45 protein-coding genes are annotated in these 47,603 nt (G+C 72.5%); 14 read left to right on the forward strand and 31 right to left on the reverse strand.

What is annotated here, in order from left to right:
- Positions 1 to 92 precede the first annotated feature (92 nt).
- From rox to AB0D67_RS32095, 16 genes are all read right to left on the reverse strand, one after another.
- Entirely contained in the window at positions 93 to 1,517 is a 1,425-nt protein-coding gene (gene rox, locus AB0D67_RS32020; RefSeq protein WP_362944414.1) for a rifampin monooxygenase, read from the reverse strand.
- Positions 1,518 to 1,976: 459 nt separating this feature from the next.
- Positions 1,977 to 2,558, reverse strand: a complete 582-nt coding sequence (locus tag AB0D67_RS32025) for a dihydrofolate reductase family protein (protein ID WP_362944325.1) — start codon at positions 2,556 to 2,558, stop codon at positions 1,977 to 1,979.
- A gap of 66 nt (positions 2,559 to 2,624) precedes the next feature.
- Positions 2,625 to 3,464, reverse strand: a complete 840-nt coding sequence (locus tag AB0D67_RS32030; RefSeq protein WP_362944327.1) for a helix-turn-helix domain-containing protein — start codon at positions 3,462 to 3,464, stop codon at positions 2,625 to 2,627.
- Positions 3,465 to 3,624: 160 nt separating this feature from the next.
- Positions 3,625 to 4,644 (reverse strand): 2-hydroxyacid dehydrogenase, encoded by a 1,020-nt coding sequence (locus tag AB0D67_RS32035; protein WP_362944329.1) that lies wholly within the window; start codon positions 4,642 to 4,644, stop codon positions 3,625 to 3,627.
- Entirely contained in the window at positions 4,641 to 5,255 is a 615-nt protein-coding gene (locus tag AB0D67_RS32040) for a histidine phosphatase family protein (RefSeq protein WP_362944331.1), read from the reverse strand. The genes AB0D67_RS32035 and AB0D67_RS32040 overlap by 4 nt, the downstream gene beginning before the upstream one ends.
- Complete coding sequence (locus AB0D67_RS32045) at positions 5,252 to 6,730, reverse strand: FGGY family carbohydrate kinase (protein ID WP_362944333.1); 1,479 nt, start codon at positions 6,728 to 6,730, stop codon at positions 5,252 to 5,254. Before AB0D67_RS32045 ends, AB0D67_RS32040 begins: the two co-directional genes overlap by 4 nt.
- Positions 6,727 to 8,214, reverse strand: a complete 1,488-nt coding sequence (locus AB0D67_RS32050; RefSeq protein WP_362944335.1) for an FGGY-family carbohydrate kinase — start codon at positions 8,212 to 8,214, stop codon at positions 6,727 to 6,729. The genes AB0D67_RS32045 and AB0D67_RS32050 overlap by 4 nt, the downstream gene beginning before the upstream one ends.
- The gene (locus tag AB0D67_RS32055; protein ID WP_362944337.1) at positions 8,214 to 9,449 is read right to left on the reverse strand and encodes a sugar ABC transporter permease; all 1,236 of its coding nucleotides are present in this window, start codon (positions 9,447 to 9,449) and stop codon (positions 8,214 to 8,216) included. Before AB0D67_RS32055 ends, AB0D67_RS32050 begins: the two co-directional genes overlap by 1 nt.
- Entirely contained in the window at positions 9,446 to 10,234 is a 789-nt protein-coding gene (locus AB0D67_RS32060) for an ATP-binding cassette domain-containing protein (protein WP_362944339.1), read from the reverse strand. The genes AB0D67_RS32055 and AB0D67_RS32060 overlap by 4 nt, the downstream gene beginning before the upstream one ends.
- Positions 10,235 to 10,250: 16 nt before the next feature.
- Complete coding sequence (locus AB0D67_RS32065; protein WP_362944341.1) at positions 10,251 to 11,324, reverse strand: sugar ABC transporter substrate-binding protein; 1,074 nt, start codon at positions 11,322 to 11,324, stop codon at positions 10,251 to 10,253.
- Between the two features lie 461 nt (positions 11,325 to 11,785).
- Complete coding sequence (locus tag AB0D67_RS32070) at positions 11,786 to 12,745, reverse strand: sugar-binding domain-containing protein (RefSeq protein ID WP_362944343.1); 960 nt, start codon at positions 12,743 to 12,745, stop codon at positions 11,786 to 11,788.
- Positions 12,746 to 12,854: 109 nt separating this feature from the next.
- Entirely contained in the window at positions 12,855 to 13,766 is a 912-nt protein-coding gene (locus AB0D67_RS32075; RefSeq protein WP_362944345.1) for a LysR substrate-binding domain-containing protein, read from the reverse strand.
- A 218-nt stretch (positions 13,767 to 13,984) separates the two neighbouring features.
- Positions 13,985 to 15,145, reverse strand: coding sequence for a YhjD/YihY/BrkB family envelope integrity protein (locus AB0D67_RS32080; RefSeq protein ID WP_362944347.1), 1,161 nt, complete (start codon positions 15,143 to 15,145; stop codon positions 13,985 to 13,987).
- Between the two features lie 29 nt (positions 15,146 to 15,174).
- Positions 15,175 to 16,023, reverse strand: coding sequence for a CHAP domain-containing protein (locus AB0D67_RS32085; protein WP_362944349.1), 849 nt, complete (start codon positions 16,021 to 16,023; stop codon positions 15,175 to 15,177).
- A 270-nt stretch (positions 16,024 to 16,293) separates the two neighbouring features.
- Complete coding sequence (gene gdhA / locus AB0D67_RS32090) at positions 16,294 to 17,637, reverse strand: NADP-specific glutamate dehydrogenase (protein WP_362944351.1); 1,344 nt, start codon at positions 17,635 to 17,637, stop codon at positions 16,294 to 16,296.
- 181 nt (positions 17,638 to 17,818) lie between these two features.
- Entirely contained in the window at positions 17,819 to 18,574 is a 756-nt protein-coding gene (locus AB0D67_RS32095) for a DUF3152 domain-containing protein (protein ID WP_362944354.1), read from the reverse strand.
- A gap of 449 nt (positions 18,575 to 19,023) precedes the next feature.
- On the opposite strand from AB0D67_RS32095, the gene AB0D67_RS32100 reads away from it, so the two are divergent.
- Positions 19,024 to 19,938 carry an NAD(P)/FAD-dependent oxidoreductase gene (locus tag AB0D67_RS32100; RefSeq protein WP_362944356.1) on the forward strand — a complete coding sequence of 305 codons (915 nt, stop codon included), beginning with the start codon at positions 19,024 to 19,026 and terminating at the stop codon, positions 19,936 to 19,938.
- A gap of 160 nt (positions 19,939 to 20,098) precedes the next feature.
- On the opposite strand, the gene AB0D67_RS32105 is transcribed toward AB0D67_RS32100, so the two are convergent.
- The 4 genes from AB0D67_RS32105 to AB0D67_RS32120 form a co-directional block, all read right to left on the reverse strand.
- On the reverse strand, positions 20,099 to 20,539 hold the full coding sequence (locus AB0D67_RS32105; RefSeq protein WP_362944358.1) for a type II toxin-antitoxin system PemK/MazF family toxin: 441 nt from the start codon (positions 20,537 to 20,539) through the stop codon (positions 20,099 to 20,101).
- 177 nt (positions 20,540 to 20,716) lie between these two features.
- Positions 20,717 to 21,379: an NAD(P)H-binding protein gene (locus AB0D67_RS32110; RefSeq protein ID WP_362944360.1), complete on the reverse strand. Its 663-nt coding sequence runs from the start codon at positions 21,377 to 21,379 to the stop codon at positions 20,717 to 20,719.
- Between the two features lie 62 nt (positions 21,380 to 21,441).
- Positions 21,442 to 22,266: an isocitrate lyase/phosphoenolpyruvate mutase family protein gene (locus tag AB0D67_RS32115; RefSeq protein WP_362944362.1), complete on the reverse strand. Its 825-nt coding sequence runs from the start codon at positions 22,264 to 22,266 to the stop codon at positions 21,442 to 21,444.
- A gap of 80 nt (positions 22,267 to 22,346) precedes the next feature.
- The gene (locus AB0D67_RS32120) at positions 22,347 to 22,883 is read right to left on the reverse strand and encodes a helix-turn-helix domain-containing protein (protein WP_362944364.1); all 537 of its coding nucleotides are present in this window, start codon (positions 22,881 to 22,883) and stop codon (positions 22,347 to 22,349) included.
- Between the two features lie 135 nt (positions 22,884 to 23,018).
- On the opposite strand from AB0D67_RS32120, the gene AB0D67_RS32125 reads away from it, so the two are divergent.
- Positions 23,019 to 23,666: a class I SAM-dependent methyltransferase gene (locus AB0D67_RS32125; protein ID WP_362944367.1), complete on the forward strand. Its 648-nt coding sequence runs from the start codon at positions 23,019 to 23,021 to the stop codon at positions 23,664 to 23,666.
- A gap of 93 nt (positions 23,667 to 23,759) precedes the next feature.
- On the opposite strand, the gene AB0D67_RS32130 is transcribed toward AB0D67_RS32125, so the two are convergent.
- The 8 genes from AB0D67_RS32130 to AB0D67_RS32165 all read right to left on the reverse strand — a co-directional run bounded on the left by AB0D67_RS32130 (position 23,760) and on the right by AB0D67_RS32165 (position 31,072).
- The gene (locus tag AB0D67_RS32130) at positions 23,760 to 24,104 is read right to left on the reverse strand and encodes an RNA polymerase-binding protein RbpA (RefSeq protein ID WP_179828419.1); all 345 of its coding nucleotides are present in this window, start codon (positions 24,102 to 24,104) and stop codon (positions 23,760 to 23,762) included.
- Between the two features lie 145 nt (positions 24,105 to 24,249).
- The gene (locus AB0D67_RS32135) at positions 24,250 to 25,611 is read right to left on the reverse strand and encodes an MFS transporter (RefSeq protein WP_362944369.1); all 1,362 of its coding nucleotides are present in this window, start codon (positions 25,609 to 25,611) and stop codon (positions 24,250 to 24,252) included.
- A gap of 115 nt (positions 25,612 to 25,726) precedes the next feature.
- The gene (locus tag AB0D67_RS32140; RefSeq protein WP_362944371.1) at positions 25,727 to 26,524 is read right to left on the reverse strand and encodes a glycerophosphodiester phosphodiesterase; all 798 of its coding nucleotides are present in this window, start codon (positions 26,522 to 26,524) and stop codon (positions 25,727 to 25,729) included.
- 175 nt (positions 26,525 to 26,699) lie between these two features.
- A complete protein-coding gene (locus AB0D67_RS32145; RefSeq protein ID WP_362944373.1) occupies positions 26,700 to 27,260 on the reverse strand; it encodes an RNA methyltransferase in 561 nt (186 codons plus the stop codon).
- Between the two features lie 135 nt (positions 27,261 to 27,395).
- A complete protein-coding gene (locus tag AB0D67_RS32150; RefSeq protein WP_362944375.1) occupies positions 27,396 to 28,007 on the reverse strand; it encodes a methyltransferase in 612 nt (203 codons plus the stop codon).
- A gap of 175 nt (positions 28,008 to 28,182) precedes the next feature.
- Positions 28,183 to 29,130: a VWA domain-containing protein gene (locus AB0D67_RS32155; protein WP_362944377.1), complete on the reverse strand. Its 948-nt coding sequence runs from the start codon at positions 29,128 to 29,130 to the stop codon at positions 28,183 to 28,185.
- Positions 29,127 to 30,071 carry a DUF58 domain-containing protein gene (locus AB0D67_RS32160; RefSeq protein ID WP_362944379.1) on the reverse strand — a complete coding sequence of 315 codons (945 nt, stop codon included), beginning with the start codon at positions 30,069 to 30,071 and terminating at the stop codon, positions 29,127 to 29,129. Before AB0D67_RS32160 ends, AB0D67_RS32155 begins: the two co-directional genes overlap by 4 nt.
- Positions 30,068 to 31,072 carry a MoxR family ATPase gene (locus AB0D67_RS32165; RefSeq protein WP_362944382.1) on the reverse strand — a complete coding sequence of 335 codons (1,005 nt, stop codon included), beginning with the start codon at positions 31,070 to 31,072 and terminating at the stop codon, positions 30,068 to 30,070. Before AB0D67_RS32165 ends, AB0D67_RS32160 begins: the two co-directional genes overlap by 4 nt.
- Positions 31,073 to 31,194: 122 nt before the next feature.
- Between AB0D67_RS32165 and AB0D67_RS32170 the strand changes: the two genes are divergently transcribed.
- Positions 31,195 to 31,968, forward strand: a complete 774-nt coding sequence (locus tag AB0D67_RS32170) for a hypothetical protein (RefSeq protein WP_362944384.1) — start codon at positions 31,195 to 31,197, stop codon at positions 31,966 to 31,968.
- Between the two features lies 1 nt (position 31,969).
- Here the strand turns inward: AB0D67_RS32170 and AB0D67_RS32175 are convergent, their stop codons facing one another.
- A complete protein-coding gene (locus tag AB0D67_RS32175) occupies positions 31,970 to 32,614 on the reverse strand; it encodes a response regulator transcription factor (RefSeq protein WP_362944386.1) in 645 nt (214 codons plus the stop codon).
- A 350-nt stretch (positions 32,615 to 32,964) separates the two neighbouring features.
- Here AB0D67_RS32175 and AB0D67_RS32180 point away from each other — a divergent pair, with 350 nt between their 5' ends.
- The 6 genes from AB0D67_RS32180 to AB0D67_RS32205 all read left to right on the forward strand — a co-directional run bounded on the left by AB0D67_RS32180 (position 32,965) and on the right by AB0D67_RS32205 (position 39,306).
- Entirely contained in the window at positions 32,965 to 34,374 is a 1,410-nt protein-coding gene (locus AB0D67_RS32180; RefSeq protein ID WP_362944388.1) for a YncE family protein, read from the forward strand.
- A 140-nt stretch (positions 34,375 to 34,514) separates the two neighbouring features.
- Positions 34,515 to 34,889: a hypothetical protein gene (locus AB0D67_RS32185; protein ID WP_362944390.1), complete on the forward strand. Its 375-nt coding sequence runs from the start codon at positions 34,515 to 34,517 to the stop codon at positions 34,887 to 34,889.
- 127 nt (positions 34,890 to 35,016) lie between these two features.
- Complete coding sequence (locus AB0D67_RS32190) at positions 35,017 to 35,409, forward strand: ChaB family protein (protein WP_362944392.1); 393 nt, start codon at positions 35,017 to 35,019, stop codon at positions 35,407 to 35,409.
- Between the two features lie 166 nt (positions 35,410 to 35,575).
- The gene (locus AB0D67_RS32195) at positions 35,576 to 37,240 is read left to right on the forward strand and encodes a catalase (RefSeq protein ID WP_362944394.1); all 1,665 of its coding nucleotides are present in this window, start codon (positions 35,576 to 35,578) and stop codon (positions 37,238 to 37,240) included.
- Between the two features lie 169 nt (positions 37,241 to 37,409).
- Entirely contained in the window at positions 37,410 to 38,855 is a 1,446-nt protein-coding gene (locus AB0D67_RS32200; protein ID WP_362944396.1) for a DUF2254 family protein, read from the forward strand.
- A 136-nt stretch (positions 38,856 to 38,991) separates the two neighbouring features.
- The gene (locus AB0D67_RS32205; RefSeq protein ID WP_362944398.1) at positions 38,992 to 39,306 is read left to right on the forward strand and encodes a WhiB family transcriptional regulator; all 315 of its coding nucleotides are present in this window, start codon (positions 38,992 to 38,994) and stop codon (positions 39,304 to 39,306) included.
- 128 nt (positions 39,307 to 39,434) lie between these two features.
- Here the strand turns inward: AB0D67_RS32205 and AB0D67_RS32210 are convergent, their stop codons facing one another.
- Positions 39,435 to 40,373 (reverse strand): DUF72 domain-containing protein, encoded by a 939-nt coding sequence (locus tag AB0D67_RS32210; protein WP_362944400.1) that lies wholly within the window; start codon positions 40,371 to 40,373, stop codon positions 39,435 to 39,437.
- A gap of 168 nt (positions 40,374 to 40,541) precedes the next feature.
- Positions 40,542 to 41,591, reverse strand: coding sequence for an NAD-dependent epimerase/dehydratase family protein (locus tag AB0D67_RS32215; protein WP_362944402.1), 1,050 nt, complete (start codon positions 41,589 to 41,591; stop codon positions 40,542 to 40,544).
- Between the two features lie 172 nt (positions 41,592 to 41,763).
- Here AB0D67_RS32215 and AB0D67_RS32220 point away from each other — a divergent pair, with 172 nt between their 5' ends.
- The 5 genes from AB0D67_RS32220 (at position 41,764) to AB0D67_RS32240 (ending at position 47,515) form a co-directional block, all read left to right on the forward strand.
- Positions 41,764 to 42,048, forward strand: a complete 285-nt coding sequence (locus AB0D67_RS32220; protein WP_362944404.1) for a DUF427 domain-containing protein — start codon at positions 41,764 to 41,766, stop codon at positions 42,046 to 42,048.
- 81 nt (positions 42,049 to 42,129) lie between these two features.
- Positions 42,130 to 44,445, forward strand: a complete 2,316-nt coding sequence (locus AB0D67_RS32225) for a phosphoketolase family protein (protein ID WP_362944406.1) — start codon at positions 42,130 to 42,132, stop codon at positions 44,443 to 44,445.
- 342 nt (positions 44,446 to 44,787) lie between these two features.
- On the forward strand, positions 44,788 to 44,955 hold the full coding sequence (locus AB0D67_RS32230) for a hypothetical protein (RefSeq protein ID WP_362944408.1): 168 nt from the start codon (positions 44,788 to 44,790) through the stop codon (positions 44,953 to 44,955).
- Positions 44,940 to 46,409 (forward strand): cytosine permease, encoded by a 1,470-nt coding sequence (locus AB0D67_RS32235; protein ID WP_362944410.1) that lies wholly within the window; start codon positions 44,940 to 44,942, stop codon positions 46,407 to 46,409. Before AB0D67_RS32230 ends, AB0D67_RS32235 begins: the two co-directional genes overlap by 16 nt.
- A complete protein-coding gene (locus AB0D67_RS32240) occupies positions 46,409 to 47,515 on the forward strand; it encodes a Zn-dependent alcohol dehydrogenase (protein WP_362944412.1) in 1,107 nt (368 codons plus the stop codon). Before AB0D67_RS32235 ends, AB0D67_RS32240 begins: the two co-directional genes overlap by 1 nt.
- Positions 47,516 to 47,603: the final 88 nt, after the last annotated feature.

The raw sequence follows: 47,603 nt of genomic DNA on the forward strand, positions 1-47,603 counted from the left end.
TCGTCGCTGCCGGGCACGGTCAACGTGTTCTCCGAGGTGGTCCAGGTGCGGGTGGCGGCGACCCGGTTGGACGGACGCCCGCTCAGGCGGAATCAGCCGGCGGGCTCGCCGAACCAGCGGGCGAGGTGGGCGTCCAGATCCCGCTGATCGTCGCCGATCCACGCGACGTGGCCGTCGGGGCGCAGCAGGACGCACGGGACGTCCAGCGCCGCGGTGGGATCGGCGAGGTGGTCGACCCGGTCCGACCAGCCGCTGGTGGTCAGGCGTCCGGTGCGGTCCAGCAGCAGGCCGCGGCCGCGGTGCAGCAGGTCGTAGAGACGGCCCTGTTCCACGTCGATGTCACGCAGGCGGCGGCCGACCAGGTCGGGGCCTTCCCCGAAGTCGTAGCGGACGCCGACCGCGGCGATCTTCTCGATCAGATGTCGGTTCACCTCGTTGAAGTCCATCAGTTCGGTGAGCAGCCTGCGCACGGCCCGCGGACCCGGCTCGTCGGACAGCAGCTCCGTCTGGGCGCGGGTGTTGTCCAGCACGTCCTCGGCGACCGGATGGCGCTCGGCCTCGTAGGTGTCCAGCAGCGTCTCCGGCGCCCAGCCGCGGATCTGCGCGGCCAGCTTCCAGCCGAGGTTGAACGCGTCCTGAACGCCCAGGTTGAGGCCCTGACCGCCGATGGGCGGGTGGATGTGCGCCGCGTCGCCGGCCAGCAGCACCCGCCCGGCCCGGTAACGCTCGGCCAGCCGGGTGGCGTCCCCGAAGCGGGACATCCAGCGCGGGGAGTGCACGCCGAAATCGGTTCCGGCGACGGCGCGCAGCGCTTGTTCGAAATCCTGGAGGGTGGGCGGTTCCGCGCGGTCGCCGACCCCCTCGGCGGGGACCAGGACGCTGTAGACCCCTCCACCGAACGGCCGGAGCCAGAACCGCCGATGGGTCTCGCGGAGTCCGGCCATCGTGGCGGAGATCTCCTCCTGCGGCACGCCGACCTCCATCTCGCCCATCAGCGTGTCGTTCCGCGAGGGCTCACCGGGGAAGCCGACGCCGAGCAGCCCGCGCACCGTGCTGCGCGCGCCGTCGCAGCCGACGAGGTAGCGCGACCGCAGCCGTTCCCCGCCGGCCAGCTCGACGGTCACACCCTCGTCGTCCTGGTCGAGACCGGTCACCGCGCATCCGTGCCGGACCCGCGCGCCCAGTCCGATCGCGTGCTCTTCGAGCAGGCGGACGATGACCGGCTGCGGAATCCCCAGCAGATAGGCGTACGCGGAGTCCAGGCCCTCGGGCACGGGCTTGTCGATGGCGGCGAAGAAACCGCCGGCCGGACGCCGTCTCCCGTGCGGGAGGAGACGGTCCAGCAGTCCGCGCATCGCCAGCAGCTCGAGGCTGCGGATGTGCAGGCTGACGATGCGGACGAACGACGCGGGCTCGGTCTCCTTCTCCAGGACGAGCACCCGTACGTCGTGCAGCCGCAGTTCGGCGGCGAGCATCGCACCGGTCGGCCCGCACCCGGCGATGATCACGTCGAACACGGGGGGCGTGCGGTCGGCACCGGAGGCCGACGGGCGGAGTACGGGGGCGTCGTGCCCGGCCGTGCCGTCCGACGACGGCCCGGCGGTGAAGCGCGGAGGGTTCACAGGTGTTGCCTTTCGGGAGTGCCTGGTCATCGAGGCGCTCCCGGCGACACCTACGTCGATCGCCCGACCGCGACGGGAAGGGAGAGCACCCACATCGATACAGCGTTCATGGGTCTCACCTCCTGGGGCGGTGTCACGGTCGAGGGAAAGCTACAAGCCCGGACGTCGTGCCGTCCAGCCGTTTTCCCGGCCGCGTGATCACGACTCCGGCGGCCCGGCCGCACCGGTTCCACGGCGGCGCCGCCGTACCGGCCGGGGTGTCGTCAGGACCCGTGCGGCCGGGTACACGCGATCGAGTTCGCCCGGTCCGGAGGTGACCCTGCCGCCCGGTGGGGAGACGGCCGCTCAGATCGGTCAACGGCGCACCCGATAGCGCAGGTGAAGCACCCGGTCGCCCTGAATCACCACGTCAGGATCCTCCAGCAGGTGCTGCGCGTCGATCGGCCCGAAGTAGCGCTTTCCGGACCCGAACACGACGGGTACGACGTCCATGCGCACCTCGTCGACCAGGCCCGCGGCGAGTACCTGGCCACCGACGTCGCCGGCGGCGACCTCGACGATGCGGTCACCCGCGAGCTCCTGCGCCTTGGCCATGGCCGCCTCGACACCGCCGGCGAAGTGAAACGGCGCCTCGGGGTCCCAGCCCTCGGGCATCGGCCGGTGCGACACGACGACCACGTGGTCGATGCCGCCCGGAGGCTTCCCGTCCCAGCCGTCCGTCATGTCGAAGACGTGGCGGCCGACGATCGTGACGCCGATCCGGTCCCAGTACGGCCGGGTGTGGTCGTAGGACGTCTGCGACACCTTCAGCGCGCCGCTGTCGTCCAGCGGGACGTCACCGCCGGACAACCAGTCGAACAGCGGTCCGGGCTGGTCGTTCTCGTCCGCGACGAAGCCGTCCACCGACACCGAGCCGTACATGACCACCTTGCCCACGGGGCATCTCCTCTGCTTCGGGGTGCCCCAAATTAGCGTGTCGTGAGCTGTCGCTCTTGTAAGAAATCAATCGGCCGGCAGCGGCCAGCCGTCCAGCGCGTGACCGGGATGTTCGCGCAGGAACCGCCGCCGGACCTCGACGTACCGGGTCGGCGTGAGCCCGGTGAACGCCCGGAACTCGTGGCCGAAGTGGGCCTGGTCGAAGTAGCCCGCGCCACCGGCGAGGTCGCCCCAGTCGATCGGTCCGGCGGGGTCGATCGCGAACACGGTGGCGGCGAAGCGGTAGGTGCGGGCCAGCCGCTTCGGCGTGACGCCGATGAGCTCCTTGAACCGCCGTGTCAGATGAGTGCCGCTGACACCGGCCGCCACGCTCAGGCCGCCGATCGCCACCGCCCCGGCGGCCGCCGCGATGACACCGCTCGTACGGCGGACCAGCCCCAGGCCGGCGGTCTCGCACAGCCGTCGCATCAGCTCCTCCTCGAGCAGCGTCAGCATCTCGTGCGGACCGGCCGCCGTGGCCAGCCGGTCTCGCAGCTCGGCGACGGCGGGCCGGCCCCAGACCTGCTCCACCGTCACCGGCCGGTCACACAGCTCGGCCGCGGGCATCGGCAGGAACGGCGCCGGCCCCCACGGCTTGAAGTGCACGCCGACGGACCGGGTCTCCGGCGGATAGCCGAACTCGAAGGCGCGGGTGGGCATGGTGATCACGCAGCCGTCGGCGTACCCGGCCGTCTCGATCTCGGTGCCGGCGCGGATGCGGAACGGCGCCCCGAGGTTGACGACGAGCAACGCCGACGGTCCCGGCGGCAGCGTCAGCCGGGCGTACGGCGGTGCGCCCTCCAGGTAGTAAAGGTCGTCGATCAGCCCGTCCAGCGGCGGTCGCGGCACTCTGGACACGTATTCCACGCCCACAGTATCGCCGACGTCCCCGGGCGAACCTGATCGCGTGCACCTGGCCGCGTGAGTCTCACCGACGTCCCCGGTTCCACGGCGGCGCCGGTTCCACGGCGGCGCCGGTTCCACGGCGGCGCCGGTTCCACGGCGGCGCCGGTTCCACGGCGGCGCCTCAGGAGGAGCCGGCGGGGTTAGCGTGGTGGGCGACCGGCTCGCCGCGCAGGTAGCGGGCGACGTCGTCGGCGACGATCCGCGCCGCCTTGGCCGCCGTCTCCTTGCTGGCCCCCGCCAGATGCGGGGTCATCACCAGGTTGGGCGTGGTCAGCAGGCGGGACCCCTCGGGGATGGGCTCGGTGGGGAAGACGTCCACCGCGGCGCCGAACAGGTGGCCGGAGTCCAGGGCGTCGCACAGGGCGTCGTAGTCGAGCAGCGCGCCCCGGGCGCAGTTGACCAGCACCGACCCGGCGGGCATCAGCGCGATCCGCTCCGCGTCGATCATGCCGGTGGTCTCCGGGGTGACCCGGGCGTGCAGGGACACGAAGCGGGAGCGGCCGAGCAGCTCCTCCAGCCCCACCTGGCCGGGAACCCCGGTGACGTAGGGGTCGTACACCAGCACCTCGGCGCCGAACCCCTCCAGCATGCGGGCCACCCGGCTGCCGATCGCGCCGTAGCCGACCAGGCCGACCGTGCCGCCCTCCAGCTCCGGGCCGACCTGGTCGTACACGTAGTAGTCGCCCCGCCACACGCCCCGGGCGAGGTCGGCGTTGGTCTGCGGGATGCGGCGGGTGGCGGCCAGCAGCATGGCCAGCGTGTGCTCGGCGGTGGCGACCGCGTTGCGGCCGGGTGCGAACGTGACGGTCACCCCGGCCTCGGTGGCGGCCTGGAGGTTGGCGTTGACCGGGCCGCCCCGGCTGACGCAGAACAGCCTCAGGTCGGGGCAGGCGGCGAGGACCCGCTTGGTCAGCGGGGCCATCTGGGTCACGCAGACCTCCACGCCGCGCAGCGCCTCGATCAGCTCCTCCTCCACGTCGGACGCCTCGTCGACCTCGCCCACCGGCCCGAACGGCACGACCGGCCACGGCAGGGTCAGCTCACGGATGTCGGCGTCCCCGGGGACCACCCTCCGGAGCGCGTCCACCAGGAGGTCGCTGCGCACGAAGTGGTCACCGGCGGCAAGGATTCGGACGGTCAACGAACGGCTCCGATCGGAGAGTTGAACTGCAGGATCGCGACCTGCCCGCCGTCGAGGCGAAGCTCGGTGACGGCGCAGTTGTCCAGGCGCGGGAAGAGCCGCCGGTAGGAACCGAGCGGCACCCCGATGAGCCCGCACAGGGCGAGCCTGATGACGGTCGTGTGGGCGACGGCCAGCACCCGCCCGCCGGGGTGGGCGGCGGCGATGTCGCGCAGGGCGGCGGTGAACCGGTCCGCGGCCTCCGCGGGGTCCTCGCCGCCGGGCAGCGGGCAGGCGGCCGGGTCGGCCTCGAAGGCGGCGCGGGCCTCGGGGAAGCGCTCGTGCATCTCCGCGGAGGTCAGCCCCTCGCCGCGGCCGAAATCGAGCTCGCGCAGCCGGGCGTCCGTCCGCGGCTCGACGCCCGCCGCCTCGGCGCTCGCCTCGGCGGTGATCCGGGCCCGGCTCAGCGTGGACGTCCAGACGGCGGACAGCCCGGCCTCGGCCGACCAGGCGGCCAGCCGTCCGGCCTGCTCGTGGCCGCGCGGGGTCAGCTCGACGTCGGTGACGCCGGCGTAGCGGTTCTCGGCGTGCCAGACGGTCTCGCCGTGGCGGGCCAGTACGAGCCGGGTCATCGGGTGCTCCTCTTCCGGGCGTGGGCGGCGGCCTCCGGGGGCAGCCAGCCGCGGTTCTCCAGTTCGGCGACGAACCGCAGGTAGTGCTCGCTCAGGTTTTCGCCGCCGGGTTCGACGACCTCGCGGGTGCGGATCATCCGGGCCGCGGAGGCGGGTCCGGCGGCGAGTACGGCCATGCCGAGCGCGGGCTCGGCGTTCTCCCGCAGGGTCACCGGCCGGCCCAGCACGGCGGCCCTGACGCGGTTCCAGTAGGCGCTGCGGGTCGCGCCGCCGGTCAGCACGATCTCACCGTCCACCGGGGCGCCGAGCAGGTCGAGGTAGTCGAAGCAGAGCCGCTCGATGTAGGCGGCGCCGCGCAGGATCGCGGCGTAGCGGTCGACGTCGTCGCCGGGGTGGCCGAGGGTGAAGCCCTCCGCCTCCGGCGCGGAGAACGGGAACCGCTCGCCCCGGGAGACCAGCGGGTAGACGGTGGCGGACGGGTCGGCGGGAGGGCCGGCGGACGGGCCGGTGGAGGCGCCGGTGGATTCGAAGCGTCCGGCGGCCAGCCGGCTGAGCGCGTCGAGGTCGCGTCCGGCCAGGTCGCGGGCCAGCACGCCCGCGCCGGTGCTGGACGCGCCGCCCGGCAGCCACGAGCCGTCCGGGGCGCGGTGGGAGTAGACGACGCCCAGCGGGTCGTGGACCAGCTCCCGGGTGACGCCCTTGAGCACCAGCGTGGTGCCCATCACCGAGTTCCAGCTGCCGGGCGTGAGGGCGCCCGCGCCGAGCTGGGCCGCGCACCCGTCGGTGGTCCCGGCGACCACCGGCGTGCCCGCCGGGATGCCGGTGGCCTCGGCGGCCTCCGCGCAGACCTCGCCGAGCACGGTGCCGGGCCGTACGACGCCGGGCAGCACGGAGGCGGGGACGCCGAGGGCGTCCAGGACGTCGGACGGCCAGCGCTCGTCGATCAGGTCCACGCCCGTCTTCAGCGCGTTGCTCAGGTCGGTGGCGACCGGCTGGCCCGTCAGGCGGCGGTTGACGAAGTCGTTCTGGTGCGCCAGGCGCGCCCCGGCCGGGGCGTCGCGCAGCAGCCACAGCAGCTTGGGCAGCGCCCAGCCGGCCTGCATGCGGCGGTAGCCGAGCCGGTCCCACACGTGCGCGCCGGCGTCGTTGACCCGGTCGACCTCGCCGGCCGCGCGCCGGTCGTCGTACATCAGCCCGGGGGTGAGCGGCCGGCCGTCGCCGCCGGTGAGCAGGATCGTGCCGGAGGTGGCGTCCACCGCCACACCGCCGACGGGTCCCGGTGGCACGTCGCGCATCGCCTCGCGGGCGGCGGCGGCCAGCCCCTCCCACCACTCCTCGGGGTCCTGCTCGTGCCGGGGGCCGTCACGGCGGCTGGTCAGCGGCCTGCTCGCCGCGCCGAGAACCCGGCCGTCCCCGGTGACGGCCATCACGCGCACGCTCTGCGTGCCGAGATCCACGCCGATCCAGGTGCTCATGAGCGGCTCCGGGTCTCGGCGAGCAGCGGCCAGGACCGGGCGGCGGTGTCACGCAACGCGAGGAAGTCCCGGTAGAGCGTCTCGTAGGAGCCGGGCCGCGGCCGTACGGCGTCGCGCAGCCGCACGTGGCGCCCGGCCGCCTCCTCCAGGTCGGCGGCGGCGCCGGTCGCGGTCAGGCCGACCAGGAAGGCGCCGCGGGCGCCGACCTCGGCGTCGGCCGGCCGCAGCACCGGCAGGCCGGTGACGTCGGCGATCATCCGCAGCCACAGGTCGCTCGCCGAGCCGCCGCCGCACACCCGCAGCTCCCGCACGCCGGGGCCGAAGGCGTCCAGGCAGTCGCGGACGACGAACGTGAGGCCCTCGAACACGGCGCGGGCGATGTGCTCGCGGTCGTGGTCGAACGACATGCCCAGGAAGGAGCCCCGGGCGAGCGGGTCGCAGAACGGCGCCCGTTCCCCGGCCGGGGACAGGTAGGGCAGGAACGCCAGGCCGCCCGCGCCCGGCGGGCTCGCCGCGGCCAGCTCGCCGAGGGCGGCCGGGCCGGGCAGCCCGAGCAGGCGGCAGACCCAGTTGATCACCTCGACCCCGGCGAAGGTGGGGAAGGCCCGCAGGTAGCCGCCGGGGGCCGCGATCGTGATGCCTACGGCGGGGCCGTCCAGGTCGGGTTCGGCGACGATGGTCTCGGTGCACAGCGTGGTGCCCAGGATGCTGCACGCCCGGCCCTCGCCCACCGCGCCCGCTCCGACGGCGGTGGAGACGATGTCGTAGGGGGCCATCACGACCGGGGTCCCGGCGGGCAGGCCCAGCGACGCGGCGGCGGACGCGGTGAGCGGGGCGACGCGGTGCGCGTCGCCGCGCGGTTCGGGCAGCAGCCGCGCGGCCCACTCCAGGCCGAACGACGCCAGCAGCTCGGGGGAGTAGGCGCGGGCGCGCAGGTCCATGAACGGCGCCGAGGCGTCGGACTCGTCGGCGGCGACCTCCCCGGTCAGCCGGGAGAAGATCCATCCGCCGCAGGTCAGCAGGGCCGCCGAGCGTTCCAGCCGCTCGGGGTCGTGCTCCCGCAGCCAGGTGAGGATCGCGTGCGGCAGCCCCGAGGCGGCGGCGGAGCCGTTGACGCGGAAGGCTCGCTCGGCCGCGCCGGAGCGGTTCCAGGCGTCCACCGTGGCCGCGGCCCGGCCGTCGTTCCACAGGATCGCCGGCCCGGTCGGCTCGCCGTCGGGCCCGACGAGCCAGGCGCCGTCGCCCTGGGCGGTGACCGCGACGAAGTCGACGGCGCCGGCCGAGGCGCCGGTGAGGCGGCCGGCGACCGCGCGCACCGTGTGCGCGACCGCTGCCCAGACCGTGTTCATGTCCTGTTCGGCGTGGCCGGGCGCGGGCCGGGACACGCCGGTCTCCTGCCGGGCGATCGCGATCTCCGCACCAGCGTCGTCGTAGCCGACCGCCTTGACCACCGTGGTGCCGGCGTCGACGCAGATGGCCGCCATCAGGCCCGCCCGTGGGAGGTCCGGGACCTGCGCGCGACCGAGTCGACGACCACGGCCAGCAGCAGCACCACGCCCGTCACGACGAACCGGATGGAGGAGTCGAGGTTCAGCAGCGTCAGGCCGCTGGAGATCGACTGGATGACGATCATGCCGAGCAGCGCGCCGAACGCGGTGCCGCGCCCGCCGAACAGGCTCGTCCCGCCGATCACGGCGGCGGCGATGGCGTTGAGGTTCACGTCGCCGGCGCCGCTGCTCTGGTTGGCGGCGGCCAGCCGGGCGGCGGCGAGGATGCCGCCCACCGCGGCGAAGGAGGAGCACAGCACGAACGCCGAGGTGTAGACGGCCCGGACGTTGATGCCGGCCCGCCGTGCCGCCTCGACGTTGCCGCCGACGGCGTAGACCGACCTGCCCCACTTCGTACGTGACAGCAGGTAGTGCATGACCAGTACCAGCGCGACGAACAGGACGAACATCCAGCCGACGCCGCGGGTCCGCCCGAGGTACCAGACCACGAACGCCAGCACGACCAGCAGCGCGAGGCTCCGTACGGCCAGCATGGAGGTGGTCTTGGAGGACAGGCCCGCCAGGCGGCGCTCCCGGGCGTGCAGGTAGCCGGTGGCGAACAGCCAGGCCGCGGCGACGACCGCGAAGACGTACGACAGCCACTGCGGCACGAAGGCCAGCTGCGCGAAGTTCACCAGGGCCGAGTCGAACGGCAGGTTGATCGACCCCTTGGTGCCCAGCACGTACAGCTGGAGGCCGAGGAAGGCCAGCAGGCCGGCCAGCGTGATGACGAAGCTCGGCACCCCGAAGCGGTTGAACAGCTGGGCGTACACCCAGCCGATCGCCGCGCTCATCGCGACCGCCGCCAGGACGGCCGCCCAGAGCGGCAGCCCTCTGCCGACGAACAGCACCGCCAGCACCGCGCCGGACAGGCCGCTGACCGAGCCGACCGACAGGTCGATCTGCCCGACCAGCAGCACGCACACGATGCCGAGCGCGATGACGCCGACCGCGGCCGACTCCAGCGTGAGGTTGACCAGGTTGGTGCTGGACAGGAAGACCGGGTTGAGGATCTGCAGCACGGCCCAGATCACGACGAGACCGACCAGGACCGGGATCACGCCGAGATCGCCGCCGCGGGCCCGCTCGATCATGTCGGTGAGCGCGCCGCGCAGCCCCTCGCGGCTCCGTAACCGCTCGTCCTGGCGGTCGGTGGCGAGCGTGGTGGTCATGAGAGCCCCTCCTTGCGGCGCGCCCGGCGCTGCGACACCGCGTTGTCGGCGGCGCCGGTGATGGCGGCGATGATGTCCTCGACCGAGACGTCGTCCACGTCGAACACCCCGTTGTTGCGGCCCAGCCGCAGCACGGCCACGGTGTCGGCGACCGCCTTCACGTCCGCCATGTTGTGGCTGATCATGATGACGCCCAGGCCGTTCTCCCGGAGCCGCTCGACGAGGTTGAGCACCTCGGCCGTCTGCGCGACGCCCAGGGCCGCGGTCGGCTCGTCGAGAATGATGATCTTCGGGTCGCCGAGCAGCGACCTGGCGATCGCGACGGTCTGCCGCTGGCCGCCCGACAGCGACGCCACCGGCACCCGGACGCTGGGGATCTTCGCCGACAGCTGGCGGAGCAGCTCCCACGAGCGCGTCTCCATCGCCACGTCGTTCAGCCGGAGCGGGCGGATCTCCTGCCCCAGGAAGAGGTTCTGGATCACATTGAGGTTCTCGCACAGCGCGAGGTCCTGGAAGACGGTGGCGATGCCGAGCCGGTGGGCGGCCGCCGGGCTCGGGATGCCGACCGTCTTCGCGTCGAAGGTGATCGTGCCCGAGTCCGGCGGGTGCACACCCGACAGGATCTTCACCAGCGTCGACTTGCCGGCGCCGTTGTCCCCGACGACGGCCACGACCTGACCCGCCGCCACATCGAGGTCGATGCCGGTGAGCGCGGCGACCGCGCCGAAGGTCTTGCTGATCCCGCGCAGGGACAGGACGCTGTCTGCTTGCTGGGTGGCGGACAAAGGGGCTCCTGGAGATCTACTTGATGCCGAGCTCGGCGCATCCCTTGGCGTACTCGCCCGTGCACGCCTCGGACGCCTTCATGATTCCGCTCTGGAACAGCACCTCGTTGATGTTGTCCTTGGTCACGACCGTGGGGGTGAACAGCTCCGAAGGCGTGTCGTAGAGCTTGGTCTTGCCCGCGGGCTTCTCGCCCCTCGCGAACCGGTAGGCCGCGTCGGCCGCGGCCTCGGCCACGATCTTGATGGGCTTGGAGATCGTGTTGTACTGGTCGCCGGAGATGATGCGCTGGGCGGCGGCCAGCTCGGCGTCGTTGCCGGTGACCGGGGGGACCTTCACGCCCGCCGCCTTGAACGCGGCGATCGAACCGCCGCCGGTGCCGTCGTTGGCCGCCACCACGCCCGCGATCTCGTCGCGGAACCTGGTGATCTGGCCGCTCACCCAGGTCTGGGCCTTCTCCGGCTGCCAGTCGGGGGTGTCGTACTCGGCGAGCAGCTTGAAGCCGCTCGGGTCGACCGCGCCGTGGACGCCCTTCTTGATCAGGCCGGCGGCGGCGTCCGTGGGGGAGCCGTTCACCTGGAGGATCCCGCCCTCGGCCTTCTCCTCCTTGAGGTGGTCGACCAGGGACTGAGCGATCATCGAGCCGATCTTCTCGTTGTCGAACGAGATGTAGTAGTCGGCCGGGGTGGTGGGGATCGGCCGGTCGTAGGCGATGACCGGCACGTTCTGCGCCTGCGCCGACTTGACGATGGTCGCGGCGGCGGCCGAGTCGACGGGGTCGATCACGATGGCCTTGACGCCCTGGGCCAGCGCCGAGTTGGCCTGCTGCTGTTGCTTGGAGGCGTCGGAGTCGGCGTTCTGGTAGATGACCGTGCAGCCCGCGCACAGCTGCTTCATCTTCGCCTCGAACAGCGGCTTGTCGGCCAGTTCGTACCGGGTGGAGGCGAGGTCGGGCATGAGGAAGGCCACCTTGGCGTTCTCCGCGCTCCCGTCGCCGCCGGCGCCGCCGTCCGCTCCGCCGGAGCCGGAACCGCAGGCGGTGAGCGCCGCGCCCGCGATGACCGCCACCGCGGCGAACGTCGTTGTCCGCATCTGAGCTTTCTTCACGGCTTCTTCCCTTGCTCGCTGTGTCCTCGCGCAGCGGATCCGCTCCGCGATCCCCGAGGCCGGGCATGGTCCGCTACGCGCGGTCATGCGCCATGGCCGAACACGCTAGCGTGTGCTCGGAATATTTGTCCAGCAAAAGTGTTCAGGGATTTTCCAGACCCGTGACCTGGTGCTGACGCGCGAACAGCGACCGGGGACCTCCCCTCACGGGACGAGGGTTCCGGGCGCGGGGGCCGCGGGGACGGGGCGCGCGGGAACGGCCCGCCGGGCGGTGCCGTACGGTGGGTGTGCCGTACGCCGGCGGTGCGGTGCGGTATGGCGGGCGGTGCGGTGTGGCGGGTGTGCCGTGCGCGGGTGGTGTCCTGTGGCGGGCGGCGCCGTACGGCGGGCCGCGGGGCGGGCGTCCGCCTCCGCCGGTGGCCCGCTCTCCCGTCGGCGGATCACCGTCAGCGGGTCGCCGACAGCAGGCTCTCCGCCGTCAGGGCGTCGGTGACGAGCTGGTTGAAGTAGCCGCCCCTGGCCCCGGCGACGATCGACAGGACCTTCTCCGGCCCGACCGCCACCGCGATGGAGACGGGGATGCGGCGCAGCTGCTCCAGGCTGGTCGCCACCAGCCGCTCGCTGCCCGGGTAGCCGACGGGCTCGCCGTCGCGGTCGTAGAAGCGCGAGCACACGTCCCCGACGGCGTCGCGCAGGCTGCCGGCGTGGCGGGGCACGAAGGCCGGCACGACCTGGCGCGTCAGCGGCGGCGAGCCGACGCCGACGATCACGCACCTGGCGTGCGCCCACAGGTCCATGACCCTGCGCACCGACGGCTCGTGCTGCAGGGAGTAGAACAGCTCGGGACCCGGCTGGGCGGGCGCGTACAGGTAACTGGGCACGCCCCCGACCCGCTCGGCCAGCAGGCGGGTCGTCTCGTTCGTCTGGAACCAGGGCTGGGGGTCCTCCTGGCCGCCCACGGCCGGGGCGATCGTGACCCCGGGGAACCGCCCCAGGCTCTCCCTCGCGCACTCGTAGACCGTGCTGCCGGAGGAGACCAGCAGCACGTCGCCGGACTCCAGGCCCGCCGCGGCCAGTGCCCTGGCCAGGCCCGGGGCCAGCCACGGGCCCAGCGCCGGGCCGCCGACCCTGGGCACCAGGAAGACGCGCGCCAGGCCCAGCGCGGTGGCCACCTCGGCGGCCAGCGGGCCCTCCTCCAGCGCCGCCGGCCGGTGCACCCGGATCTCCACGATGCCGTGCCGGCGCGCCTCGGTCAGCAGCCGGCTCACCGTGGCCCGGCTGACGCCCAGCCGCTTGGCGATGTCGGCCTGAGTGGCCTCCTCGAGGTAGTACTGCGACGCCGCCGCGTACATCAGCTCCCGGGGGAACCGGGCCTGTGCCTCCGGTACGGCGTCGGCGGCGTTCATGGGCGGGCTCCCCCTCATTTTCTGAACATATGTGCTGAACAGATGCGCATTGACTATACCCGCGCCCTCTCCAAGGGAAAGGCTAGCGATCCCGGGCGCGGCCCGGCGATCAGTGCGACGCGGTACGGAGCCTGGCCGAGGCGTCGCGCAGGTAGTCGATGAAGGAGCGCAGCGCCGGGTTGGGGTTGGTCGGGCGGGCCGCCGCGCCGATCCTGCGGTAGAGCCGGGGCCCGTCCAGCCGGCACACCTGGACGCCGGGGGCGCCCCGCGCCCCGAGGCTGGGCACCAGCGCGACCCCGAGCCCGGCCCGCACCAGCCCGAGCGTGACCTCGTAGTGGTCGCTACGGCAGCGGATCATCGGGCTGAACCCCTCCAGCGCGCTGGCCCGCTCCAGCACCGAGACCGGGGTTCCGGTGCCGTAGGTGGTGATCCACGGCTCGCCGGCCAGGTCGGCGAGTCGTACCCGCTGCGACTTGCCCGCGGGGTGGCCGGGCGGCACGACCAGCAGCTGCGGCTCGTCGAACAGGTGGGTGACCTCGACCCCCTCCGGCGGCTTCCACGGGTCGAGCGCGTGCTCGAAGACCACCAGCACGTCGAGCGCGCCGCGCTCCAGGTCGGGCAGCAGCTCGTGGGGCTGGCCGAGCACCAGGTCCAGCTCCACGGCCGGGTGGCGGGCGGTGAAGGCCGACAGCGCCAGAGGCAGCAGCCGGTACCCCGCCGAGGCGAAGAACCCGATCCGCAGCTGTCCGGCGTCGGCCCTGGCCTGCGCCAGCAGGTCCTTCTCCGCGGCCTCGATGATGTCGAGCACCTCCTGGGCGCGGGTCGCCAGCCGCCGGCCCGCCGCGGTCAGCCGCAGGCTCTGGGCGCCCCGCTCGACCAGCCCCACCCCGGCCTCCTCCTCCAGCCGGGACAGCTGGTGGGAGACGGCCGAGGGCGAGAGCCGCAGGACGCGCGCGGCCCCGGCGATGCTCCCGGTCCGGAAGACCTCCAGCAGGACGCGGAGGCGGTGACTGCTCAACACCGCCCCAGTATGGGGTAATTGTCCGCAGATGAGGGAGTCGGTACGGTCACCGGCCCGGGAGTTCCCCGAGGTCCCGCCGCCTGCCGCCGGTTCCGCCGGATGACGGGCGGACATCCCTCGGCCCTTCCACGGACCTTTGACGGGCCTTCCTCGGACCTTTCGTGGACCTTCCGCGGGCATTTCACGGACATTCCGTGGACGGCCGGATGGCGGGCCGGTCAGGCGTCCGGGACGGCGGTCACGGCCGGACGGGCGGGGCACTCCGGGTGATCCGGGTGGCCGAGGCGTTCGGGGTGCTCGGGGTGGCCGGGGCGCTCAGGACACTCGGGGTGTTCGGTCCGCTCCGGAAGCCGGGTGCGTTCGGGGTGCTTCGGGTGTTCGGGATGTCCGGGACGCTCCGGAAGCTCAGGGCGTTCGGGCCGCTCAGGGCGCTCGGGACGTCCGGGGTCCTCCGAAAGCTCGGGCTGCTCGGGCTGCTCGGGGTGTTCGGGTCGTTCCTGGCGGGACGCCAGATCGACGACCCGCCCGCCGGTGCCCGTGGCGCACAGCGCGGCGGCGAACAGGATGATCTGGTTGAGGACCTTGAGGAAGACCAGCATCCCGACGGCGCCCGCGACGACCTGGTAGGCGGGGTTGGCCGCGGTGATCTCCAGGTAGAACTGGCCGATGGTCTTGAGGATCTCCAGCCCGGCGGTGGCGAACAGCGCGGGCCCCAGCACCCGGCCGAGCGGCAGCCGCAGCCGGGGCGTCACGGTGAGCAGGGCGGCGGCCAGCAGCGTGTTCACCGCCAGGCCGAGCACGAACGAGGCCGCCGGCGGCAGCCACCGCGTCACGTCGTCGGTGACGCCCACGGTGTGCAGGAACACCCAGTTCAGCAGCGACTCGGCGGCGAAGGACACCGCCAGGGAGATCGACAGCAGCAGCCCCAGCCCGGCCAGCACGCCCAGGTCGATCACCTGGCGCAGGAAGTAGGCGCCCGGGTACTCCTCCAGCCGCCAGACCGCCCGGATCGCAGAGCGCATGCTGTCCACCCAGAACAGCCCGGTCAGCGGCAGGCCCACGAAGGCGATCGCCCCGGCCGTGCTCCGGGCGTCGCGCAGCGCCGCCACGTCCAGGCGGGGGAAGTTCTCGCTCAGGAAGACCTGCACCGTGGTGATGACCTTGGGGTCGTCCAGCACGTGCCCGATGATCGAGAAGCCCAGCAGCCCGAGTGCGAACACCGCGAAGAACGAGTAGTAGGTGAGAGCTGCCGACAACCGCCCGCCGTCCGCCTGGTCGTACCGCACCCCGGCGCGCACCAGGTGGTCCAGCCAGCCGTGGCGGCGGCGGGCCCGCGCCCAGAACGCCGCCACCCACCCGGCGAATCCCGTGACCGTCATGGCCGGGCCACTACCCGGCACCCGCCGCTCTACCGCCCTCCGGCGCCCCGGCCTGCCGGAACCACCGTGGAGCCCACACAACCCACACAGTGCACATGGTGCACGGAGTCCCCGGAGTCCACAAGGTCCCCAGGGCCTGCGGAGCCCGGCGGGGGAGGGGCGACGGAGTCGGGCCGGCGGTCCCGCCTGCGATGCCGGCCCGCCGCGGGGCGGGACCGCCGCCTGGTCAGCAGGAACGTCGCGACGAGGAGTACGGCCAGCAGCCCGGCGACCGGCGCCGTCTCCGGCGGCATGCCGTACGGTCCGGTGCCGAAGGCCAGGGACGAGGCGCCGGGGCCGGGCGCCGGGCGCACCTCGATCCGGGTGGCCTCGGAGAGCGCCCCCGCCCCGTCCGCCGGGCGCGCGCCCGCCAGGTTCTCCCTGACCTTGCGCGGCAGGCCGTAGCCGACGACCTTGCTCTCGTCGCGGGTCTTGCGCTTCAGCCGGGAGCCGTCGACGTTCGCCTCGATCGTGTGGATCGTTCCACCGTCCACGCGCTCGACCACGCCCACGTGGTCGATGCCGCCGATGTCCCGGCCGCCGGACCAGTCGAAGAAGACCAGCGCCCCGGGCTCGGGGGTGCCCGACCACGCGCCGTGCGTGGCGAACCAGCGGGCGTGGGAGGGGGTCCAGGCGAACAGGCCGACATAGTCGGCGACACCGGCCTTCGCCGCGGCCCAGGAGATGAACATGTCGCACCAGGGCGCCGTCTCGTACTCGGCGTCCCGGACGACGTTGGCCGAGTACCACCGGCCGAACACGGTGGGCTGTCCGTCGCGCTGCCGATATCCGAGCTCCGGCGCCATGGTCTTCAGCAGCGCGTCACCGATCGGATCCAAGGCCGTCAGCCACCCCGTCCGCGTGTCCTCCGCCCTTCCGCGAAGGGTGGGCGCCGTCCGACAAGCCGGACTGTATTCCGTACGACGCGAAGAAGATGGCCTTTTCCGATAAAAGGGGGCTTTATCTGGCGCTTTGATGCCGGATCCGCCGAATCGCGGGAACGGCCGGCGTTCCCGGCCTATCATGCCCGTCCGGCCCGGGAGCCTCCCGAGCCGGACAAACTAGACGAGCTGGACGAGCTGGACGAGCTGGGCGGACCGGGTGCGGCCTCAGATCAGGCCGAGCGCCAGCATCGCGTCCGCGACCTGCTTGAACCCGCCGATGTTGGCCCCCGCCACGTAATCGCCCGGCATGCCGTACTCGTCGGCGGTCTCCAGGCAGCGGGCGTGGATGTCACGCATGATCTCCCGCAGGCGCTGCTCGGAGAACTCGAAGGTCCAGGAGTCGCGGCTGGCGTTCTGCTGCATCTCCAGCGCGCTGGTGGCCACGCCGCCCGCGTTGGCCGCCTTGCCCGGGCCGAACGCCACCCCCGCCTCCTGGAACACCCGGATCCCCTCCGGGGCGGTGGGCATGTTGGCGCCCTCGCCCACCGCGATGCAGCCGCCCCGCACCAGGGCCTCGGCGTCGCGGGCGGTGATCTCGTTCTGGGTGGCCGACGGCATCGCCACCTCGCACGGCACCTCCCACACGGGACGGCCGGAGACGAAGGACACCCCGTCGCCGCGGCGCTCGGCGTAGACGTTCAGCCGCCTGCGCTCGACGTCCTTGACCTGCTTGAGCAGCCCGAGGTCGATGCCCTTCTCGTCGAGGATGTATCCCGAGGAGTCGGAGCAGGCGACCACCACGCCGCCGAGCTGCTCCACCTTCTCGATCGTGTAGAGGGCGACGTTGCCGGACCCGGACACCACGACGCGCCGGCCGTCGAACGACGTGCCGCGCGCCCTCAGCATCTCCTCCACGAAGAAAGCGCAGCCGTAGCCGGTCGCCTCGGTCCGCACCTGCGCGCCGCCGTAGCTGAGCCCCTTGCCGGTGATCACTCCGGACTCGTAGCGGTTGGTGATCCGCTTGTACTGGCCGAACAGGTAGCCGACCTCGCGCTGCCCGACCCCGATGTCACCGGCCGGGACGTCGGTGTACTCGCCGATGTGGCGGTAGAGCTCGGTCATGAAGCTCTGGCAGAAGCGCATCACCTCGCGCGCGGAGCGGCCCTTGGGGTCGAAGTCGGAGCCCCCCTTGCCGCCGCCGATGGGCAGGCCGGTCAGCGCGTTCTTGAATATCTGCTCGAAGCCGAGGAACTTCACGATGCCGAGGTAGACCGAGGGGTGGAAGCGCAGGCCGCCCTTGTAGGGGCCCAGCGCGCTGTTGAACTCCACCCGGAAACCCCGGTTGATCTGCACCTCGCCCCGGTCGTCCTCCCACGGCACGCGGAAGATGATCTGCCGCTCCGGCTCGCATATACGCTCAATGATCTTGGAATCGGCGTACTCGGGGTGTTTGGCGAGGACCGGTCCGATGCTCTCCAGCACCTCGCGGACGGCCTGGTGGAACTCGATCTCACCCGGGTTGCGGCTCAGAACGTTGTCGTAGATCGAGGCCAGTCTCTCGTGCAGCATCCTCGTCCCCTCGTGTCGGCAGCGATCGAAGTGATCTCCGCCCAGAGTAGGCGACGCGGATCCGCGGATCCCCGGAGGCCCGGGCGGGTCCCCTCGCGGGGCGCGCCCATGCGGGCCGGCCGCCCCGGACGGAGGGTCCGGAGCGGTCGGCCCCGCCCCGGGGAAGCCGGCCGGCCACCGGTCAGCGGCCGGGGGAGGGCCAGGCGTTGGGGCGGCAGCCGTACAGCGACTTCGTCTGCTGGAGCATCACCGGGGCCCGCCGGCCACGTCCGGGGCACGGCGTGTGGCCGTGGCCGAGGCCGTGGCCCACCTCGTGGTTGACGACGTACTCCCGGTAGGTGGCGACGTCGCGCCCGTAGCCCCGCACGCCCTGGTTCCACCGCATGGCGTTGATCACCGCGCGCTTGCCGTTCCAGCAGGACAGCAGGCCGTTGGTGATCATCGGCCGGCACTGCCGGTCGGTCATCCCGGGACTGGACAGCGACACCCGGATCTCCACCGGCCCGCGCGTCACGCGCCTGAACCGGAAACCCCAGCTCCGAGGGTCGTTCAGCGTACGGTGCACGGCCTCGGCGAACTCCCGCCCGTCGAACGGCAGGCCGCGCTCGACCTCGACGATGTAGCGGATCACCCGTCCCTTGCCGCCCGCAGGCGGCTCGGCCCCGCCGCCCACGACGGAGTAGCGGCCGCCCGCCGAGGCGGGCACCTTCATCCGCTGCGGCTGCCGGCGGCCGTTGGCCAGCAGGAAGGGGCGTTCCGCTCCGGGGGACGAGCTCGGCGAGGCCGTGGGCGCGGGAGGCGGGGTGGGGGTCACCGGCGCCGGGGGCAGGGCCTCGGGCGTGGCGGTCGTGTCCGAGACCGGTTCAAGGCGACCGCTCAGCAGGGTGGCGCCGCCGGCCAGCAGCGTCGCCGAGATGGCGAGGGCGAGGAGGCCCACAAAGGGTCTGCGGTCATAAAATTGTACCTTCCTGGACATAGGCCGTAAACCTTATTACCTCCGGCCGTCACTGATCAGCCGGGAGGCCCTCACGGACTCCCGGGATCCTCGGGACCCTCGGCCGCCGGATGTCCGGCGGATGTCCGGCGGGCGGTCGCTGGAGGGCCGTGGGATGTCCGCCGGGCGGCCGCTGGAGGACTGCCGGAGGGCCCGCCTCCGTCGCCCGGCCGGGCGGATCCCGCCTCCCGGCCCGTTCCGCCTCCCGGCGCCCCGTGCCGCCTCCCGGTGTCCCGGCCCGGTTCCTGGGTACCGCCAGGCTGACTGGGTAACGCCAGGCGGACGGTCATGGAAGCGGGTCTCCGCCGGCGTGTGGCGGGTGAGCCCGGTGCAGGCCGACGGGCAGGGAGACGGCGGATCCGGGATGCGGATCCGATGGAAAGGAGTACGCCGTGCAGCACTACGACGCGGCGATCATCGGTGGCGGGCCGGCCGGGCTGACGGCCGCCATGACGCTGAGCCGCTCGGTGCGCCGGGTGGCGGTCCTGGAGACGAGGCGGCCGCCGCGCAACGCCCCGTCCAGGGGAGTGCACGGCATCGTCGGTCTCGACGGCCTCACCCCCGACGAGTACCGGCACCGCGCCTGGGCCGATCTGACGCGGTACGGCATGGCCGACATGTACGAGGCCACCGTGACCGACGTGGTGCCCGATCCCGCGGGAGGCTTCACCGTCCTGTCCGACCGCCGCGACCCGCTGTGGGCGGGCCAGGTCCTCCTCTCCACCGGGGTGATCGACGTCCGTCCCGACGTGGAGGGGTTCGACGAGTGCTGGGGCAGGACGGTCATCCACTGCCCGTTCTGCGTCGGCTGGGAGAACCGGGGCCGCACCTGGGGGGTGGTCACCTCCGACCCCGGCTTCGCCAGGACGGCCGCCGCCGGGTTCTCGGCCTGGAGCCACGACGTGATCGTCCTGGCCGACGGCGCCCTGCCCGAGCCGGTCCCCGAGGCCAGGGTCGTCGAGGGCGGGATCCGCAGGCTCCACCACACCGGCGGCATGCTGCGCGCGGTCGAACTGGAGGACGGCACGCTCGTCGAGCGGCAGACGCTGCTGTGGCAGCCCGGCCAGCGGCCCGTCCCGCTGGTCGCACGCCTCGTCGAACGGCTGGGCCTGGTGCTCGGCGGCGACGGCTACGTCAAGACCGACGAGTGCCGCCGCACCGACGTGCCCGGCCTGTACGCCGCCGGAGACCTCACCACCGACTCCCAGGCCGCGATCGAGTCGGCCGCCGCCGGGTCGATCGCCGCCTTCACGATGATCTCCGACGCCTGCGGGGCCTGGGCGGTGGAGCCCGCAGAGGCGTCCTGACCCGTCCCGGACGGGACCGTGCGCCACCCGCCTCCCGGAGAACCGGGGCGCCCCGGCGGATCGCCGCATCCCGGCCCGTGCTCACCCGGTTCACCCGGTTCACCCGGCCGCGACACCCCCGTCCCGGCCGGCGAGGCGGCCGGGCGTCAACGGCCGGGTGTCAGCGGGCGACGGACCAGCCGTGGATCCTGCCGAGGGCGGCGGCGACGAGGGCGAAGCGTGCCGAGTCGAGGACGGCCCCCTCGCGGCGGATGTCGTCCTCGTCCAGCGCGAAGACGCGGTCCAGCCGCAGGTAGGAGACCCGGCCGTCGCGGTCCCAGGGGCCCGCGCCCAGTTCCAGCCACTCGCGGGGGTCGTCGTCGCCGTGGCTGGACAGCATCATCGCCAGCAGGCGGCGCCGGTGGCGGCCGACGACCAGCAGCGGCCGGTCCTTGCCCCGGGCCGGGTCCTCCTCGTAGGGGACCCAGGCCCACACGATCTCACCCGGGTCGGCCAGGCCGTCCAGGTCGGGGGAGTAGTCGAGGGTCGCCGTCCGGTCCACGCCGTAGACCTCGCGGACCGCCCCCCGGGCCGGCCGCGGGTCCTCACCGAGATCACGCATCCGGACATCTTATTGATCCCGCTCCCGGCGGGATCACCGGGGGCGGGAGCGGAGGGCGGCACGGCCGGAACCGCCGGGACCGGCCGCGCCGCGCGGCCTCGCGGAGCGTCACGTCCGTCCGGAACGGGCCGGGCCGGAACAGGCCGGGCGGGAACCGTGCCGGAACGGGCGGGACGGTCAGGAGGCCAGCCCGCGGACGGCCTCGGCGACGGGGACCTCGCCGCCGACGAGCTCCACGATGTGGCGGTGCGGCCCCGGGGAGTCGAGCAGCTCCACGATCACCGCGGCGACGTCGTCACGCGGCACCCGCCCGTGCGGCACCGGCGGGTGCGACAGCATGACCCGGCCGGTGCCCGGGTCGTCGGTCAGCGTCCCGGGACGCAGGATCGTCCAGTCGAGGTCGCGGCGCCTCTCCAGGTCGTTCTCCGCGGCGGTCTTCGCGTCGATGTACGCCGCCCAGACCTCGTCGCTGCCCGGCTGGGGCGGCTGCCCGGCCCCCATCGAGGAGATCTGGACGAGGCGGCGGACCCCGGCGCGCTCGGCGGCCTCGGCCAGCAGGACCGCGGCCGCCCGGTCGACGGTGTCCTTGCGCGGCACGCCGCTGCCCGCCCCGGCCCCGGCGGCGAACACCGCGGCGTCCGCCCCGGCGAGGAGGGCGGCCACCTCCTCCACCCCGGCCTTCTCCAGGTCGCACACGACGGGCTCGGCCCCCGTCTCGCGGATGTCGTCCTCCTGCGCCGGATCACGGATCAGGCTGACGACCTCGTCTCCCCGGCCGGCGAGCAGCCGCCCCAGCCGCAGCCCGATCTTCCCGTGGCCGCCGGCGATGACCGTACGCATATGAGCCTCCTTGGACACACGTCATGGAAATACGGCTCGTCGTACCCCGGAGGACGCTCCTGTCACCGTCCGGAGGACTCCGGGTCGTAGGGGTCGTAGGGGCTGCGCCCGGCCCGGATCGCCGCGACCAGCCGCGCTGTGTGCTCCTGCGCGGCCCGGTGCAGGCCGGGACCGAAGCTGACGCGGGCGACCCCGAGCCCGGCCAGCTCGGCCAGCGACGGCGTGCCGGGACGGAACAGGACGTTGACCGGGCCGCCGATCCCCTCCACCAGCGCGCCGATGTCGGCGGGCTCGGTCGCGAAGATCGGGTAGACGCAGTCGGCGCCGGCCGCCAGGTACTCGCGGCCCCGCCGTACGGCCTCGGCGAGCCGTTCGGCGGGGGAGCCGGAGCCGTGGTGGTAGACGTCGGTCCGCGCGTTGATCACCAGGTCCACGCCCGCGGCGGAGGCGGCGGAGCGGACCGCCGCCAGGAAGGCGGCCTGTTCGGCGGCGTCGGCCATCTCGCCGGTGCGCGGGTCGGAGTCCTCCAGGTTGCAGCCGGCCGCGCCGGTCGCGGCGAGCCGTTCCACCAGCTCCGCGGGCGCCAGGCCGTAGCCGCGCTCCAGGTCGGCGGTGACCGGGACGGCCACCGCGCGGGCGATCCTGGCGACCGCGGCCAGCATCTCCTCCGCCGGGGCCTCCTCCCCGTCGTCGTACCCGAGCACCGGGGCGACCGCGGCGCTGCCGGTGGCGACGGCCGGGAACCCCGCCGCCTCCACGATGCGGGCAGAGGCGGCGTCCCAGACGTTGGGCAGCACCAGAGGGTCTCCCGGCACGTGCAGCGCGCGCAGCGCCGCGGCCCCGCCGGGGGAGGGCCGGTCGTTCTTCGCGTCGTCGGCGATGGTCATGATCCGACCCTAGAGGGCCGGAGGGGCCTGGCCCGAGAGCCGATTCCGTGTCATCCGACCGGGCCATTCCCATCCTGCGGTCACGACCGGTCCAGCACGGCCCGCACGCCGGGCTCGACGGCCGCGCGGAAGGCGGCGTCCAGCTCGGCGGGCGAGGCGGCGGTGTCACCGTCCACCCACGCCCGCAGCAGTCCCATGAACGCGCCGGTCACGCAGACCACCAGCAGGTCGAGCGCGGCCGACGCCCGCGCGCCCGCGGCGAGGAGCTCCTCCCTGACGAGATCGGCGAGCAGCCGCTCCGCACGCGCGTGCACCGGACCGCCGCCGCGCCGCCCCAGCAGCGCACGTACGAGCCGCTCCTGCTCGCGCACGTGCTCCAGCACCGGCAGGCTGAACGCGAACAGCCCGCCCGTCCCGCCGGCCGGGGCGGGGCGCAGGAAGGCCAGCTCCTCCAGGTTGCCGAGCAGCACGTCCTGCTTGTCGGTGAAGTGGGCGTAGAACGTGGAACGGCCCACGTCGGCGCGGTCGATGATGTCGGTGACGGTCACCGCCTCGTAGCCCTTCTCCAGGATCAGCGCCACCAGCGCCTCCTGCACCATGCGGCGTGTCCGCCGCACCCGCCGGTCTCCGGACATTTCCCCGCCCCCTGTTCGGTACGGCACGACACGGCCGATCTGTTCGTTGACCCGCCCACCTTTGTGAACGCATCATTCATAACCGTACAGATCGTTCGGCAATCGAGGGACTACGCCATGGGGCTGGGAAAGCTGCTGCACAACCATGAGGAGCACGCCGACGCGGGCGGGACCATCGACCGTCCGCGGGCCTACGAGCTCTTCGGCTCGATCGGGTTCCTCGGCGGCCGCCGCGCCGCCTTCACCCGCGTGGCCGCCGCGGCCCGGCCGCGCGCCGGGGACCGCGTCCTGGACGTCGGCTGCGGCACCGGCTACCTGAGCCGCATCCTCTCCCCGGTCGTCACGCCGGACGGCCACGTCACCGGCCTCGACCCGTCGCCCGCGATGATCGGGTACGCCGCCCGGCGGGCCCCGGCCAACTGCGCCTACACCGTGGGCGAAGGGCAGGACCTGCCGTTCCCGGACGGCTCCTTCGACCTGGTCGTCTCCAGCCTGGCCGTGCACCACATCCCCGCCGGGGCCCGGCCCGAAGCGCTGCGGCAGATGTTCCGGGTGCTGCGGCCGGGCGGGCGGCTGCTCATCGCCGAGTTCCGCCCACCGGCCGGCCCCCTGGCCCGGCGCCTCGTCGGCGCGCTGTCCGGCCCGGCCATGCGTCACGACCCCCGTGACCTGCTCGGCGCCCTGGTCCAGGACGCGGGCTTCAAGGTGGAGTCCGAAGGCGACCTGCCGTACCTGCTGTACCACGTCCGCGCCACCCGGCCGTAGCCCGGCGGCCCCGCCGCCGGACGGCGGCTCCGGACAGCACGAGACCCCCGGCGCCCTCGCCGTGGGCCGGGGGTCTCGCGTCAGATCGTCGGATCAGGCGCTCTTGCGGCGCTGGGCGCGCAGGATCGCCAGGCGCTCGTTGAGCACCTCCTCAAGGTCCTCGATCGTGCGACGCTCCAGCAGCATGTCCCAGTGCGTCCGCGGCGGCTTGGCCTTCTTGGCCTCCGGAAGCTCACCGTCCACCCGCAGGGCGTTCGCACCGCACATGCGGCATTCCCACGTCGCCGGGATCTCGGCCTCGGCGGCGAGAGGAACGTCGAATCGATGGCCCTTCGGGCAAATGTAGGACACCTCCTGGCGCGGAGCCAGATCGGTGTTGCGGTCGTTCTCGTAGCTGGTCGCTCCGAGTCGGGTACCGCGTAGCGCACGCTCGCCCATGTCTCAATGCCTCCTGAGGGCCCCGTCGTGAGGGGTTTGTCTCCCACGGCGTACAACGCTTGATACCGTGTGTGGATTCCCACACATGGGGAGATCCAATCGCGCGTTCCTTGCCGGGTCTGCGATGCGCTTTTGGGAAGATGTCTCAGATGCGCTCGGGCACCTGGTTGCCGGCCTCGCGGATCGCCCGGGGCAGGTTCACCGCGGCGAGCAGGACGAAGCCCACGATGAAGAAGACGACCAGCGAGACGATGCCGATCCGGTAGCTGTCGGTGAGCTGCAGCGCCAGGCCCAGGGTGAACGACCCGAGGAACGTCGAGCCCTTGTCGCTGATCTCGTACAGGCTGTAGTACTCCGCCTCCTTGCCCGCCGGGATCACGTGCGAGAAAAGCGACCGCGACAGGGCCTGCGTGCCGCCCATCACGATCGCGATGGCGAAACCGAGCGCGAAGAACGGCAGGGCCGCCCCCTTGGGCAGGAAGTACGCCACGGCCACCACGCCGGTCCAGGCGACCAGCGCGCCCAGCACGACGCGCTTGGCGCCGTAGGAGGCGGCCAGCCGGCCGAGCAGCAGCGCGCCGCCGAACGCGACGAACTGCACCATCAGGATCGCCCCGATCCGCACGGTCTGGCCCAGCCCGAGCTCCTTGTCGGCGTAGGTGGCCGAGAAGGAGATGACGGTCTGCACGCCGTCGTTGTAGATCAGGTAGGCCACCAGGAACGCCAGCGACAGCGGGTAGCGGCGCAGCTCCACGATCGTACGGCCGAGCTGGCGGAACGTGCCGGTGACGGCCCGGCCCACCCCCTCGGCGCCCCGGGCGAGCGCGCGCCGGTTGCGCAGCCGCAGCATCGGGATGACCGTGAACCCGCCCCACCACAGACCCGCCGACGCCAGCGCCAGCCGTACGGCGTCGCCCTCCGACACGCCGAAGGACTTGTGGTAGAGGAACAGGCCCAGGTGGACGGCGAGTAGCAGGCCGCCGCCGAGGTAACCGAAACCCCAGCCCATGGCGGAGACCCGGTCGCGTTCGTCCGGCGCGGCGATCTCCGGCAGGAACGAGTTGTAGACGACGAACGCCGCTGAGAACGAGACGCTGGCCACCACGTACAGCGCGCCGCCCAGCAGGTAGCGGTCACCCGACAGGAACCAGAAGCAGACGGTGGCCGCGGCGCCGAGGTAGGCGAACAGGCCCATGATCTCCCGCTTGCGGCCGGTGTGGTCGGCCAGGGCCCCGGCGACGGGCATCAGGAAGATCTGCAGGACCGCCGAGAAGCCCACCACGAAGGAGTAGTAGGCGCTGGGCCGCACGTCGAACCAGAGCACGTCCACGTACGGCCGGCCCGCGGCGGCGGTCTCGGCGATCGTCGTCAGGTACGGGCCCAGGAAGACGGTCAGGACCGTGGTGGGGAAGGCGGAGTTCGCCCAGTCGTAGAAGTACCAGCCGCGTTGCTCGCGCCGGCGGCTCGGGGACGGGGAAAGGTCCTCGGTGACCTTCTCGGTGGTCATGACGGTCCTCGGTTCACTGGGGGGAGGCTGGGACTGGAGGAGCGAGGGAGGCCGGGCGGACGGGCGGGTCGTCCGGCCGGGCCGGCGGAGGCGGGGCGGGCCGGACGGGCGGGGGTCAGACGGGCAGGCCCGCCGGATGCCACTGCCCGCGGTCCTCCAGCACCCGGCGCAGGCCGGAGATGTTGTCGGTCATCACGCCGTCCACGCCGAGATCGAGCAGGCGGTCCATCACGCCGGTGTCGTTGACGGTCCACACGTGGATCTGCATGCCCAGGGCGTGCGCGGTGCGGATCAGTGCGGGCGTGGTGACCCGCAGGCCGCGGAAGCCCAGCGGGACCTGGGCGCACGGCACCCCGGCGCGGGCCAGGCGGGCCAGCAGCCGGCCGTAGCGGGTGGTGGAGGAGGCGGCGCGCAGCGACATCACGCCGAGCGGGCCGAGCGAGGAGCACACGTCACGGCCGATCGCGGCACGGGCCCTGGCCAGCCGCTCCTCGGAGAAGGAGGTGACGCAGACCCGATCGTAGGCGTTGGTCCGCCGGATCACCCGGGCCAGCGGCCCGATCGACGAGACCTCCTTGACGTCGATGTTGAACCGCGCCCCGGGCCAGGAGCCCAGCAGGTCCTCCATGAGCGGGATCTCCTCGGTCCCGCCGATCCGCGCCTGCCGGACCATCCGGTAGGGCAGGTCGGAGATCCGGCCGCGCCGGTCGGTGACCCGGTCGAGGGTGTGGTCGTGGAAGGCCAGCAGCACCCCGTCGGCGGTCGCGTGGGCGTCGGTCTCCAGGTAGGTGTAGCCGAGCTCCACGGCACGGGCGAACGCGGCGTGGCTGTTCTCCCGGCCCTCGGCCGCCCCGCCCCGGTGGGCGAAGGCGAGCGGGCCGGGATGGTCGAGGAAGGCGTAACGGCGCTGCACGTGCAGGAGTATGCCGCTTGAGGGCGGGGCGCGTCACCGGGGCGGACGGTGAACGTTCGCGGTGGCCCCGGTGAAACGGCGGACCACCGCGGCGGCGTGCCTCCCGCGCGGGGGACCGCGACGGCGTGCCTCCCGCGCCGGGCTCCGCGGGACCGCGCCACGTGGGCGGCGGGGCTCATTCCCCGGCGGGCAGGCCCTTCCCGGCCCATTCCCGGCGGCGGGCCTCGGCCACCGCGATCGCGGTCGCCACCCCCACGTTGAACGAGCCCACCCGGCCGACCTGCGGGATGTAGCAGACGGCGTCGGCGGCCTCCAGCAGCGCCGGGGAGCAGCCGTGGTCCTCACTGCCCACCACCAGGCACACGTCGCCGTCGAGCTTCGCCTCGTGCAGCGGCACCGCGTCCCCGGTCAGCTCGACCGCGACCACGGTGAAACCGTCGTCCTTCGCGGCCCGCACCGCCTCCAGGACGGGGACCGGCTCGTCCCACGCGACCAGGCGGTCGGTGCCCAGCGCGGTCTTCTGCGCCTTGGGGTTGGTCGGGGGAGTGGCGTTGCCCGCCAGCCAGACGTGCTCCACCCCGAAGGCCGCCGCCGTACGGAAGATCGAGCCGATGTTGAACGGGCCGGTCACCGACTCCACGATCAGGGCGAGCCTCCCCTCGGTGTGCCTGCGCCAGGTGCGGTTGAGCCGCTTGACGTCCGTCTGCCGCAGCTGCCTGCGCGGGTTCGCGGTCATCGTTCGTTCACCGTTCCTCGTTCGTCGTGGTTCACCCGGGCGCGCCGCGGCCCGCCGGGGTCGTTCGTCAACGGGACGTACGGCCGGCGCCCGGGGGAGGGCGCCCGCCGGGGCCCTGCGTCCCGCAGGGCGGCCTCAGCCCTCGCGGTCCGCGGGGCGGGCCTCGACCCTGAGGACCCGGTAGGAGGAGCGGGAGGCCGCGCGGGTGGCGGGCCAGCCCTGCTCGTTCAGCCAGCGCTGCAGCGAGTCGGACCCAAGGTGCTTCTGGACCACGAGGTGGGCGACGCCGTCGGGGGTGAGCCGCGACAGCCAGCGGGTCAGCATCTCGTGCATCGCGGCCTTGCCGATGCGGATGGCGGGATTGGACCAGATGGCCCGGAACCGCACCTCCGGCGGGACCTCGTCGACGTGCGCCGGCCTCACCGTGCCGAGGCCGGCGCTCTCGGCGTTCCTGGCGCACAGGTCGACGGACCTGCGGTTGACGTCGACGGCCCACACGGTCGCGGCGGGCGCGCGGGAGGCCATGGTCAGGGCGATCGGGCCGTAGCCGCAGCCGAGGTCCAGCAGGTCGCCCTCGGCCGGGGGAGGCGGCACGGTCTCCAGCAGGATCCGGGTGCCCTGGTCGACCCGCTCGGGGGAGAAGACCCCGCTGTCGGTCTCCAGCCTCAGGTGAAGGTCGGGGAGCACGAGCGTGACCGAGCCGGGACGGCTGGCGGTCTCGGGACGCTCCTCGAAGTAATGTGCCACGTCGTAGAACGTTACCAACGCCCGGGACCGGGCCGGGGCGGCCGCGTCGCCGGGGCCGCCCCGGCCGGCCGGCGGCCCCGTGTCCGGGCGACGGGCACCGGCCACGGGGACGGGCGGTGAGGACGGGCTGCGGGGACGGGCCCGAGGCCGGAGGGCCGCCGGTGACGCGGCCGGGTCAAGGCAGCCGCGTGCCCAGCAGCATCGAGGCCGCGGCGACCGCCATGCCGGTCAGCGCCGCCGCCACCACGAACCACTGGGTGACCTCCTGCTCGACCGTCCGGTAGCCCAGGGAGGTGCCGATCTGCTCGTAGACCTCCCGGAGCTGGCTGCCCGACTCCGCCTCGTAGGCGCGGCCCCCGGTGCCCTCCGACAGGCTCTGCAGGGTCGCCTTGTTCACCGGGACGTTGACGTCGCGGCCGTCGATCGTGACCGTGCCGTCCTGCGTGCCGTAGGCGATCGTGGAGACCGGGATCCGGGCCGAGGCCGCCGCCTCGACGGCCTCGGCCACCGTACGGCCGGAGGTGTTGTCGCCGTCGGACAGCAGCACGATCGCGGCGGGCGGCGGGTCGGTGACCGCCTGCTGGTCGAAGGAGCGGACGGAGTCGAGCGAGTTGAAGACCGCCTCCCCGATCGCGGTCCCGGCCCGGGTGCCGAGGTTGCCGATGGAGGTGTTGACCGCCTGGTGGTCGGTGGTGGGGGAGACCACGACCGACGCGGAACGGGCGAAGGCGACCACCCCGACGTTGAACCGTTCGGGCAGGTCCCTGACGAACTTCTGCGCGGCCTGCTTGGCGGCGGTGATCCGGTCGGGCGCGACGTCGCTCGCCTCCATCGACAGCGAGACGTCCAGCGCGATGATGATGGTGGCGCGGTCACGCGGGATCCGCACCGAGTCGGCCGGCCTGGCCGCGCCCAGCACCAGCAGCGACATCATCAGCAGGAACAGCGCGGGGGCGACGTGCCGGCGCCAGTCGGGCCCGGCCGGCGCGACCAGCGCCAGCAGCGGCAGGTTGGTGAAGCGCACCGCGTGGCGGCGGCGGGCGAACTGGGCGGCCACGTAGCCCGCCACGACCAGCGCCAGTGCGGCGAACAGCCACAGCCAGGCCGGGGAGAGGAAGGTCACCGTGCCACTCCTGACGTCGGATGCCGGTGCGCCAGGTGCGCCGTGCGCCGCTGCCGCAGGACGAACTGGGCGATGTCGAGGAGCCAGTCGCGGTCGGTCCGCAGCACCAGGTGCGCCGCGCCGCAGCGGCGCAGCGCCGCGCGGGTCGCCGCACGCTGCGCGGCGGCCGCCTCGGCGTAGGCCGCCCGCAGCCCGCCGGTGAGCCGGACCTCGCGGGTGCGCCCGCTCTCGGGGTCGACCAGGCTCACCAGGCCCACGCCGGGCAGCTCCAGCTCACGCGGGTCGATCACCTCCACGGCCAGCACCTGGTGGCGGGCGGCCAGCCGGCGCATCGGTCGCTCCCAGGGCGGCTCCACGCGGGGGTCGAGGACGGGCTCGGCGCCCAGGAAGTCGGAGACGATCACCCGTAGCCCGCGGCGGCGCCGTACCGAGGCGAGCACCCCGACCGCTTCGGCGAGATCGGGGGCGCCGGCGACGGGGCGGCCCCGGGGGGCCTCCGCCAGGGAGTGCAGGAGCCCGTAGAGGGCGGGGCGGCCGCTCCTGGCGGGCATCCGGTGGATGTGCTCGTCGTGCAGGACGTAGGCGCCGAAGCGGTCGCCGATCCGCCCGGCCAGGAACCCGATCGCGCCGATCGCGGCGACCACGAGGTCGCGTTTCTCCATGACGGCGGTGCCGAAGTCCATGCTGGGCGACAGGTCGGCCAGCGCCCAGGTCTCCAGCTCCCGGTCGGCGATCAGATCCCGCACGTGCGGGACGCCCGTGCGGGCGGTCACCGCCCAGTCCATACGACGGATGTCGTCCTCACCGGGGACGTAGACGCGGCTGTCGCCGGCCTCGCTGCCCGGACCGGGGATGAGCCCCTCGTAGGAACCGTGCAGCAGGCCGTCCAGCCGCCGCACGATGGTCAGCTCCAGTCGCCGTAGGGTTCTCTCTGTGCTCATCGGGCGGGCTGGTTCCAGACGACCAGGGGTGGGGGGACGGCGGTGAGGATGCGTCCGACGACGTCGTCGGGGTCCACGCCGTCGGCGAGGGCGTCGAAGGTGAGCATCAGCCGGTGGGACATCACGTCCACGGCCACGTCGCGGATGTCGTCGGGCAGCAGGTAGTCGCGGCCCCGGAGCAGGGCCAGGCCGCGTCCGGCCGCGACCAGGCCGAGGGTGGCGCGGGGACTGACGCCGACCTCGATGCTGTCGGCCAGGTCGGCCAGGCCGTACTCGGAGGGTGAGCGGGTGGCCATCACCAGCCGGACGACGTAGTCGGCGACGAGCTGGTGCACCGAGACGCGGTCGGCCATGGCCTGAAGCCTCGTCAGCCGCTCGGGGTCCAGGACCGGTTTGGGGGCGGGCGGGGTGACGCTCATGCGGTGCAGGATCTCCAGCTCCTCCTGGGCGCTGGGATGGGAGACGCGGATCTTGAACAGGAACCGGTCGCGCTGGACCTCCGGGAGCTGGTAGACACCCTCGGACTCGATCGGGTTCTGGGTGGCCAGCACGATGAAGGGCCGCGGCAGGGGATGCGTCCGGCCGGCGAGGGTGACCTGCCGTTCGGCCATCACCTCCAGCAGCGCGGACTGCACCTTGGCGGGGGCGCGGTTGATCTCGTCGGCGAGCAGGAAGTTGACGAACACCGGGCCGAGTTCGACGTCGAAGGACTCCCGGGAGGGGTGGTAGACGCGCGTCCCGACGATGTCACTGGGCACCAGGTCCGGGGTGAACTGGATGCGGGCGAAGTCACCGCCCACCACGGTGGCCAGCGTGGAGGCCGCGAGGGTCTTGGCGACACCCGGTACGCCCTCCAGCAGGCAGTGCCCGCGGGCGAGGAGCGCGACCAGCAGCCGCTCCACCATGCGCTCCTGGCCCACGATGACCCGCCGGACCTCGGCGAGGGCCTCGCGCAGCAGTCCGGTGTCGATCTCGCGCGGCAGTTCTTCGGCGACGGTCATGGTGACATTCCACCAAATGAAAACCCGCGCCGCACGGCTGGGCGGGGGTATTTCGCCCGGTCTCCGCGTGGCCCGGTGCCGCGGCCCGCGTGGGCCGCGCCCGGCGGCGGGCGTGTGCTTTCATGGCAGTCGTGGCCAGTCCGCTCCAGTACGGTGATCCGCCCCATCTCGGGCCCTTCGTCCTTCGAGCCCGCCTGTGGGCGGGGCCGGCCGGGCTCGTCTACCTCGGGCAGGGCCCCGACGGCCGGGCGGTCTCGGTCGCGGTGCTGACCAGGGGGGCGGCGCTGGACCCGGCGGCCCGCGACCGGTTCGTCACCGCGATCCGCGAGGCCGCGTCCGGCCGTTCGGGTGTACGGGGGTGGGTGGCCAGGGCCACCAGGGGCAGGACCGCGCTCGCCGCCGACGCTCCGCCGCGGGTCCTCGGGATGAACGGCGGGAGCGCGCCGTGGGTGGCCACGCCGTACGAGCCGTCCCGGGAGGGCGCCGAACGGTTCCTGGAGCCGGTGCTGGTGCGCGGCATGCTGATCGGCGAGCGGCACGGCCCGGACTTCGCGCCGTACTGGGTGAGCGACCGCGTGCCCGCGCTGCCCGGCCCGCCGAAACCCGCCCCGCCGCTCACCGGGTCCCGCCGGTCGGTGACCCTGGCGGGGGTGGCGCTGACGGTCCTGCTGACGCTGATGGCGGTGACGGCGTGGCTGCTGCTGAGCGCCGACGGTGAGACGCAGGCGCCGCGCAGGCCGCTGCCGGCGACCGTGTTCGTGCCGACCCCGCCGCCGGTCCCGGGCACCCCGGACCCGAACCGGCCCACCGTGTCGCCGTCGCCGTCCCCCTCGCAGAGCGGCACGGGCACCCCGAGCCCGAGAGAGGGCGACGAGGACGACGGCGCCCCCATCTGAATTAATAGGGCGAGACGAAGCCTGATTCGTAGGCGGTGATGACGGCCTGGGTGCGGTCGCGGGCATCCAGTTTGGTGAGCACGTTGCCCACGTGGGTCTTGACCGTCTCGACGCTCAGGGTCAGTTCGGCGGCGATCTCGCCGTTGGACAGGCCGCGCGTCATCAGTCGCAGCACGTCGCCCTCACGTGCGGTCAGCCGTCCGATGCCGGGGACGGCGGCCCGCTCGTTGTCGCGCCGTGCGGCCAGGCGGCGGATGGCGGCGGGGAACAGCAGTGAGTCCCCGGCGGCGACGGCCCGGATCGCCTGGACGAGTTCGGCGGGGCGGGTGCGTTTGAGCAGGAAGCCGCTGGCCCCCGCGCGTAGCGCGTCGTAGACGTGGTCGTCGTTCTCGAAGGTGGTGACCACGATCACCTTGGGCGGTTCGGGAAGCGCGGCGAGCCGGCGGGTGGCCTGGATTCCGTCGACGGCGGGCATCCGTACGTCCATCAGCACCACGTCCGGCCGGTGCTCGCGCACGACGGGGATGACGGCGGCTCCGTCCGCGGCCTCGCCGACCACGGTCAGGTCGGGTTCGGAGTCGATGATGACCCTCAGGCCGGCCCGGATGAGGTCCTCGTCGTCGGCGATCACCACGCGCAGCGTCATGTGCCGACCCTAGGACTCCTCGGGCCGCGCCGGGAAATCGCCCTCGGGGATCCGGCCGGGCGGGGAATCGCCTCGACGGCTCCCGCGTCCGCATCACCACGCGCCGGCCTCAGGGGCGATGGTACGGCCGGGCGGCGGGACGACGGGGGAAGGAGGGGACGGAGAGGACGAGCACCAGGTGAAGATCAGCTCCGTCCAGCGCCAGGACACGATGCCGGACGGCAGGCGCCGCCGTGTCGGTGACCGGTCAAAAGTTCGGATCGAAGCGCCAGGGACACGCCGTCGTATCTCCGGCGGGGTGGTGCGCGGGCGTAGAAAAGGCGTGACGTCATCGAAGTGGGATTCGCCCGATGAGCAGAATGACGGGAAACCGCGATCCCGGGCCGTCCGGACGGTGCCGGGCCACCGGGTGGGCGTCCGATGCGTGGCAGGTGATCGTCTTCACGGTCGTGGTGACCGTCCTGGCGGTGCCGGCCGCGGCTCCCGCCCTGCCCCAGCCGGGCACGAGGGTCCGGGAGGTCGTCTACGTGGTGAACTTCGGTGAGGACACCGTGTCGGTGATCGACGTCGCGACCCGCGCCGTCATCACGACCATCAAGGTCGGCCAGTCTCCGGGCGGGGTGGCGATCGCACCGGACGGGAGACGCGCCTACGTCACCGGATTCGGCACGGGCATCATGTCGGTGATCGACACCGCGACGAACACCGTGACCGCGAGTATCAAGACCGGTAAGTTGACCTCCAAGATAGTGATCACGCCCGACGGCCGCCATGTCTATGTCGGCGACTTCAGCGGGGGCACCGTGTCGGTGATCGACACCGCGACGGACGTCGTCGTCGCCTCCATTCCCATCGGACCGACCCCCCTCTACATGGTGATCACACCCGATGGTCGCCGTATCTATGTCTCGGACCTCGCCGCGGGCACCGTGTCGGTGATCGACACCGCGACGAACAACGTCGTCGGCACCATCCGCGTCGGTCCCCGCCCCTTCGGGATGGCGATCACCCCTGACGGCCGCCGCGTCTACGTCACCGACGTCCAGAAGAACATGGTGTCGGTGATCGACACCGAGACCGACACCGTGATCGATGTCATCGAGGTCGAGCGGATCCCCCGAAACCTGACGATCACCTCCGACGGGACCCGCCTCTACACCAGCAGCGGATACCTGGACGCGGTGTCGGCGATCGACACCCGGGAGGGTGCGCAGGTCGGCATGTTCAAGGTCTTCGGCTCACCCTACGGGCTGGACGTCACCGCCGACGGATCCCGGGTCTACGTCGCCAACGCGGACGCGAACACCGTGTCGGTGGTGGATCCCCGGACCGGCGCCATAGTCGCCGCCATCCCCGTGGGGAAGACCCCCCTCGACCTGACCATCGGCCGGATCCCCGGTCGTCCCACCGGCCGCGGGAACCGGGGCCGGGAGCAGTACGGCCCACCCATCGCACGGCCCACCGCACCGCCCACCGTGCCGACCGCCGTCCGGGACGAGGGGACGATGGGATGTCAGAGCGGCCGCCAGACCGGTCGCGGCCGGGCGGAGATCCGCTCCGTCCAACACCAACGCCAGAACATCACCCTGACCCACAAAACCCGCAAGCACTCCCTCAAACACCGCCGCTACTACCCCCACTCCAACCGAGCCGCCCACTCCAATCGAAGAGCGCACCGTCTCCGAACCGAGAAGGCGGGAAGGGCCCGCTCGGAACCACCGGTGTCTGAACTCGCGAGGGGGCGCCGGTGTCTGGACTGAGGAACGCAGCCGCGGAGCGGCGGAGTGACGAGGGAAGACAGCGGTTACCAGCCCCCGAGCCGCGACGCGCCAGCGTCGCCATCAACACAGCCCCCGAGCCGCGACGCGCAGCGTCGCCATATTGGGTTAGGGGCGTTATCGTGACCGAACTTCGCCAGAGCGATCCCGCGGAACCCGGCATCGTGCGCCGGTGCAGGGGGCGCGCCAGGACCGGGCGGAGGCGGGCGGTGAGCCGGGTGGTGAACGAGGTGGCGGGGTATCTGGGCAACACCCCGGCCGTCGCGCGCGCCTCCTACGTCGACCCGCGTGTCATCGAGGCGTACGAGAGGGGGCGGACCATCGGGCCGGCCCTCGGGAGGCTCGGCGCCGACGCGGCCTTCGGGCATCTGGCCACGCACGGCGGCGTGGAGCGGGCGGTGATCTCCCTGCTGCGGGACCCGGCCGGGAGGGCCCGTGAGAAGGCGCGTCGCGAGAGGCGCCGGCGCCGGGGCCGCGCGGAAGCCGGGGACGCGTGAGGGCCTGGCCGTACGGGAGCCGGGCCGTATGGAGGCCGGCGCCGAGTGGGAGGCGGGGTCGCATGAAAGGCGGTGACGCGGGCAGGGACCCGAGGGAAGAGGGGAAAGAGGGGAAGAGGTGATTTCGATGCCGGCACGGAAGGAAATGCCGTCCACCATCCGGCGTTCTCCCAAGAAGGCGCAGGAGACCTGGAGCAAGGCCCATGACTCGGCGGTGGAGACCTACGGCGAGGGGGAGCGGGCGCACCGTACGGCGTTCTCGGCGCTGAAGCACTCCTTCGAGAAGGTCGGCGACCACTGGGAGGAGAAGGGCCGCAAGGGGCCTTCCGACCCTCAGGCGGCCAAGAGCACTCCCAAGCGCGGCAAGACCGCCGAGGGGGTCGACGCGGCTGCGTCCAAGCAGCACCTGTACGAGGTCGCCAAGCGCCTGGACGTGTCCGGACGCTCCTCGATGAGCAAGGAGGAGCTGGTGGACGCGATCAAGAAGGCCAACCGGAGGGCCACGGCGAAGTCCCGCTGATGGGCCGGATGCCCGCGTGACGGCCGTGCGCCGTTCACGCGGGTCTCTGTGTTACGGAGATTCTTTTCCTTCTCCGCTATAAGTCGCACACCGCCGGATATGGGGACTCCGTGTGCCGACAGGCTCGGTACGCCGAAGTGATCGCCACACGGAAGGGAATGACGTCATGACGGATGTGTCGAGCATGGGGTCGCAGCCGGGTGACGAGCGCCCGACGCTGACGAATCGGCAGGGACACCCGGTCTATGACAACCAGAACCAGCGCACGATCGGCGCGCGGGGCCCGGCGACCCTGGAGAACTACCAGTTCCTGGAGAAGGTCAGCCACTTCGACCGGGAGCGCATCCCCGAGCGGGTGGTGCACGCCCGGGGGACGACCGCCTACGGCTTCTTCGAGGCGTACGGCAAGCTGGGTGACGAGCCGATCAGCCGGTTCACCAGGGCGAAACTCTTCCATGAGGCGGGTAAGCGCACCGACGTCGCCGTGCGCTTCTCCACGGTGATCGGCGGCCGCGACTCCTCGGAGGCGGCCCGTGACCCGCGCGGGTTCGCGGTGAAGTTCTACACCGAGGACGGCAACTGGGATCTCGTCGGCAACAACCTGGCCGTCTTCTTCATCCGGGACGCCATCAAGTTCCCCGACGTGATCCACGCGCTCAAGCCGGACCCGGTGACGTTCCGGCAGGAGCCCAACCGGATCTTCGACTTCATGTCGCAGACGCCGGAGAGCATGCACATGCTGGTGAACCTGTTCAGCCCGCGGGGCATCCCGGCCGACTACCGGCACCAGCAGGGCTTCGGGGTCAACACCTACAAGTGGGTCAACGCCGAGGGTGTGACGCACCTGGTGAAGTACCACTGGATGCCCAAGCAGGGCGTGCGGAGCATGACGGCGGCGGACGCGGCGGCCGTGCAGGCGCAGGAGCTGGGTCACGCCACCAAGGACCTGCGGGACTCCATCGACCGCGGTGACTTCCCCGAGTGGGAGCTGCTGGTGCAGATCATGTCGGACGACGACCACCCCGAGCTGGACTTCGACCCGCTGGACGACACCAAGGTCTGGCCGGAGAACGAGTTCCCGGCGCTGCCGGTCGGCCGGATGGTCCTCGACCGCAACGTGCAGAACAACTTCGCCGAGAACGAGCAGATCTCCTTCGGCACCGGCGTGCTGGTCGACGGGCTCGACTTCTCCGACGACAAGATGCTGGTCGGCCGGACGTTCTCCTACAGCGACACCCAGCGCTACCGGGTGGGGCCGAACTACCTGCAGCTGCCGGTGAACCAGGCGAAGAACGCCAAGGTGCGGACCAACCAGCGCGACGGCCAGATGGCCTACTACGTCGACGGCGAGGGGGAGAACCCGCACGTCAACTACGAGCCGTCCATCACCGGCGGGCTGCGTGAGGCGGAGTACCCGACCCACGACGAGCAGGGGCCGGTCGTCTCCGGGCGGCTGACCCGTAAGCGCATCCCGCGGACCGACGACTACACCCAGGCCGGTCAGCGCTACACGCTGATGGAGGAGTGGGAGCGCGACGACCTGGTGCTGAACTTCGTCACCATGCTGTCGCAGGCCGAGCGTCCCATCCAGGAGCGCATGGTCTGGCACTTCCTGATGGTCGACGACGACCTGGGTCTGCGCGTCGGCGAGGGGCTGGGGATCGGGCCGGAGGACGTCGCCCATCTGGAGCCGCTGTCCACCCAGGACCTGAGCGAGGGGGAGCTGGAGCGGCTGTCCAACCTGGGCAAGAACGGGCCGCGTGACGTGAGCGGCCTGAAGATGACGCACGGCGTGCCCAACGAGCGGGCGCGGATGGCCGAGACGGCCTGACGGCCCGACGGCCGCCGGAGTCGGTGCCGGTGCCGGTGCCCGGACGAGAATCCGGGCACCGGCTCACGGCATGGGGAGAGCACGCCCATGAGAGGGGTCCGGCCGTGTGCACCGTGTTTCCTGGTATTTCACGGAGTTTGCCCTGATTGCGCCGGGGCAGCTGATCTCGGTGTCCGAATCCCCCCACCTTCAGAGGTTCGTGCCGCCCACCCAGGACCTGCGGGTTCGCTGGCGGCTGTCCGCTACGGAGTTCCTGCTCACGCCGCTGCTGATGGTGGTCGGGTTCGTCGGGCTGGCCGCGGTGTCGGTCTTCGCCGACATCGCCCTGTCGAGGTCGCACGGGGTCGTCCACGACGTCTTCCTGCGGCTGTTCCCGCACGCCAACCTGCTCAGGATGCTGAGTGTGATCGCCTCGGGCCTGGTGACGGTGACCACGCTCACGCTGTCGGCGCTGCTGGTGGCGATCTCCCACACGTCCACCTCGGTCGCGCCGGTGGTCTTCGACCAGTTCCTGCGGCGCAGAGCCAACCAGGCGTACTTCGGCTACTTCGCCGGTTGCGCGACCTTCACCTACCTCGTGATGGCCGTCTCACGCCCGGAGTGGGTCGGGGTGGGGGCGATGCTGGCGGTCACGCTGGCCGCCGGGGCGCTGGTCCTGCTGGTGTTCATGGGCTACGGCGTGATCGACCAGATGCGGCCCACCTCCGTGGTGCGCTCGATCCAGGACCTCGCCATCCGGGCCAGGATGCGCCAGATGCCGCTGGTGGCCCGCTCCCGCCGCAGGCGGACGCTGGACGGCGAGCCGACCCCGGTGACCACCCGCGAGACGGGCTACGTGATCGACATCAGTACGGCCCGCCTGCAGGAGCTGCTGGGCGGAACCGGGGACGAGATCGAGGTGGAGTTCCGGGTGCGGATCGGCGACCTGCTCGCCTACGGCGACACCGTCGCCCACATCCGGGGCGGGGAGGCCGGGCACCGCGCCCACGTCGCCGACAACGTCCTGTCGTGCGTCACGATCGACCGGTCCCGTAACGCCGGCGTCGACCCCGACCATGCCGTCGAGCAGCTCGGTCACGTCGCCTGGGCCGCCAACTCCACCCGGCAGAACCCCGACGTGGCGGTGGCGGCGATCGGCGCCCTGCGGGACCTGTCGGCGCGGTGGGCGGCGGCGGGCGTGCCGGACGCCGAACTGTACGGCGGGCCGCTGCCGGTGGTCTACGAGGACGTGGCGCAGCGGCGGATCGTCACCGCGCTGGTGGACCTGGTGGTGGTGAGCACCTCCTCCCGGCAGCATCAGACGTGCGCGGCGGCGCTGTCCACCCTCGCCGACATCCTGCCGCAGCTGGAGGGCAGGGACCGCGACGTGGCGGTCAGGAGCCTGCAGCGGGCGCTGCCCGCGACGCTGTCGCATGTGGCGAGCGTGGAGATGGGGCAGGGCCTGGCCAAGCTGCGGGCCGCGCTGGACGCGATCGGCCAGGAGGACCTGGCCGACGAGGTGCGAGAGATGGGGCCGAGGCTGGCCAGGGAGAGCGGGCTGGGGGAGGAGGACGACATGGCCGGTTCCTTCGACGACCAGGCGCCGACCGGCCCGATGTCGTTCCGGTTCCGTTAGACGGACAGGGGCGCGGAAACAACTGGCAAATTAGCGTGATTTTTCGCCTTAAAAGGTATGAACGTATGCCGGGTGGGAACGCGACCCAGAAGCCGAGTCGTGAATCATTACATCTTTCACTGTCATTGGATCGCCTATGTCTGTACAGAGCAATGTCGTGCCCATCATCCACTGGTCCCGCCGCTCCCTGTGCCTGAAGGAGGACCCGGAGCTCTTCTTCCCCGTCTCCTTCGAAGGCCCCGGCCGGGCGCAGTGCGAGCAGGCCAAAGCCGTCTGCGGCCGCTGCCCCGTCAAGCGGCGCTGCCTGGACTACGCCCTGAACACCCAGCAGATGGACGGGATCTGGGGCGGCACCACCCCCGACGAGCGCAGGGCGCTGGCGGTGGTGCGCCGCAGGGCCGCGGCGAAGGCCGGGACGAGGACGAGGGCGGGGGCCGCCGGCCGGAACTGACCCGCCCCCGGCGGTCCGCCGCCCCCGGTGGGGCGGCCTTCCTTCGTCCCCGCCTCACGGGGAGGGCTCCCCCCACGCCGAGCCCTCGCCGGAGCCTCTCGGTTCGGGCCTCCTCCGCCCGGGTCCCCTCAGCCCGGCCCCTCCCGGCCGGTGAGCTCGGCCAGCCGCGCCGCGTTGCGCTGTGAGCCGTCACCCCAGTAGTTGTTGAAGATCACGTGAGTGGCGGCGGCCCGAGCCGACAGCAGCCGGGCGTTCTCCGCCCACCGCGCCAGCTCCTCCTCGGAGTACAGGTAGGCGAAGCGCTCCTCCTTCGTCCCGTCCGCCCACCGCTCGGAGTGACCGTGCAGACGGACCACCGCCAGGTCGGCGGAGGTCACGGCCAGCACCGGCGGGACCGATGACGGGTGCCCCTGGGGCATGTCGACGCAGACGTAGGGGATCTCGTGCGAGGCGAGGAACTCCAGGGTCTCCTCGCGGTTGCCCTCCGGCTCCATCCAGGTCCGGTTGCGGAACTCCACGCAGACGCGCATCGGACGGCAGCGCCGTACGCAGTCGAGGATGTAGCGCCGCTGGGCCGCGCCGATGGTGAACCACGGGGGGAACTGGAACAGGACCGCCCCCAGCTTGCCCGCCTCCTGCAGCGGCGCCAGCGCCGACAGGAACCGCTGCCAGACCTCCTCGGTGATCTCCGGGCCGACGTCGCGCAGGTAGAGGTTGCGCTTGGCGGTCCCGACGCGGTCGCGCAGGTCGGCGTAGAGGGACCGGGGCGGGGTGGGATGGTCGGTCAGCAGCGAGAACGCCTTGATGTTGAAGGTGAAGTCCGGCGGCGTCCGGTCCCGCCAGGCCTCCACCGTGCGCTGGGCGGGCGGGTGGTAGTAGGTGGCGTCCACCTCGACGATCGGGAACTGCGAGGCGTAGTAGGCCAGCCGTTCGGCCGGGGTGGAGACCCCCTCGGGATACCAGCCCGACTCCAGCAGCGACCGGTCGGTCCAGGAGGCCGTGCCGGCCAGGATCCGGCCCGCCCCGGGCCGCCGGGCGGCGGGCGGGAAGGAGGGCGGTGTCGTCATGCCCGCATCCCTGCCCCGCGGCGCGGCCGCGTCACCCGTCCCGGGGATCCCAACGGACGCCTTCCGTCACCGGCGCCACGCCGGGGCCTCCGGCCGGATCCGGGCCGGAAGCGGCAGGTCCTGACATGGGCGGGCCGGCGCCCGGGGTGACGGCCCGGGACGACGCGGTCACGGCCGCTTGCCGATCCCGGTGCTCAGCTCGCCGGTCCGCGCCGGGCCGCCGGTCTCCGTCGACAGCGGCGGGGTCTCCATGCCCTCGACGCCCCGCAGGCCCTCGAACAGCTCCCGCAGGGCGTCGGCCGCGGTGTGGCGGGGCTGCCAGCCCAGCTCGGTACGGGCCCGGGTGACGTCCATGACCGGCATCTTCAGCACCATGTCCACCAGGGCGGGCGAGGCCGGGATCAACCGCGCGTACCAGGCGGTCGCCGCCGTCCCCCTGAGGACCCAGTCGGGCACCGGCAGCAGCCTGGCGTCCAGCAGTTCGGCCAGCATAGACGGCTCGACGACCGGCTCGGCGGCGAGGTTGAAGGCCCCCGACACCGGCCGGGTGACCCCGAGCCGGAACGCCTCGCCGGCGTCCTCGCCGTGCACCGCCTGGAACCTCAGGCCCGGATTGTCCGGGACGAAGGGGATCAGGCCGGGCCGGATGAGTCGCTGGGGGATGAACGGCCCGCCGAACAACCGTCGCTGCTCGGTCGCCGCCTCCCGCTTGAAGACGAAGCCCGGCCGCATCCGCACCACCCGGGTGTCCGGATGGTCCCGTTCGAAGATGTCGAGCACCCGCTCCACATAGGCCTTCTCCCGGCCGTAGGCGGCGCCGGGCCAGCCGTTGGTGGGCCAGTCCTCGCCGACCGGCCGGTTCTTCGGGCCGGGGGAGTAGGCGCCCACCGAGGAGGAGTAGACCAGGGCGGGGACCTTCTGCCGGGCGGCCGCCTCGAACACCCGGATGCTGCCCAGCACGTTGGAGCGCCAGGTCGTGACCGGGTTCCGGGTGGGCTGGAACAGCCAGGCCAGGTGCACCACGGCGTCCGCTCCCGCCAGGTGCGTGTCCAGGTCGCCGGTGGAGACGTCCACCGAGCGCCAGGTCGTCTTGTCGGGGCTCCAGTCCGGGATCCTGCGGGCCAGGCCGACGATGGATGTGACTTCGGGATCGGCGGCCAGGGCGGACACCGTGCTGGTGCCCACGTTCCCGGTGGCGCCGACGACTACTACGCGCATATGTACGGGACTGCCCCGGCATGGGCGATCGAACCCGTACCCGGGGAGGGCTTTGCCGTATGCGGCAGGGCGGCAGGGCTTCGCGACGCCTTCCCACCGGAGGTCGCGACGCCTTCCCACCGGAGGGAGGTCCGCGCGGGACCTCGGGGCGGAGATGTGTCAGCCTGGAGGCATGGCGACAGCACGGTGGAACGGCGAGATCATCGCGCGGAGCGACGACACCCGGGTGGTGGAGGGCAACCACTACTTCCCGATCGAGTCGGTGTTCCCGCAGTACCTGAGGCCGTCGGAGACGACCACGGTCTGCCCCTGGAAGGGGACGGCGAACTACTACACGCTGGAGGTGGACGGAAAGCAGAACCCCGACGCGGCGTGGTTCTACGCCGACCCCAAGCCCGAGGCCGCCCAGATCAAGGGGCGGGTGGCCTTCTGGAGAGGCGTGGAGGTCACCGGCTGATACCCGGCGCCGGCCCGGTTCACCGTAAGGGAGCCGGGCCGATGAGGGTTCGAAGCCCGCCCCGGAGGAACTGTCGGTGGTATGGATGCATTCGCTCACGTCGATGCCTACTGGCGGGCGGCCAACTACCTGTCCGTCGGGCAGATCTACCTGCTCGACAACCCGCTGCTGTCCGAACCGCTGCGGCCCGAGGACATCAAACCCCGGCTGCTGGGCCACTGGGGCACCACGCCGGGGCTGAACTTCTGCTTCGCCCACCTCAACCGGATCATCACCGAGCGCGACCAGGACATGATCTACGTCATCGGCCCGGGCCACGGCGGCCCGGCGGCGGTCGCGCACTCCTGGCTGGAGGGCACCTACACCGAGAGGTACCCCCACATCCAGCAGGACGCCGAGGGGATGCGGCGGCTGTTCCGGCAGTTCTCCTTCCCCGGCGGCATCCCGAGTCACGTCGCGCCCGAGGTGCCCGGCTCCATCAACGAGGGCGGCGAGCTGGGCTACTCGCTGGCCCACGCCTTCGGCGCCGCCTTCGACAACCCCGGCCTCGTGGTGGCCTGCGTGGTCGGCGACGGCGAGGCCGAGACCGGCCCGCTGGCCACGAGCTGGCACTCCAACAAGTTCCTCAACCCCGCCCGGGACGGCGCCGTCCTGCCGATCCTCCACCTCAACGGCTACAAGATCGCCAACCCGACGGTCCTGTCCCGCATCCCCGAGGAAGAGCTGATCAAGCTCATGGAGGGGTACGGCTACCGCCCGCACGTCGTCGCGGGCGACGACCCGGCCGTCATGCACCCGCTGATGGCCGAGACCCTGGACCGGGTCTTCGACGAGATCGCCGAGTTCAGGGACGGCCGCGCCGAACGCCTCCCGATGATCATCCTGCGCACCCCCAAGGGCTGGACGGGCCCCCGCGAGGTGGACGGCCTGCCGGTCGAGGGCACCTGGCGCTCCCACCAGGTGCCGCTGACCGGGGTGCGCGACAACGCCGACCACCGGCACGCCCTGGAGGAGTGGATGCGCTCCTACCGGCCCGGGGAGCTGTTCGGCGCCGACGGCCGGCCCGTACCGCAGGTGCTGGAGACGGTGCCCGCCGGGCCGCTCCGGATGAGCGCCAACCCGCACGCCAACGGCGGCGAACTGCTGCGCCCGCTCACGCTGCCAGACTTCCGTGACCACGCCGTCGAGGTCAAGGCCCCGGCGACGCAGCTCACCGAGCCGACCCGGGTGCTGGGCGCCCTGCTGCGCGACGTCATCGCCGCCAACCCCGAGAACTTCCGGCTGATGGGACCGGACGAGACCGCCTCCAACCGGCTGTCGGCCGTCTTCGAGGTCACCGACCGGGCCTGGGACGCGCGGATCCTCGACACCGACGAGAACCTCGGCCCCGACGGCCGGGTGATGGAGGTCCTCAGCGAGCACCTGTGCCAGGGATGGCTGGAGGGCTACCTGCTGACCGGCCGGCACGGGCTGTTCAACTGCTACGAGGCGTTCATCCACATCGTCGACTCGATGTTCAACCAGCACGCCAAGTGGCTGGAGTCGTCACAGAAGATCCCCTGGCGGCGGCCGATCGCCTCGCTGAACTACCTGCTGTCGTCGCACGTCTGGCGTCAGGACCACAACGGCTTCAGCCACCAGGACCCCGGCTTCCTCGACGTGGTGATGAACAAGAAGCCCTCGGTGGTGCGGATCTACCTGCCGCCGGACGCCAACACCCTGCTGTCGGTCGGCGACCACTGCCTGCGCTCGCGCGACTACGTCAACCTCGTCGTGGCGGGCAAGCAGCCGGTGCTCGACCTGTTCACCATGGAGCAGGCGATCGCGCACTGCACCCGGGGGCTGGGCATCCTGGAGTGGGCCTCCACCGACGACGGGTCCGAGCCCGACGTGGTCATGGCCTGCGCCGGGGACGTGCCGACGCTGGAGACCCTGGCCGCCGTCGCGCTGCTGCGCGAGCACCTGCCCGAACTGCGGGTGCGGGTGGTCAACGTCGTGGACCTGATGCGGCTCCAGCCGCCGTCGGAGCACCCGCACGGCATGACCGACGCCGAGTTCGACACGCTGTTCACCACGGACAGGCCGATCATCTTCAACTTCCACGGCTACCCGCTGTCGATCCACCGGCTCACCTACCGCCGCAACGGCCACGACAACATCCACGTCCGGGGCTACAAGGAGGAGGGCACCACCACCACGCCCTTCGACATGGCGATGCTCAACGACATCGACCGTTTCCACCTGGTCATGGACGTCGTCGACCGGGTTCCCGGCCTCGGCTCCACCGCCGCCCACCTGCGCCAGCGGATGGCCGACGAGCGCCTGCGCGCCCGCGCCCACACCCGCGAGCACGGTGAGGACCCGGCCGACATCCGCGACTGGGCCTGGCCCTACTGACCCGCCGGGGCCGCCGGGCCGGCCGCTGTACCGCGAGGACGCCGTACCGCGAGAACGCCGTACCGCGAGAACGCCGTACGGAGGACCGGCGGCCGGGTGCCGGTCCTCCGTACGGCCGCCGACCCATGACCGCCGGGGCCGGCCGTTCGAGGGCCGCCCCGGCGGCCCCGGCACACGGTAAACCCGCCATCGTTGCCGCCTGACCAGCGGAAATACAGCGGAGGCATCTTCCCGAACCTCCTTCTACGGTGAGTTGACCGCCGGACGAGTTCCGTGTCGCACGAGGCCCGCCCGCGAGAGACGCCCCGGGCCGCCGGGTGACCGTTCTTGGAGGATGACCGTATGGATGTGAAGGACTCCGCGTTGCGGGCCGAGCTGGACCGACGGCTCGTCGCCCTCGAACACGACGAGTCGGACGACCCGGCGCACGCGCCCCTCGCCGCGGCCGACCTGTGGCTGCTGGCCGCCATCGTCGTGGCCATGACGATCGCCGGATGGGTGATGGCCTGATGTCGGCCGAGGAAGACGTCACCAGGGAGGCGACCTTCGGGTCGCTGCCCGTGCTGCGCGGCGAGCGGGTCTGGAACTTCACCGACTTCACCTGGGTGAACGTCGGCCTGGCGATCGCGACGTGGGCGTTCCTCGTCGGCGGCTCCACGGCCGCGCTGGTGGGCTTCCAGAAGGGCCTGGCAGCGATGATCATCGGCAACGCCATCGGCGTCGCCGTGATGCTGCTGGGCAGCGTCGTCTCCAGTCAGCGCTACGGCGTGGAGCAGTACACGCTGCTGCGCAGCGTGTTCGGGTTCGGCGGGGTCGCCGTCCTGGTGTTCACCGTCGTGCTCTTCACCGAGATGGGCTGGTCGGCGCTGCTCGGCGTCATGTTCGGGCGGGCCACCACGCAGGTCTCCAACCAGGTGTTCGGCACCGACATCGGCCCCAACGCGCTGCCGGTGACCATCCTGGCCCTCCTCGCGCTGGCGATCGCCTGGATCGTGCTGGCCAAGGGCCCGCTGACCATGCGCTTCCTCAACCGCATCGTCGCACCCGGCCTGGCCGTGCTGACCGTCGGCATGATCGTGCTGGTGCTCACCAAGACCTCGTGGAACGACCTGCTGGCGGCCCAGCCGCTGAACCCGTTCCCCAGCGAGGGACTGAACTTCGCCCTCGCCGTCGAGTTCAACCTCGGCGTCGGCCTGTCGTGGTGGCCGGTCATGGGCAGCCTGGCCCGCCTCACCGACCGCCCGCGCAGCGCCCTGTGGCCGGGCTTCATCGGCCTGTTCGGCGCGACGATCGTGGCCCAGGTCGTGGGCATGGCCGCCGCGCTGACCCTCGGCGACCCCGACCCCACCGTGTGGATGGTCCCCCTCGGCGGCAAATGGCTCGGCATGCTGGCGCTGCTGTTCATCGCCTTCGCCAACCTCACCAGCCTCACCTCCATCGTCTACTCCACCTGCCTGGCGCTACGGCAGGCAGGCGGCGAGATGCTGGCGAGATTCCGCTGGGAATGGCTCACCGGAGGCTTCTTCCTGCTCCCGGCGATCATCAGCTTCTGGCCGAATCTGCTGTACGACCGGTTCCTGGTCTTCGTCACCTGGAGCGGCGCCTTCCTCGCGGCGATCTGCGGCACCGTCATCGCCGACTACTTCGTGGTGCGCCGCCAGCGGCTGGACCTGCGCGGCCTGTACGCGCACCGCGCCGCCAGCCCGTACCACTTCACCGGCGGCTTCAACCTGGCCGGGCTGATCTCCACCGCGCTGGGCGCCGTCGCCTACGTGGTGCTGTACAACCCGCAGACCCTCGACACGCAGCCCGCCTTCAACTGGCTCACCGCCTCGGTGCCCGCCGTGATCGTCGCCGCGGTCGCGCACATCGTCCTCAGCCGCGCGCTCAACCGCCCGCACCTCGCCCCCGCCGCCCCCGCCGCCGCCGGAGCGGCCCCCGCCACCGCGCAGAAGGAGTCCTGATGTCCAGAACCGCCCTGGCAGCCGTGCACGACGGCCGCGGCAACCGCCTGGAGATCAAGGAGATCCAGGTGGCCGACCCCGGCCCCGGCGAGGTCCTGGTACGGCTCGGCGCCTCCGGCGTGTGCGGCTCCGACCGGCACGTCCTGGACGGCGAGTGGAACCTTCCCTCCCCGACGGTGATGGGCCACGAGGGCGCCGGCATCGTGGAGGCGGTCGGCGAGGGCGTCACCGATGTGGCCCCCGGCGACAGCGTCATCCTGTCGTGGTACTACCCCTGCCGCCGCTGCCGTGCCTGCGCGGCCGGCAAGGCGTGGGCGTGCACCGGCACCCGGGCGCCCGAGTGCCTGCTGCCCGACGGCACCACCCGGCTGCGCGACGGCGACGGCGACGGCGTCGTCTACCCCTACCTCGCGGTGGGCACGATGAGCGAGTACACCGTCGTGCCCGAGTCGGCCGCGGTCCGCATCCCCTCCGAGGTTCCGTTCGACGTCGCCAGCCTGATCGGCTGCTCGATCACCACCGGCGTCGGAGCGGTCGTCAACAACGCCAGGGTGCCCGCCGGCTCCTCGGCCGTCGTCGTCGGCTGCGGCGGCGTGGGCCTGGCGGTGATCATGGGCCTGGCACTCGCCGGAGCCCACCCGATCATCGCGGTGGACACCGCCGAGGAGAAGCTGGCCGCTGCCCGCTCCTTCGGCGCCACCCACATCCTGCGCGCCGGCGACGACGTCGCCGTCCAGGTGTCCGAGCTGACCGGCGGCGGCGCCGACTACGCCTTCGAGGTGATCGGCCGCGTCGAGACCATCGAGACGCTGCCGTCGCTGCTGGCGTCCGGCGGCGTCGGGGTCCTCGTCGGGCTGCCGCCCGAGGGGGCCAAGGCCGGCATCGACGTGCTGGAACTGGCCGAGACGGGCAAGACCCTCATCGGCTCCAACTACGGCGGAGCCGTGCCGAGCCTGGACTTCCCGCGGCTGGCCGAGCTCTATCTCGCGGGTAGGCTGCCGCTGGACTCGCTCATCTCGCACCGCATCCGGCTGGACGAGGTGAACGAGGCGTTCGACGCGATGCGCGACGGCACCCGCACCCGTAGCGTCATCGTCTTCGACTGACACCACCCCCGTCCCCTCACGGGACCCGCGAGGGGGCGCCGGTGTCTGGACTGAGGAACGCAGCCGCGGAGCGGCGGAGTGACGAGGG

The sequence above is a fragment of the Streptosporangium sp. NPDC048047 genome (assembly GCF_040653115.1).
Classification (GTDB): Bacteria; Actinomycetota; Actinomycetes; order Streptosporangiales; family Streptosporangiaceae; genus Streptosporangium.

Bases quoted from the DNA above. Each gene is read 5' to 3' on its own strand.
- AB0D67_RS32040 (WP_362944331.1), bottom strand. From the start codon at position 5,255: ATGACCCGGCTCGTACTGGCCCGCCACGGCGAGACCGTCTGGCACGCC.
- AB0D67_RS32045 (WP_362944333.1), bottom strand. From the start codon at position 6,730: ATGAGCACCTGGATCGGCGTGGATCTCGGCACGCAGAGCGTGCGCGTG.
- AB0D67_RS32050 (WP_362944335.1), bottom strand. From the start codon at position 8,214: ATGGCGGCCATCTGCGTCGACGCCGGCACCACGGTGGTCAAGGCGGTC.
- AB0D67_RS32055 (WP_362944337.1), bottom strand. From the start codon at position 9,449: ATGACCACCACGCTCGCCACCGACCGCCAGGACGAGCGGTTACGGAGC.
- AB0D67_RS32065 (WP_362944341.1), bottom strand. From the start codon at position 11,324: ATGCGGACAACGACGTTCGCCGCGGTGGCGGTCATCGCGGGCGCGGCG.
- AB0D67_RS32070 (WP_362944343.1), bottom strand. From the start codon at position 12,745: ATGAACGCCGCCGACGCCGTACCGGAGGCACAGGCCCGGTTCCCCCGG.
- AB0D67_RS32080 (WP_362944347.1), bottom strand. From the start codon at position 15,145: ATGACGGTCACGGGATTCGCCGGGTGGGTGGCGGCGTTCTGGGCGCGG.
- gdhA (WP_362944351.1), bottom strand. From the start codon at position 17,637: ATGCTGCACGAGAGACTGGCCTCGATCTACGACAACGTTCTGAGCCGC.
- AB0D67_RS32105 (WP_362944358.1), bottom strand. From the start codon at position 20,539: ATGCGTGATCTCGGTGAGGACCCGCGGCCGGCCCGGGGGGCGGTCCGC.
- AB0D67_RS32110 (WP_362944360.1), bottom strand. From the start codon at position 21,379: ATGCGTACGGTCATCGCCGGCGGCCACGGGAAGATCGGGCTGCGGCTG.
- AB0D67_RS32115 (WP_362944362.1), bottom strand. From the start codon at position 22,266: ATGACCATCGCCGACGACGCGAAGAACGACCGGCCCTCCCCCGGCGGG.
- AB0D67_RS32125 (WP_362944367.1), top strand. From the start codon at position 23,019: ATGGGGCTGGGAAAGCTGCTGCACAACCATGAGGAGCACGCCGACGCG.
- AB0D67_RS32130 (WP_179828419.1), bottom strand. From the start codon at position 24,104: ATGGGCGAGCGTGCGCTACGCGGTACCCGACTCGGAGCGACCAGCTAC.
- AB0D67_RS32135 (WP_362944369.1), bottom strand. From the start codon at position 25,611: ATGACCACCGAGAAGGTCACCGAGGACCTTTCCCCGTCCCCGAGCCGC.
- AB0D67_RS32145 (WP_362944373.1), bottom strand. From the start codon at position 27,260: ATGACCGCGAACCCGCGCAGGCAGCTGCGGCAGACGGACGTCAAGCGG.
- AB0D67_RS32160 (WP_362944379.1), bottom strand. From the start codon at position 30,071: ATGAGCACAGAGAGAACCCTACGGCGACTGGAGCTGACCATCGTGCGG.
- AB0D67_RS32165 (WP_362944382.1), bottom strand. From the start codon at position 31,072: ATGACCGTCGCCGAAGAACTGCCGCGCGAGATCGACACCGGACTGCTG.
- AB0D67_RS32170 (WP_362944384.1), top strand. From the start codon at position 31,195: ATGGCAGTCGTGGCCAGTCCGCTCCAGTACGGTGATCCGCCCCATCTC.
- AB0D67_RS32175 (WP_362944386.1), bottom strand. From the start codon at position 32,614: ATGACGCTGCGCGTGGTGATCGCCGACGACGAGGACCTCATCCGGGCC.
- AB0D67_RS32180 (WP_362944388.1), top strand. From the start codon at position 32,965: ATGAGCAGAATGACGGGAAACCGCGATCCCGGGCCGTCCGGACGGTGC.
- AB0D67_RS32190 (WP_362944392.1), top strand. From the start codon at position 35,017: ATGCCGGCACGGAAGGAAATGCCGTCCACCATCCGGCGTTCTCCCAAG.
- AB0D67_RS32195 (WP_362944394.1), top strand. From the start codon at position 35,576: ATGACGGATGTGTCGAGCATGGGGTCGCAGCCGGGTGACGAGCGCCCG.
- AB0D67_RS32205 (WP_362944398.1), top strand. From the start codon at position 38,992: ATGTCTGTACAGAGCAATGTCGTGCCCATCATCCACTGGTCCCGCCGC.
- AB0D67_RS32210 (WP_362944400.1), bottom strand. From the start codon at position 40,373: ATGACGACACCGCCCTCCTTCCCGCCCGCCGCCCGGCGGCCCGGGGCG.
- AB0D67_RS32215 (WP_362944402.1), bottom strand. From the start codon at position 41,591: ATGCGCGTAGTAGTCGTCGGCGCCACCGGGAACGTGGGCACCAGCACG.
- AB0D67_RS32220 (WP_362944404.1), top strand. From the start codon at position 41,764: ATGGCGACAGCACGGTGGAACGGCGAGATCATCGCGCGGAGCGACGAC.
- AB0D67_RS32225 (WP_362944406.1), top strand. From the start codon at position 42,130: ATGGATGCATTCGCTCACGTCGATGCCTACTGGCGGGCGGCCAACTAC.
- AB0D67_RS32230 (WP_362944408.1), top strand. From the start codon at position 44,788: ATGGATGTGAAGGACTCCGCGTTGCGGGCCGAGCTGGACCGACGGCTC.
- AB0D67_RS32235 (WP_362944410.1), top strand. From the start codon at position 44,940: ATGGGTGATGGCCTGATGTCGGCCGAGGAAGACGTCACCAGGGAGGCG.
- AB0D67_RS32240 (WP_362944412.1), top strand. From the start codon at position 46,409: ATGTCCAGAACCGCCCTGGCAGCCGTGCACGACGGCCGCGGCAACCGC.